We start from the raw sequence: 57,055 nt of genomic DNA on the forward strand, positions 1-57,055 counted from the left end.
CACTAAACTTTGCGGACAACGATCCGTCGCTGACGCCTGACGAAAGAAGCCGCTGGATCGCCATCTTACCACTTGGCGCACATGAGCAGCATGGCCCCCACCTGCCCTTCGATACTGACACCCTGATCGCCGAGGGCATCGTCGAGCGCCTCAAGGCAGCACTCCCCCCTTCCCTGCCGGTCACATTCCTCCCGGCCGAGCCGATCGGCTATTCGGTCGAGCATATGGATATCGAGGGAACGAAGACGCTCACCTATGGCGAGGCCATCCACCGCTGGCTTGGCATCGCCGGAATGCTGCACGATCTTGGCATCCGCAAGCTGGTGCTCCTCAACGCCCATGGCGGCAACTCGCCGCTGACGGCGATCGTCTCGACCGAGGCGCGCGTCCACTTCAACATGCTGGCGGTCGCCACCAGCTGGACCCGCTTCGGCGTCCCCGATGGCGTCATTTCACCTGAAGCGAAGGCGATCGACATCCATGGCGGCGATATAGAGACATCGGTGATGCTGGCGCTGCATCCATCCAAGGTGAAGATGCAGAAAGCCGCCGACTTCCCCTCGCGCCAGAGCGAGTTTGCCAAGCGCTTCAAGCATCTGCGCGCCTATGGGCCGCATGCCTTCGGCTGGAAGATGTCCGATCTCAACAAAACCGGCGTCGCCGGCAACGCCGCGGCAGCGACTGCGGAAAAAGGCGAAGCCCTGATTGCGCATGCCGTCAAAGGATTGGTCGAGCTGCTGCGGGATGTCGATGCATTCGACGCATCCGAACTAGCCTGAGACGCAGCACCGGCAGAATGTGATCTTATAACATTATAAAACCCTTTGAACTGCCGCTCCCAACTCCTTATATGAAACCGACCGTTTAAAGCCCCATCGGCGGTATACCAATTTCTTCGAGGTTCTCATGACCGACGCAATTTCCACGCAGCAGAAGCCCATTCCCGTCACCGTGCTCACCGGCTATCTCGGTGCCGGCAAGACGACGCTGCTGAACCGCATTCTTTCGGAAAACCACGGCAAGAAATACGCTGTCATCGTCAACGAGTTCGGCGAGATCGGCATCGACAACGACCTGATCGTCGAGTCCGATGAAGAAATCTACGAAATGAACAACGGCTGCGTCTGTTGCACCGTGCGCGGTGACCTGATCCGCGTCGTCGAAGGCCTGATGCGCCGCCCCGGCCGTTTCGACGGCATCATCGTCGAGACGACCGGCCTTGCCGATCCGGTTCCGGTTGCCCAGACCTTCTTCATGGATGACGATGTCCGCGCCAAGACCGAGCTCGATGCCGTCATCGCCCTCGTCGATGCCAAGCACCTGCCGCTGCGCCTGAAGGACAGCCGCGAAGCCGAAGACCAGATCGCTTTCGCCGACGTCGTGCTCATCAATAAGACCGACCTCGTGACCCCGGAAGAACTGGCGCAGATCGAGGACATCGTCCACGCCATCAACCCGTCGGCCCGCGTCTACAAGACCAGCCGCTCTGGCGTCGATCTGGCCCGCGTTCTCGATCAGGGCGCCTTCAACCTCGAACGTGCGCTGGAAAACGATCCGCATTTCCTCGAGCATGGCCATGACGATCACGTCTGCGGCCCGGATTGCGATCACGATCACCATCATCACGCGCATGGTCATGACCATGACCACGAGCATCACCACCATGATCACGATCACCATCATCATGGCGCCGTGTCGCCGATCCATGACGTGACGGTTCAATCGGTTTCGCTGCGCGGCGGCGAGATGATCGCCGAACGCTTCTTCCCCTGGATCCAGAAGATCACCCAGACGCAGGGTCCGAACATCCTGCGTCTCAAGGGCATCATCGCCTTCAAGGACGATGCCGAGCGTTACGTCGTTCAGGGCGTGCACATGATCGTCGAAGGCGATCATCAGCGTCCGTGGAAGGACGGCGAGAAGCATGAGACGCGTCTCGTCTTCATCGGCCGGGAACTCGACCGCGAAAAGCTCGAAGCCTCGTTCAAGGCATGCGAGGCTGCGGCCTGATGCCAACAGTTGCTCCGCTTGATCTCGACGGCCATATCCTGGCCGTCGAATTTTTAGGTGACACCCCCTTCTTCGCCAATGCCAACGGCACCTTCCATCGCCTGGAAGGCAGCGAGAAGGTGACCGAAGCCCATCAGGGCATGCTCACCTGCATCCGCGATCCCTATAGCGAAAGCCTGATTTCAGGCGGCGAAGACGGCAAGGTCTTGCGCATCAATGCCGATGCCAGCGTCACCGAACTCGCCAGCGCGCCGCGCAAGTGGATTTCCCAGGTTGCCGCCGGCCCGCAGGGCGCCATTGCCTATTCCTATGGCAAGAGCGCCTTCGTGCGCCTGTCGAACGGCGAGACCAAGGAATTCACCGAAGAGCGCACCGTCGAGGGCCTCGCCTTCGCGCCGAAGGGCCTGCGCATCGCCGCTGCCCGCTATAATGGCGTGTCGCTGCATTGGGTGACGATGAGCGCCAAGCCGGTCGATCTTGAATGGAAGGGCGCGCACACCGGCGTCACCTTCTCGCCGGACGGCAATTTCCTCGTCACCTCGATGCAGGAAAACGCCCTGCATGGCTGGAAGCTCGATATCAAGCCGGGCTCCGAGGCCCGCCACATGCGCATGACCGGCTATCCGGCCAAGGTGAAGTCGCTCTCCTGGTCCGCCAAGGGCAAGTGGCTGGCCTCGTCTGGCGCACCGGCCGCCATCGTCTGGCCCTTCCAGGGCAAGGACGGCCCGATGGGCAAGTCGCCGCTGGAGCTCGGCACCCGTGCCAACATCATGGCGACCTCGGTGAAATTCCATCCGGCCGAGGATATCCTGGCAATCGGCTTCATCGACGGCATGATCCTCGCGGTGCGCCTTGCCGACAGCAAGGAAGCGCTGATCCGCCGCCCCGGCAAGGGCGCCATCACCGCCATGAGCTGGAGCAAGAACGGCAAGCTGCTAGCCTTCGCCTCCGAAGCCGGCGATTGCGGCGTGGTCGATATCTCGGCCTGATCCTTCGGGCGCGGCTTTACGAAAGCCGCGCCGCCTGGATGATTTCTCCAAGAACATTATGCAGCGCATCGCGATAGCCGTTGCGCGCCGAAGGGCCGCTCTCGGCCGAAGTCATGGCGACCGTCAGGTTCAGTGACGGGATGATGTAGAGCATCTGCCCGCCATAGCCCCAGGCGAAATGCACCGTCTCGCCGCCGATCTGCCGCTCGAACCAGCCGTAGCCATAGCCATCGCCGGAGAAGCGGGAATTGGTGCGTTGCTGCCATGACTGCGTAATCCAGTCGGCAGGCACGACCTGCATGCCATCGGCCGTCTTGCCGCCATTGCGGTAGAGCTCGCCGAAGGCCAGCAGCGACCGGGCGCTCATCGCCATCTGATTGCCGCCGAGATAGATGCCCTGCGGATCGCGCTCCCATGCACCGATGCGGAAACCCTGCACCGGCTCGAACCAGTCCCGCGCCAGAGCCAGCGTCGACTTGCCACCGACCTTGGTTAGGATCGCCGACAGCAGATGCGTCGAGGCCGTCGAATAGAGCATCTGCCCGCCCGGCTCGTCATCGAAAGGCTGGGCGAGCGCGAAGCGCACCCAGTTGCGGCTCGATACCCAGCGCCCGTAATTCGGCCCCGACATGCGCCCAAGCCCGGCCTGCATGGAGAGCAGATTGCCGATGGTGATCTCGCTCAGCCGCGGATCGGGATTGTCAGGCAGATCGGCCCGCAGGATTGGTGCGATCTTCTGGTCAGGTCCTTCGAGCAAACCCTTCGAGATGGCGATACCGACCATCGCCGAAATGATAGACTTCGAGGCCGATTTGATGTTGGCGGATTCGGAGGTCCTATGACCACGATATCCCTGCTCGGCAACGATCTGGCCATCACGCGCGATAACCACTGATTTCAGCGGTGTCAGATCCTGACGGGTGCGCAGGCTTTCGAGCAAGTCGCTCAGGCGCTGGTCTTCCGCAAAGGCGGAGAGCGGCATGGTGACGACGACGATGAGGGCGGCGAGAAATCTTTGCATGCCCGCAAGGTAGTGCCCTGCCCGCGACAAATCACCGGCAGCACGCCGCCCTTCACGCGCTCGTGAAAACCTATGAAGCCCCTTGCCGCAGGACACTACGGCGCGACATAGTCCCGGCCGAATGGATCGAGGAGATATCTATGGCACGCGTCGCCGTTATCGGAGCAACAGGGCACGTCGGCACCTATCTGGTGCCACGGCTGGTCGAGGCCGGGCATGAGGTGATCGCGATCAGCCGCGGCCGGTCGGAGCCCTACACGCCGCACGCCGCCTGGAAGAGCGTCGAGTGGAAGGAAATGGACCGCGCCGCTCTCGAGCGCGACGGCAGCTTCGGCCGCGCCATCCGGGCGCTGAATGCCGATATCGTCATCGACAAGATCTGCTTCACGCTTGATAGCGCCCGCCAGCTCGGCGAAGCCCTGAACGGCCATACCGGCCATCTCCTGCACACCGGCACGATATGGACGCATGGGCATTCGCTTGCCGTACCGACCCGGGAGGATGCTCCAAAGGCGCCCTTCGGCGACTACGGCATCCAGAAAAAGGCGATCGAGGATTACTTCCTGCAGCAAGCCAGGCTCCGCGGCCTGCCGGTGACGCTGATCCATCCCGGCCATATCGTCGGCCGCGCCTGGGCGCCGCTCAATCCGGCCGGTCATTTCAATCTCTCGGCCTTCGAGACTATCGCCCGCGGCGACCAGCTGACGCTGCCGAATTTCGGCCTGGAAACCGTCCATCACGTTCATGCCGATGATATCGCCGCCCTCTTCATGGCAGCGATCGGCAATTGGCGCGCCTCGACCGGCGAGAGCTTCCACGCCGTTTCCGAACAGGCGCTGACGCTGCGCGGCTATGCCGAGGCGATGTATCGCTGGTTCGGCCACGAGCCGAAGCTCGCCTTCAAACCCTTCGACGAATGGAAGAAGGAGCAGCCGCCAGTCGACGCCGCGGCGACATGGGAACATATCGCCCGCAGCCCGAACTGCTCGATGGAGAAGGCCCGCAATCTTCTGAATTTCCGGCCGCGCTACAGCTCGCTGGAAGCGGTGCAGGATTCCGTCGGCTGGCTGATCGAGAACGGCAAGATCGCCGGCTGAAAACAAAAAAGCCCCTCTCCTTTCGGGAGAGAGGCTTGTTGCCGGTCAGGCCGCCTTCCGGACCGGCGCGCTTGCCAGCATGCGGCCCGTGGGCACGATCATGCCGGCAGCGCCGTCAAGCCAGCCCTCGACCAGCTCCAGCGCCAGGAAGCGCGAGCGTTCGAACGGACCGGGCATGACGAGATGGCGAGCACCCTCGGCAAAGAAGCCGAAACGCTCGTAATAAGCCGCATCGCCGACGAGCAGGATCGCGCCGTGGCCGCGGTTCTTCGCTTCGAGGATCGCCGCACGCATCAGCGCGCCACCGATACCCTTGCCTTCATAGGCGGAATCGACGGCAAGCGGGCCGAGCAGCAGAGCCGTGATCGGCGTGCCCTCGCTGTTGACGCCGGCCTCGACGTTCCAGAGACGTACGGTACCGATCAGATGACCGTCGCCATCGCGGGCGACGAGCGCCAGGCCTTCGGCCGGAATGCGGCCGCGGCGGATCTTTTCCGACGACTTCTTGCGGCGGTTCGGGCCCATGGCGCGGTCGAGAAGATTCTCGCGTGCCACGACATCCGAAGGGTTCTCGGCATCGATGGTGAAAATGGAAGGCGCAAAGAATGCGCGGACAGAATCAAGAACAGCGGCCATCGTGGCCTCCCGTACCCAATACCGTAGTTAGCGGCGATGAAAAGGAATTGTGAGTTTGCCGCCCCGGCTGGCTACGGGGCTGGCACCATCAGATGATGTAGGCCTTCAGCGGCTCGAAGCCGTTGAAAGCGACCGCCGAATAGGTGGTCGTGTAGGCGCCGGTGCCTTCGATCAGGATCTCGTCGCCGATCGAGAGAGTGAGCGGCAGCGGATAGAGATTCTTCTCGTACAACACGTCCGCGGAGTCGCAGGTCGGGCCGGCAATGACGCAGGGCTCCATCTCGTCCTGATCGCGCTCGGTGCGGATCGGGTAGCGAATGGCTTCGTCCATCGTTTCGGCGAGACCGCCGAACTTGCCGATGTCGAGGAACACCCAGCGGGCTGCGTCGTTGTCCGACTTCTTCGAGATCAGCACGACTTCCGTCTTGATGACACCTGCATTGCCGACCATGCCGCGGCCCGGCTCGATGATCGTCTTCGGCAGGTTGTTGCCGAAGTGGTCACGAAGGCTCTGGTAGATCGCACGGCCGTAGGCTTCAGCCGACGGGACGTCACGCAGGTACTTGGTCGGGAAGCCACCACCCATGTTGACCATCTGCAGGTGGATGCCCTGCTTGGCCAGCTGAACGAAGACGCGCTTGGCATCGGCAAGAGCCGAGTCCCAGGCATCGACCTTGGTCATCTGCGAACCGACATGGAACGATACGCCGTAGGACTCCAGACCCAGCTGGTGAGCGTAGACGAGAACATCGACGGCCATCTGCGGGACGCAGCCGAACTTGCGCGACAGCGGCCATTCGGCGCCTTCGCCATCGGTCAGAACGCGGCAGAACACGCGGGCGCCGGGAGCGGCACGCGAGATCTTCTCGACTTCCTCATGGCTGTCGACGGCGAAGAGGCTGACGCCGAGCGCATGCGCGCGGGCAACGTCGCGTTCCTTCTTGATCGTGTTGCCGTAGGAGATACGGGCAGCGGTCGCACCGGCGTTCAGCGCCATTTCGATTTCGGCGACGGACGCGCAATCGAAGTTGGAGCCCATGTCGGCGAGCAGCTTCAGAACTTCCGGAGCCGGGTTTGCCTTGACGGCGTAGTAGATCGAGCTGTCCGGCATGGCGTGGCGGAAAGCGGAGAAATTGTCACGAACGACGTCGAGGTCAACCACGAGGCAGGGACCGTCGGGACGTCGGGTTGCGAGAAAGTCGCGGATGCGCTGAGTGGTCATGTCGATTCCCTTTACAATTCCAGAGCTCCGGCAAAAACCGGAGGACAAAGGGCATACGAGAACTCGCATTGGAACCAGCCGGTGGAGACCCCGGAACCATAGCAAGCGCTCGATGCGCGAATGATGAATCAACGCCGCGTGAGCGACATGGATCCGGCTTTGTCTGCCATGGATTGGAGGGTGTTCCCTACCGCACTTCCGGCAATGAAGGTGTGCCTCTTCAGTAACCCCCGCTGATGGAAAGCAGGGAGAGAACAAAAAGGCCCGCACCGTCGTTGCTTCAGGCGTCCTCGCATTTTCCGGTTGGCCGGAATAGCGACTGGAGGGGTTAATTCCAGGTACCTTACCGATTTCCTCACCAATTCGAGGGTTCGGCGGACACCCATGGGCACGTGCGACTTTGGGCTGAGGACGAGATAAGAATATTCGGCGTCATAATCAAGAATTTTTTTGACCCCAGACCTAAAAAATAAATTGAACGAAGACACGCAATTTGTTCAATCTTCCGCAACGAAGCAGGGGGGTCGCCATGGACACGCTTACCCGCATACGCGCCTTTATCGATGTCGTTGAAGCGGAAGGCTTTTCCGCCGCGGCGCGCAGGACCGGACGCTCGAAGGCGCTGCTCTCCAAATATGTGCGCGAGCTGGAAGACGAGCTCGGCGCCCTGCTGCTCAATCGCACCACCCGCCAGTTCTCGATGACCGAGGCCGGGCACACCTATTATCGTACCGCATCCGACATCCTGAAAGAGATCGACAATCTCGCCGATCTGGTGCGTGAGAATAACGCGCAGCTCAAGGGCCGGCTGAAGATTTCGGTGCCGCGCACCTTCGTCGATGCCGAAGTCGGCCAGTGCCTGATCGACTTCGCCAAGGAGAACCCTGACCTGCAGCTCGAGATCGCCGCCGACGACCGTTTCGTCGACCTGATCGAGGAAGGCTTCGATCTCGCGATCCGCGTCACCAAGCTGGAAGACTCCGGCATGATCGCCCGCAAGATCTCGGATTTCCGCGTCCACATCTGCGCCACGCCGGAATTTCTGGAACGCCATCCAAATATCGAGCATCCGTCCGACCTCTCGAACGTCCCGTTCATCGTCGACACCAATGCCCGCACCCAGGCGAGCATCCGCTTCTACAATCCTGACAGCAGCTCCTTTGCTGTCGCCGTTGCCGGTCCGATGGAGGTCAACAGCCCGCATGCGACATTGCGCGCGGCCCTTTCAGGTCTTGGCATCGCGCTGATCCCCGATTTCATCGCCCGCAAGCCGATCGAGGACGGGCGTCTGGTGACCCTGTTCAACGATTATCTCCCCACGGATCGCGGAATCTACGCGGTTTATCCGCACCGCCGCTACCTGCCGGCCAAGGTGCGCATCTTCGTGGACTATCTCCACGGCTGGTTCCGCAAGCACAGCTGAAAGCGGCCTGATTCACTTTGCCGCCTTGAGGCCGGTCCCAATTCCGTCCCATTGTCAGGCAAGAAAACACCAACCGATTTGGGCAGAGCGGTAAGCCGACGCATGAAGAAATCCACGTTCCTGATCGCCGGGCTGCTGGCACTCGCACCGGCCGCGGCCATGGCGCATCCGCATATTTTCGTGGAGGCCCGGCTGGAAGTGGTGGCCGGCCCGGATGGCAACATCCAGGAACTGAGAAACATCTGGCGCTTCGACGAAGTCTTCTCGTCCTCCGTCGTCATGGATTTCGACAAGAACACCGATCTGAAGCTGGAGCCGAACGAGCTCGCGGAAGTCGGCAAGACAGTCCGCGATTCCCTTGCCGACTACGATTACTACATGAACCTGACGGTCGACGGTAAGAACGTGACGGTAGAGAAGCCGGACATCATCCATGTCGACTACAAGGAAGGGCAGCTCCTGATGTTCTTCGCGGTCAAGCCGTCGCAGCCGATGCCGCTGAAGAGCAGGCTGACCTTCGGCGTCTATGACCCCACGCTCTATACGTCCATCGACTTTCCGAGCGACAAGGAGCTCGTCCTGGTCGGCGATGGCTTCAAGGGCTGCAAGCATGATGTCCTGCGCCCCGATCCGGATCAGGTGATCTCGCAGAACAAGCAATCGCTGACCGACGCCTTCTTCAATGACCCGACGGGCACGAACATGTCGAAGCTCTTCGCCACGAGGCTGGAAATCTCATGCTGAAGCATGGCAGGCCGCTTATCCTTTCCGCCGCGGTGCTGATGCTGGTTGCCGCCGCTGGCAGCGCCTATGCTCAGTCGCCGCTCGGTATCGGAACGGCGGAGCCGAGCTTTCAGCCGATCGGCGGGCCGCTGGCGCCGCTCTTTGCCTATGTGAACTACGAGCAGCAGGCCTTCTATCGCGCGCTGACCGGCGCGCTGAAGGCGATGCGGGATGATCCCTGGCAGCTCACCTCGCTGATCGGCCTCTCCTTCGCCTACGGCATCTTCCATGCGGCAGGTCCCGGGCACGGCAAGGCCGTCATCTCCTCCTATATGATCGCCAACGAGGTCGAGCTCCGCCGCGGCGTCGTCATCTCCTTCATCTCTGCCTTCATCCAGGGCATCGTTGCCGTGGCGCTCGTCGGCGCCGCCTGGCTTGTCCTGCGCGGCAGCGGCATCACCCTGACACAGGCGACGCACGCGATGGAGATCGCAAGCTTCGTGATGGTCATCGCCTTCGGCGGCTGGCTGCTGTTTCGCAAGCTGCGCTCGATGATCTCAGGCCTGCCGAAGCGCGAAGTCGTGGCAACGGCCGAAGGCCCGGTCAGCATGATGCTGGACTGGAAGGACAATGACAGCGCGCAGCAATCTGGTGTCTACGCCTTCGGCGAGACCAAGGCCCGCAAGGCCGGCCACAACTTCATTTCCGGCATGGCCTGCGAGACCTGCGGCCAGTCGCATATGCCCGATCCCTCGCTGCTCGGATCGGATACATTCAGCATCCGCGAGGCCTGGTCGGCGATCATCGCCGTCGGCCTTCGCCCCTGCTCCGGCGCGCTGCTGGTGATGACCTTCTCGCTGCTGAACGGTCTCTATCTCGGCGGCGTGCTTTCGGTTCTCGCCATGTCGCTAGGAACGGCAATCACCGTCGCCATCCTGGCGACCCTTGCAGTCACTGCGAAGGGCACCGCTGTGCGCATCGCCGGATATGGCTCGAAATCCTCGGTCTGGATCGGCAACACGATCGAGATCCTCGGCGCAGTCCTGGTCATCTGCTTCGGCGCCCTGCTTCTCGGCGCCTCGCTGCAGGGCTGAGGCTCAGCGGCCCTTGTTGCGCTGATAGCGGGCGCGCAGCCAGAAGATCACGAAGAACCCGAGGAGCAGCACGGCGCCCACGGCAAAAGCCAGTGGCGGAGAATACTTGCCAATCCAGAGCACCAGGCTCGGCAGGAAATAGATGACGAGCCCCGCGCCAAGCAGAATGACGGCGGCGGCAATCGCCTGAGAACGGCTCTCCGGGCTCATACAAGCCTTTCCTTTTCAAGATCGGCACGGATGTCCTCGAGGCGGCGCTTCTGCTTGCCGTCGGATCCGAAATTCTCAGGGGCGAGCCATGCCTCGAACGCGTCGTTGATACCAGGCCATTCGCTATCGATCATCGAGAACCAGGCGGTGTCGCGGTTCTTGCGCTTGGAGATCATGTGCTGGCGGAAAACGCCCTCGAAAGTGAAGCCGTAGCGGGCGGCCGTGACCTTGCTCGGCTCATTGTTGTTGTCACACTTCCATTCGTAGCGGCGATAGCCGAGATCTTCGAAGACGTGCTTGGCCATCAGGTAATGCGCTTCAGTCGACAGCGGCGAGCGCTTCATATCGGCGCCATGCGCCACACCGCCGACTTCGACGACGCCGTTTGCAGCATCCGCGCGCATGTAATTCGCCATCCCGACGATCTTGCCGGTGGCGTTGTCGCGGAAAATATGCGTCAGCCAGCCGCCCTTCTTGGCGTTGTCGAGCCAGGCGCCGAAATCCTCGATGCCACCAAAATCGTCCTGCGAGAAATAGAGAAGCAGCGGATTGATGCCCATGCCGCCAAGCCCGTCCCAGAGCGCCTGCAGATGCTCATCGCGCACGAAGGGCTCGACCGTCACATAACGGCCCTTGAGCGTCACATAGCCGGGGGCGGAAACCTTGTAGGTGGAAAGATCGCGCATCGTCACTCCTCTCGTCGAAGAGTGGATAGGCCAGCCGCCCCGGAAAGGCAACCGGCCCTATTGTCACTGAGGCAAAGCCATCACTGCGAGAGCGTGACCTTGGCCGACGACACCGTCGCCTCGATATGATCGACGAGCGCATCGGGAAGACCGAGGCGTCCGGCGAGCAGATCGAGATAACCACGCTCGGCACGCGAATCCGGCTCGATCGTCAGACGCGAGGCGGTGTAGAGCTCCACCTTCTGCTCTTCGGTCTTCGCAGCCGAAATCAGCGAGTCGAGATCGGTCGGAGACGCCAGCTCCTTCTCGATGAAGGCGACCGCTTCGCCGCTGACATCAGCGGCCTTCATCTTGTCCATGATCAGCGCCCGTTCGCCATTGTCGATATGGCCGTCGGCCTTGGCTGCGGCGATCATTGCCCGGATCAGCACCAGCACGAATTCGTTGCTGCCCGCCGGCGACTGCGGACCGAAACCGGAATCGACAGGGGGCGGCAGAACGAGCGGCGTGGATGGCTGTCGGGCGGGCTCGGCAGGAGCGGCGGGCGCCTGTCCCGCCTGATAATTCTTGTAGGCCTGGTAGCCGAGGCCGGCGATCGCGGCCAGTCCGCCGATCGTCAGCGCATTGCCGGCAATGCTGCGCCCGGTCTTGGTGCCAAGCAGCACGGTTGCCAGCGCTCCGGCCTTCCAAGGATTGTCCTTGGCCATCTGCACGGCGCCGCCTGCGCGGTCGCGAACCGAACCGCCGACACCTGGAATCTGCGATCCCAGGAACTGGTCAAGAAGCTTCTTTGCGTCGAACATTCCCCGTCTTCTCCCTGTTTTGAGGCTGGGATGAAGATAGGAACTGCAACTGTAAATACAAATGCAGGCGCAAACCGCCTGCATCAATAGCGATCAATAAAATGTCAGGCCTTGAGCGCTGCGGCTTCGGCGGCGAGCTTGGTAATGCCTGCCCAGTCGCCTGCGGCGACCAGTTCCCTCGGCGCGACCCACGAGCCGCCGACACAGACGACATTCGGCAGCGACAGGTAGTCGTTGGCGTTCTTCAGCGAGATACCGCCGGTCGGGCAGAAGATCATGCCGGCGAGCGGCGAGGAAAGCGCCTTCAGGTAAGCGGCGCCACCAGCCTGTTCGGCCGGGAAGAACTTCAGGACCTGGTAGCCTTCTTCGCGAAGCGCCATGACTTCGCTGACGGTGGCAGCACCCGGAAGCAGTGGAACGTGGGAGTCGGCAGCCGCATCGAGCAGTTCCTGTGTTGCGCCCGGGCTGACGATGAACTTGGAACCGGCAGCGACGGCAGCTTCCCAATGTGCAGCATTGAGGATCGTGCCCGCGCCGACTTCGGCACCTTCGACTTCTTCGGCAACGGCACGGACGGCATCGAGAGCAACCGGCGTGCGCATGGTGATCTCGATCGCCTTCAGGCCGCCCGCGACCAGCGCGCGGGCCAGCGAAACACCGGCCTTCACGTCGTCGATGATCAGCACCGGAACGACAGGCTGCAGTTTGAGGATGGAAAGGAGCTTTTGTGTTTTTTCGCCCATGGCCACGGTCCTTTGAAACGATTGAAATTCGGGTTCGGCATACGCCCAAGGGTACACTTTGTCGAGACTAAAGCGATCTTTGGCATAAATGGGTTTGAACGATTATTTTTTTGCGCTAGCTTAGCCCCGTCGTCACAAAAGGTTCACTGTAATGGCGAAGGAAATCGAGCGGAAGTTTCTGGTACGCACCGATGGATGGCGCGCCAAAGCCGTATCGAAAGCAATCCTCAAACAGGCCTATGTCGCCTCGATGGACGACCGCTCGGTGCGGGTACGCGTCCTCGACGGAGAGAGTGCGCGGCTGACGATGAAGATCGGCCGCAGCTCCATGACCCGCGACGAATTCGAATACAACATCCCCGTTGCAGATGCCGAAGAACTGATGGAAAGCGCCATCGGCATCGTCATCGAGAAGACCCGCTACCGCGTGCCCCACGAAGGCTTCGTCTGGGAAGTGGATGTCTTCGGAGGGCCGCATCGCGGTCTCATCATCGCTGAAGTCGAGATGAAATCCGAAAGCGATGCCCCGCCCCTTCCGGCCTGGCTCGGTCGCGAGGTGACGGGCGATTTCCGCTATTCGAACCAGGCGCTGGCGACCGAATACCAGTACGACCGGCATGCCCTTCCGCATTCGGCCTGACGCGGATTTCACCAAGAGTTTCAGAGAAGCCGCCGCCGGCGAGTTGCAGGCTGCGCGCGATGTCATCGAGCAGCGGCCCGAGGGCACGCACCCGGCAATCCACGCCTTCCGCAAGAACCTGAAAAAGGTGCGCTCGCTCTACCGCCTGGTTGCGGCAGACGCGCGAAAATTCCAGAAGCAGGAGAATGAGAGGCTGCGCGAGATGGCGCGATCGCTGTCCGCCATCCGCGATGCCGAAGCGCTGATCGAGACCGTTCGCTATCTCAAGTCGCACGCACCGGACCCGGAAGAGGCAAGCTCGCTGGATCGCATCGCAGCCATTCTGGAAACGCGGCGGAACTGGATGACCGAGGCCGAAGCCGGCATTGAGGCGAAGCTCCGGGAAACATCGGAAGCCCTCAAGCACGCCCTCTGGGCCCTCGACGACATATCCTTTCCGTCAAGCCCAAGTAAAGCCGCCAAACTCGTCGCCAACAGCTGGAAGCGCACGGCAGCAAAGGCGCATCAGGCGCTCGACGCCTGCCATGGCGAAGCCTCGGACAGCGCGTTCCACGAACTCCGCAAGCGCACGCAGGATTACCGCGCCCATCACGGGCTGCTCTCTCCGCTCTGGCCATCCGCGATGAAGGCGAAGCGCGCTGCCGCCAAGGAACTGGTCGACCGCCTCGGCCATGTCCACGACCTCTCCGTTCTCAGCGATCTCGTCGAGGCCGAACCGCAGCTGTTCACCCGCAGCGACGACCTCGCCCATCTCCTCGACGCCATCATCCGCAGGCAGCAGGAAGACCGGCGCCTGGCGCTCGCGCAGGCCGAAGAGATCTTCGCCGACAGCCCCGACGAGGAAGCCAGGCGCGTCGGGCTGCTCTGGAATTCACTGAGAAAATGAAGCGGCGCTGTTGACCTCAATATTACTTGAGGTCCTAGGTTGGCTCGGTCAAAAAAATCCTGACCGAGGAAATCATGCCTGCCAACAATGCGACAGTCCCGCAAATCCAGGGCATCTACGAAACGCATCTCAGTGTTGCCGATCTGAGAATCTCCATTCCCTTCTATCGCGATATACTGGGCCTTGAGCTCGCGGCCGAATTCCCGGAACGGCGGATCGCCTTCTTCTGGGTCAACGGCAAAGAGAACGCCATGCTTGGCCTTTGGGAAACCGGCACAGCGCCAATAAGGATGCGTCTGCACATCGCCTTTCGGTTATCACAGGAGGAGATGTTTCGAGCACCCGCTCTGCTGAAGAGCAAAGGTATTGACGTTCGCGGCTTCCATGGCGAGCCGGTCTCCGAGCCAATCGTCATCGGCTGGGTGCCCGCGCTCTCGCTGTATTTTGACGATCCGGACAAGCATTCCATCGAATTGCTGAGCGTGCTCGACGATGAGCCGGATCCTGCCTTCGGTATGCGTTCCTATGAAGAATGGAAGACGCGTCTTTCGAAGCATGCAACCCCGTGACCAACGCCATGAGGGCGCCGCGCTCCCGCGTAATGTCATTGCGCAGGAGCGTCATATTCTGTATTTCCACCGCCCATGACCGACAGCATCACTACATCCAGCCCGTTCCTGGTGGCGGCGCTCTATCATTTCGTTTCCGTGCCGCGCTTCGAAACCCTGCGCGACCCCTTGCAGGCGCTCTGCGAGGAAAACGGCGTGAAGGGAACGCTCTTGCTTGCCCATGAAGGCATCAACGGCACGATCGGCGGTCCGGACGACGGTGTCAGGACGGTGCTTGCCTATCTGCGCGCCCAGCTGGAATTCGCCGGCCTGGAGCACAAGGAAAGCCGTGCATCGAAGATGCCTTTCCTGCGCATGAAGGTGAAGCTCAAGAAAGAGATCGTCACCATGGGCGTCGAGAATATCGACCCCAACAAGGTCGTCGGCACCTATGTGGCGCCGCAGGACTGGAACGCCCTGATCTCCGATCCCGACACGATCGTCATCGACACCCGCAACGACTACGAGACGGCAATCGGCGTCTTCCGTGGCGCGGTCGATCCGAAGACCAAGACCTTCCGCGAGTTTCCGGAATGGGTGCGCAACAATACCGGCCTGCACAACAAGCCGAAGATCGCTATGTACTGCACCGGCGGCATCCGCTGCGAAAAGGCCACGGCCTTCATGAAGGAGCAGGGCTTCGAAGAGGTCTACCACCTCAAGGGCGGCATCCTGAAATATCTCGAGGAAGTGCCGCAGGAAGAGAGCCTCTGGGAGGGCGCCTGCTTCGTCTTCGACGAGCGCGTCTCGGTCGAGCACGGATTGAAGGAAGGCGAGCACAAGCTCTGCCACGCCTGCCGCAACCCGATCACCGCCGAGGAGATCACCTCGCCGCACTATGAGGAAGGCGTTTCCTGCAGCAACTGCTACGGCACGCGCACCGAGGAAGACCGTCTCCGCTACCGCCAGCGGCAGCACCAGATCGCGCTCGCCAAGAAGCGCGGCCAGAAGCATATCGGCACGTAAACTTTAGCTGCGAATAGCTTTTAGGCCGCGCTGGTCCGGCGCGGCTTGCTGTTTTCTTCCCGCCGCGTCTCCAGCATGTCGCTGATCTTGTCGGCTGGAACCGGCTTGCTGAAATAGTAGCCCTGCAGGCTGTCGCAACCGAAGAGCCTGACGGCAACCGCCTGGGCCTCGGTCTCGATGCCTTCTGCCGTAACAGGAATGTTGAGCGAGCGGGCGAGCGCCACGGTCGCCTGCAGCATTTCGCGCTGGCTTTCGCTCTCCGTCACGCCATCGACCAGCGAGCGGTCGATCTTGATGCGGTCGAAGCCGAATTGGCGGAGATAGCCGATCGACGAGAAGCCGGACCCGAAATCGTCAAGCGCCACCTTCACGCCGAGCGTCTTCAAGCGCTCGATCGACTGGCGGGTGCGCTGCGGGTTCTGGATCATGTAGCCTTCGGTGATCTCCAGCGTCACGCGCGACGCCTCGATCTCCGTCTGCTTCAGCACATAGCGGACATAATCGGTGAAGGCCGGGTTGCGGAACTGGCCGGGCGAGACGTTGACCGATATACGCAGCTCCGGCCATTGCTTGGCTGTCTCGCAGGCCTTGCGCAGCACGAAGAGGCCGAGCGCTTCGATCAGACCGCTGGTTTCGGCAACCGGAATGAAAACGTCAGGCGAGATCGGCCCGAAGCCCGGACGGTTCCAGCGCACCAGCGCCTCGACCCCGTTCATCTCATAGGTCTCGGCATCGATCAGCGGCTGATAGGCCAGCGTCAGGTCGCCGCTTTCGATGGCGGCGCGAAGATCGATTTCAAGCGCATTGCGCTCCTCGCGGTCTGCATCCATCGCCGGATCGTAGAGCATCATCCGAGCCCGGCCGGCTTCCTTGGCCTTGTACATCGCGAGATCGGCGCGGCGGACGAATTCCTCGCGGCCGACGGCGCCCTCTGGCGACATCGCGATCCCTATGCTGGCGCCGATGACGACGACGCGGCGGCCGATTTCCAGCGGCTCCGCCAGGAAATCGAGGATCTGCTCGGAAAGCTGCAACGCTTCAGCATTGCCGCCATCGGTGTGGAAGGCGATGGCGAACTCGTCGCCGCCGATGCGGGCGAGAACCGCGTGAGGCGGGATCAGCACCTTGAGACCCGCAGCGACGGCGCGGATCAGCTGGTCGCCAGTACCATGGCCATAGCTGTCGTTGACTTCCTTGAAGCCATCGAGATCGAGATAGAGGATAAGGATGTTCTTCTTGGCCTGCTGCGCTTCCTCGACCATCGCGTCGATGGCGACGCCGAGACCGTCACGGTTCCAGAGGCCGCTCAGCCGGTCGCGCAGCGCTTCCTCGCGCGCGCCGATCTCCTCGGCCTTGATACGCCGCCCGGCCATCCAGCCGATGACGAGCAGCACGGCGAAGAACAGGCCGACCAGACCGAGCGCCTTGACCACCGTCGGGCGCACCTGATCGTAGCCGATATCGCCCGGCGAACGTGACGTCCAGACGAGCTTGCCGAGCGTCACGCCCGAGGCATCGTCGATATTGACGGAATACTTAGCCGGTGTATCCGCAGGCACCAGCTTCATGCCATGGATCACATAGGTCTCGCCGAGACCCTTCACCTTCTCATCGTCGAGATGGCGGGCAAAGATAAGGTAGCGGCGCTGATCGGCAGACTTGTCCAGCGCGCCGGATTTTTCACGCACGAGCGCGATACCGGCTGCGGCAATGCCGCTCTTCGTACCGACGAAACCGACGGCTTCCGGCTTGTCCGCTCCGGCGGCACGCGCCTGGTCGAACAGCGCCCACAGCGACGGCGCGAAGAAATCGTCGAGCTTGCCGTCCATCGGCTGGCCGTTGCGATAGATCATCAGCGGCTTGCGGTCGCCATCGATGACGATCGCCATATCGAACAGCGAGCTGTTGACGGACATCTCGCCGTAGTTGCTCACCGTCCAGGCCATGCCATCCTTGGCATAGACATTGGTGGCGGCATCATCCCATGCGGCATAATCGTTGAGTGTCGCGCCGAGCTGTTCCTCGAAGGTCTTCAGCGCACCGGCAGTCGTTTCCCGCGATCGCTCGTCGTCGAGCACATTGGCATTGTCTGCAACGCGCGAAATGGCAGTCAGGATCATCACAGTGACGATCGCGACGATGACGGCGAAGGTCAGCAGCACGCCCGTGACGGTCGTGTGCCGGCCTATCCCCAAGGCCTGATTTTTTTGCCCGATTGACTTAGGCATTCATTGCTCCCCGATGGCAGGGACTGTGACAGTCAAGCCTTCAAGAAACTGTTAAAAATCACGGCAAAACGATTAATCAGTACGTGTTTTACAAATAAATTTCGCTATCTATGCAAAAGCCGCCCCCAGAACACCGGAAGCGGCTGACTTTACTGCACATTTTGTAGTCATGGCACGCCGCTTGATCGGCGCTTCGAAGCGGAAAAACCGGCATCAGAAACCGATTTCCGGCCCTCGTTCGGGAGGCCAGAACCACCCCTGAAACCCAGGGGTGATTTCAGCAATTTTCGATAAACTCCAGAGTAGAACGGAAGCTCCGCTCAGGCCGTCTTGTGATTGCCCTTCGGGAACTGGCCGGCGAGCTCGCGATACCACTTGCCGCTCTTCTTCACGGTGCGGACCTGGGTGTTGTAATCGACGTGGACGAGGCCGAAGCGCATCTTGTAGCCTTCCGCCCATTCGAAATTGTCCATCAGGCTCCAGGCAAAATAGCCGCGCATCGGATAGCCGTCCTTGATCAGGTTGGCGACGACATCGAGGTGGTCGCCGACATAGTCGAGGCGCATCGTGTCATTCACCTCGCCATTGACGACATCGGTATTGTCGCAGGCGCCGTTCTCGGTGATGTAGCATTCCGGCAGCTCGTAGCGGCGGTAGAGGTCCTCGACCAGATGCTTGAGGCCCGGCGCATAGACTTCCCAACCGATATCGGTCTTCACGTCGCTTGCGGGTGCAGCTTCCGTCGTCCAGGGGAAATCGCCCTTCTTCGACGCGTCGTCATGAACGCGGTCCGGCTTGTAATAGTTGAGACCCCACCAATCGAGCTTCTGGTTGATGATTTTGAGATCGCCGTCCTCGATGACGGGCATGCGGTCGCCGAGCGCCTCGACGAATTCCTTCGGATACTCACCCTTGAAGACCGGATCGAAGAAGGCGCCGTTATGGAACTGATGGGCGCGCTCTGCAGCGGCAAGATCAGCCGGGCTGTCGGAACCCGGAATGATCGACGAGGCGTTGAGTACGAGACCAACGGGAACATTCGGCGCCTCCGAGCGGATCGCCTCGACGCCGAGACCGTGTGCCAAGTTCATGTAGTGCATGGCGTGCAGCGCCGCCTGCATGTTGCGCTCGCCCGGCGCGTGAATGCCGTAGAGGTGGCTGAGCCAGACGATGCACCAGGGCTCGTTGAAGGTCGCAACCGAATCCAGACGATCGCCGAGGCGGGCCATGACGGTCTTGGCATAGCGCTGGAAGGCGTAGGCCGTCGAGCGCGCCGTCCAGCCGCCGTCACCGGCGAGCAGCAGCGGCAGGTCCCAGTGATAAAGCGTCGCGAAGGTCTTGATGCCGCGCGCCTTGCAGCCATCGACGAGACGATCGTAGAAATCGAGACCGGCCTCGTTCACCGGGCCGGTGCCGTCGGGGATGATGCGCGGCCAGGCGATCGAGAAACGATAGGCCGAAACGCCCATATCCTTGATCAGGTCGAGGTCTTCATCGAGGCGGTTGTAGTGATCGCAGGCGATATCGCCATTATCCCGGTTATAGACGCGGCCGGGCATGTTGCAGAAGGCGTCCCAGATGGACGGCTTGCGGCCGTCAGCCTTGGAGGCACCCTCGATCTGGAAGGCGGCTGTCGCCACACCGAAGGTGAAATCGCCAGGGAAGCGGGCCGCGAGAAGCTTCGGATCGATCATGTTGTTTTCCGTCTCTACTGCTGGTCAGGTCGGCCGGCGCGGCCATCGTTGGCGGCGGTTTAGCCAAGCCGGAATGGCTTGTACAGGCCTTGAATGTCAAAACTGCAACGTTACAGATAGATTCTTCACTAGCGTCGACACGAAGAACCGCTTCGTCGGTCACAGCTGCTCTTTTCCATCAGGCAGGAGCAGACGGCGGGAAATGCCGATATTGTCGAGAAACACTTCGTCATGGCTGACGACGAGCAGCGCGCCGTCATATGCCGCCAGCCCGGCTTCGACGGCGGCAATGGAATCGATGTCCAGATGGTTGGTCGGCTCGTCCAGGATCAGCAGCGGCGGCGGCTTCGGTCCGCCGAGCACGCAGGCAAGACCTGCGCGCAGCAGCTGTCCGCCGCTCAATGTCGAGACTTGCTGCAATGCCGCGTCTGCCCGGAACATGAACCGCGCCAGCGCCGCCCGGCAGGCATTCTCATCCGCACCGGGATTGAGATTGCGAAAGTTCTCGCGGACACTGAACTTGGGATCGAGCAGGCTGACGGTCTGATCGAAGAAGGCATGCCCGGCAGGAACGGAGACCGTCCCCGCCCAAGGCTTCAGCGTGCCGGTGATCAGCGCCAGGAGCGTCGTCTTGCCGGAGCCGTTCGGCCCGGAGATCGCCACGCGCTCCGGCCCGGTCAGAGCAAGCGAGAGATTGCGAATGACGGGCCGCTCCGGCTCATAGCCAGCCGTCACGTCATCGAGACGCAACACCACGCGAGACGACGGAAGCCCCGTCGGCTCGAGTTTGACGGCAAAGGGCTGGAGTATTTCGATCTTGCCGCGCGCCGCCGAGACATCGCCGAGCGCCTGATCGCGGCGCTTCTCGCCGAGGCGAACCCGGTCTCCACGCGTATTCTCGGCCTTGCGCTTCAATCCGCCGGCCAAGATCCGTGGCATGTCGCCCCGCGCCGCCTTCACCCGCCCGGCACGGTCGCTCCTGGCCTGGCGCTCGGCGGCCAGCTGCGCGCTGCGATCGACGTCGTCGACCCGCTTCTCCGCATCCGCCAGATCATGTTCGGCGGCCGCAAGCTCGATAGCCTTGCGCTCCTGAAAAGCGCTCCAGTTGCCGCCATAGCGCTTGGCGCCGAGCGTCGTCAGCTCGACGATCGCATCCATCGTGTCGAGCAGTTCGCGGTCATGGCTGACGACCAGAGCCCCGCCGCGCCAGTCGCGCAGAAGGCCGATCACCGCCTGCCGGCCATCGCGGTCGAGATTGTTGGTGGGCTCGTCGAGGATCAGAAAGTCCGGCTCGGAAAAGACCAGGGCCGCAAGCCCCGCGCGCGTGCGCTGCCCGCCGGAGAGCGACGAGAGGCCGGTCTCCGGCACAGCATCGAGCCCGACGCGTTCGAGCGCCGAGGCCATGCGGGCTTCCAGCGTCCAGTCGGCGTTCGCAAGCTCGTCACCGGTCGCCTCCCCACGCTCGGCGCGGGCGAGGATGGCAAGCGTCTCCCGCACACCGAAGAGATCGGCGACCGCCGCCCCGGCCTCGACCTGAACCACCTGGCGGAGAATGCCGAAGCGTCCAGCAAAGGCGATGCTGCCCGACAGTGGCTGCAACTCGCCGGCCACCAGCTTCAGCAGCGTCGTCTTGCCGACGCCGTTGCGGCCGACAAGCCCTGTGCGTTCGGCACCGAAACTCAGATCGAGATGGGAAAGAAGCGGTCTGCCGTCAGGCGTCGACCACGAGAGATTGGAAATGGTGATGGAGGCAGGCATGGATAGAGAACTCCCGGATGGCAAGGCGAGACGGCATTGCGATCTGGGTGAAATCCATGGTGGCACACATCCTGTTGGTATTGCGGATGGCTTCAATCTAGGCGGGCAAATGGGTCAAATCAAGGCGTGTGCCGGTCGAAGGCCCGCGCTGCTCGCAACGCGATAACGCTGATGTCAGAAGACGTGACTTGAGATCGGCGGTGTGCCGGGTGAGAGCGGAATGGGAGATTACAACGAAAGGAACCCGATGCTCGCCTCCATCCACCTGCTGCAGCCCCATCTTCTCAGCCTGCTGCGCATCGTCTCGTCGCTCGTGCTCTTCAGCTATGGAACGCAGAAGATCCTGCATTTCCCGGCCGCCGCGAGCGTGCCGCCCGTCGGCTCGATGTCCTGGATCGCCGGCATGCTGGAACTCGTGCTCGGCTTTCTGGTGCTGATCGGCTTCAAGACGCGCGCCGCAGCCTTTGTTCTCTCGGGCCTGATGGCCTCCGCCTATTTCATCGCCCATGCGCCAAAGAGCTTCTATCCGGCCCAGAATGGCGGCGTCGCCGCCATCCTGTTCTGCTTCGTCATGCTGTATTTCGTCGCTGCCGGCGCCGGCTCATTCAGCGTCGATGCGCTCTTGAAGCGCAAGCAGGCTGCCATCGCAGCCTGACCGGCAATCCTGTCTGGCTGAGGCGCGCGCTTCAGCCAGCAGAGATCACGGCTTCTGCGCGCTGTTTTTCAGCTTCACCGCCATGGTGACCGTGCCGCGCACACTGATGAAGCTGCCACCGGAACGGTTCAAATCCGCATTATTGGTGAGATTGGTGACCTGGCAGGTCTCGCCGAGAGTATCGAGCACCAGCTGGCACTGGCGCTGCGCCATCGCATAGAACGCCTTCTGCGCCACCTCGATCTGCTCTGCCGGGTTCATGCTCATATCGGCCGGAACGGTCATCGACAGGCTGGACTGGATGTTGATGGTGCCGGGCACTCTTACGCCAGGCACGAAAGCCTGCTGCGCCGAAGCAGGAACGGCGCCAAGCGCCAGGATGCACGTCAGATAGCGGACAGAGAATGTCATCGGGCCTCCCCAAATGGTTGCGCCCTTCTTCTTTCATAATCCCCTTAAACGCGAATGAGCGCATTCCCTAAGATTGGAGGGAATGCGCTCAAATGATCAGCTATGGGCCTGCAATCAGACCTTGACCCAGCCGCCGTTCTTCTTCGAGGAGGCAACGCAGGCTTCGACGAAGGCCACGCCCTTCACGCCGTCATCGACGGTCGGGTAAACCACGGCCTTGTCGACCGGCTTGCCCTTCTTGGCGGCGTTGATGGCGAGCGCCGCCTCGGTATAGATCGTCGCGAAGGCTTCGAGATAGCCTTCCGGATGACCGGAGGGAACGCGCGAAACGCGCGCCGCAGCGGCGCCCGACCCGGCGCCGTTGCGGGTGATCAGCCGCTTCGGCTCGCCGAAGGGCGTGAACCACAAATAGTTCGGATCGGCCTGAACCCACTCGAGACCGCCCTTGGTACCGTAGACACGAACCTTCAGACCATTCTCGTGGCCTGGCGCCACCTGGCTGCACCAGAGCATGCCCTTGGCCGGCTTTTCCTTGCCCTTCGCCTTGTAGCGCAGCATCACATGCGCGTTGTCATCGAGACGGCGGCCTTCGACGAAGCTGTCGAGATCGGCGGCAAGGCTGTCGAGCTCCAGACCGGAAACGAAGCAGCCGAGATTATAGGCATGCGTACCGATATCGCCCGTCGAGCCACCTGCACCCGACTGTGCCGGATCGGTGCGCCAGACGGCCTGCTTGGCGCCCTGCTGTTCGACGGCCTCGGTCAGCCAGTCCTGCGGATATTCAGCCTGAACCAGCCTGATATCGCCGAGCTCGCCATTGGCGACCATTTCGCGCGCCTGGCGGACCATCGGATAGCCGGTGTAATTATGCGTCAGGATGAAGAGCGCACCGCTTTCGTCGGCGATCTTCTTCAGCTTCTTGGCATCGGCCAGGTTCGAGGTCAGCGGCTTGTCGCAGATGACGTGGATGCCCCGGCGCAGGAATTCCTTGGCGGCGTCGTAATGCACATGGTTCGGCGTGACGATCGAGACAGCCTCGATGCCGTTCTTAAGCTTCGCTTCGCGGATCGCCATCTCGCGATAGCTGGAATAGGTGCGCGACGGATCGAGACCGAGATCGCGGCCGGAGGCCTGCGCCTTTTCCGGCGTCGACGACAAGGCGCCGGCGATCAGTTCATATTGATCGTCGAGACGAGCGGCCATGCGGTGTACCGCGCCGATGAATGCGCCAGCCCCGCCGCCGACCATGCCGAGCCGGATGCGCGGCTCGCGGGTCTGTTCGTTTGATGCTTCGATTGCCATTGTGTCCTCCTCGAAATCTAATCTCGCGAAAAGTCCCCCCTGCCAGGCATCTCCCCCACAGGGAGGAGAAAATTCGCGGCGCTGCCTCGCACGATGGCCAAACTCGCCGATGCCCCTCCCCCTTGTGGGGAGGGGTTGGGGAGGGGTCTTGTCTTAAATCCCCAGCATGCGCCGGTTGGCTGCCTGATCGGTACCGCTGCCGGCAAAGTCGTCGAACGCCTTCTCGGTCACGCGGATGATGTGCGCCTTGACGAATTCGGCGCCTTCACGGGCACCGTCTTCCGGATGCTTCAGCGCGCATTCCCATTCGACCACGGCCCAGCCGTCGAAATTATTGGCAGTCATCTTCGAGAAGACGGCGCCGAAATCGACCTGACCGTCGCCCAGCGAGCGGAAGCGGCCGGCGCGCTCGACCCAGCCCTGATAGCCACCGTAAACGCCCTGGCGGCCGGTCGGGTTGAACTCGGCATCCTTGACGTGGAACATCTTGATCCGGTCTTTGTAGATGTCGATGTTGTCGAGATAATCCAGGCACTGTAGAACGTAGTGCGAGGGATCGTAGAGCATGTTGGCTCTGCTGTGGTTCTTCACGCGCTCCAGGAACATCTCGAAGGTGACGCCGTCATGCAGGTCTTCGCCCGGATGGATTTCGTAGCAGACGTCGACGCCGCAATCTTCGGCATGGTTGAGGATCGGCGTCCAGCGCTTGGCAAGCTCGTCGAAGGCGGTCTCGACGAGACCGGCCGGGCGCTGCGGCCAGGGATAGATGAACGGCCAGGCAAGCGCGCCCGAGAAGGTCGCATGCGCCTTGATGCCGAGATGCTTCGACGCCGTCAGCGCCATCTTGACCTGCTCGACAGCCCATTCCTGGCGCGCCTTCGGATTGCCGCGCACTTCGGGTGCCGCAAAACCGTCGAAGGCTTCGTCATAGGCCGGATGAACGGCAACGAGCTGACCCTGCAGGTGTGTCGAAAGCTCGGTGATCTCGACGCCGTTTTCACGCGCCTTGCCGGCGAATTCGTCGCAATAATCCTTGGAGCTTGCGGCCTTCTTCAGGTCGATGAGCTGGCTCGCCCAGGTCGGAACCTGCACGCCCTTGTAGCCGATGTCGGCCGCCCATTTGGTGATTGCATCCCATGAGTTGAAAGGCGCGGTATCGCCTGCGAACTGGCCGAGGAACAGGCCTGGCCCCTTGATCGTCTTCATGTCAGAAATCCTCCCTGATTAGCGACCGTAAACGTTTATGGTAGTCTTCAACACGCTTCTGGCGGAAGCAAGGCGCCTCCACGCACTTGCGGCAGATGTGGCTGGAAAGCCGGAAGTCAAACGGTAGGCGAACTAAACACGCCTCACCGACAGCTGCAAGAGGTACGTGCCGCAAATTCGTCCGCATGCAACCTGAAGACATAAAAAATGCGCCCATCCTTTCGAATGGGCGCATCCGATACGAATGATCAGAACGGAGAATCCGGGAAGTAGAAGTCCTTGGCATTGTCCTTGGTGACGAGCGTCGCATCAAGAACGAAGGTGCCGCGAACCGGTACCTGGTCGTAGAGACCGGCAGCCGTCAGTTCCATAGCCGTACCGACCATTGCCGGCGGATAGAGAACGTCGACCGGGATCATCTTGTCGCCGTCCATGACCTTCTTGATCATGTCCTTGGAGCCTGCACCGGCAACGACATACTTGATGTCCGTACGCTTGGCCTGCTCGATGGCCTGGAGAACGCCGACAGCCATGTCGTCGTCCTGGCACCATACGACGTCGATCTTCTGGTACTTCGTCAGGTAGTCCTGCATGACCTTGAAGGCATCGTCGCGGTTCCAGTTGCCGTACTGGCGGTCGAGAACCTTGACGTTGGAGCCTGCAATACCCTTGTCGAAGCCGTCCTGGCGCTGCTGATCGATCGGGATCGGCAGACCGCGGATAACGACGACCTGTGCATCCGGCGTCTGAGCGGCAATGTACTTGCCGGCGACTTCGCCGAGCGCCGGGTTGTTGCCGGCAACGTAGAGGTCACGAACCGAGTCGTCGTTGGTGGACGGTGCACGGTCGACGAGAGCGACATACTTGCCCTTGCCCTTGACTTCCTTGATGGCGTTGACCAGCGGATCCGGATCCGACGGCAGGATGACGAGAGCGTCGATACCCTGCGTATCGAGGTCCTGCACGGCGTTTGCCTGGCTTGCGGCATCCGGCGAGGTCTTGACGATGACGTTCAGGCCCGGATGTTCTTCCATCAGCTTCTTGGCGACACGTTCGGCATGGAAGACCACACCCGAGGTCCAGCCATGGTCAGCGGCCGGAATGGACACGCCGATGGTGAACTTCTTGTCCTGTGCGTATGCGGAACCCGCCACAGCGACGGCCGCAACGGCAAGACCCAACATGAGTTTGCGCATGCTATTCTCCTCCCAACATAACTTCAGGGACTTTCCTACCCGTGAACCGGACGCCCTGTGAGCCCGGCCAATTCCTGTTGAGGTCCGTTATCCCTTCCGGACCAGAGAGCGCTGTACCAGCATGGCGATGATGATGATCGCGCCCTGGATCGCACCGATGAGATATTCGCTGATGAAGTTCGACAGCAGCATGATGTTGCCGACGAGTTCGAGAATGAAGGCACCGCAGATCGTGCCCCAGACGCGCCCTGCCCCGCCTTTCAGCGCCGTGCCGCCGACAACGACGGCGGTGATCGCCTGCAGCTCCCAGAGGATGCCCGTTGTCGCAGAGGTCGAGCCGAGACGCGGCACGTAGAGCAGCACGGCAATCGCCACGCAGAGACCCTGGATGACGAAGGCGATGGTGCGGACGCGATTGACGGCGATGCCGGAATAGCGCGCCACATCGCTGTTCGAACCGACGGCGACGACATGGCGTCCGTAGCGCGTGCGATAGAGAATGAAGGCCGCAACGGCAGTGACCGCGAGGATGACGACGATCGGAACCGGCACGCCGAGAATGCTGCCGAAATAGGCCGGGCGGTACAGCGTCTGGATTTCCGGCGAGCGCAGCGTGATCGCGCCGCCCTGCGAGAGCCAGGTCGTCAGGCCACGATAGATGCCCATGGTGCCGAGCGTCGCGATGAACGGTTCGATCTTGCCGACCGTGGTGATAAGGCCATTCGCAAGTCCACAGAGCGCACCGGCAACAACAGCAAAGACGACGGCGACGACGAGCATCATGGTCGGGTCGGCGATGACGCCCGAATTCAGCAGCAGGATCATCAGGCTGGCGACGAAAGCCACCATCGAGCCGACCGAGAGATCGAGATCACCGGCCGAAATGACGAAGGTGGCGCCGACGGCGATGATGGCGATGAACGCACAGCGGGTCGCGACATTGGCGAGATTGGTGATGCCGATGAAGTTCGGATTGACGAGCGCGCCGACGATCAAAAGCAGGATCAAGGCTGCGAACGGCGCCACTGCGCGCAGATCGACATCCCGCCAGGAGCGGCGCCGGATCTGCCTGGTCTCCTCGTTGATATCAGTAGTCAAAACCAACCTCCCGACCCAAACCCTGTGGGTATCTTATCGTTGAAACCGCGAAGCGATGCGGCGCCTGAAACTGTCAGGCGGCCTTCCTCTTCAGCCCCGCGGCGTAGCGCATGATTTCCTGTTCCGAGATCTCGTCGCCCTCGAGCACGCCGACGATGCGCCCCTCGCGCATGACGCAGACCCGCGTGCAGAGGCCGATGACCTCAGGCATTTCCGACGAGACGACGATGATCGACCGGCCATCGCGGGCCAGCGCCGAAATGAAATGATAGATCTGCTGCTTGGTGCCGACATCGATGCCGCGCGTCGGCTCGTCGATGATGATGATATCGGGCTCGGTCTCCATCACCTTGGCGAGCAGCAGCTTCTGCTGGTTCCCGCCGGACATGCGGCCGGCGACGATATTGGCATCGCGCACGCGGATGTCGAAGCGCCGCTTCGCCTTGGCAAGTGCCGCCGCCTCGCTGTTCGGGCTGAGATAGCCGTGCGCCACATGCTGTCCAAGCGATTGCAGCGTCAGGTTGGTGACCATGTTGGAGCGCAGCAGCAGCCCCTTCGACTTGCGATCCTTGGTCATATAGGCAAGACCGGCGCGATTGGCGGCGTGAACATCGCCGGAGGCAATGGTATCGCCCTTGATCACCACCTCACCGGCCGTGCGTGACCGCAACCCGGCGATCGCCTCCATCAGTTCCGTGCGACCGGAACCGATCAGGCCTGAGAAGCCGATCACTTCGCCCTTGCGCACCTCGAAGCTCGCATCCTGGACATAGCCGGTCGAAACGCCGGTGACCCGCAGGACGACTTCTTCATCTACATTCGGCTCGACCTTCGCCGGATAGAGGCTGGAAAGCTCGCGCCCGACCATCAGCTGGGCGATCGACTCGCCGTCAAGGATCGAGGTCGGTGCCGTCTTCACCCACTGGCCGTCGCGCAGCACGGTGACCCGGTCGGTGAGCTCCATGACCTCATCCAGCTTGTGCGAGACGAAGACGAAGCTGGTGCCTTTGTCGCGCAGCTTGCGGACTTGCTCAAAGAGGATGTTGGTTTCCTCGCGCGACAGAACGGCGGTCGGCTCGTCCATGAAGACGACGCGCGCATCACGGCTGATTGCCTTGGCGATTTCGACCATCTGCTTGTCGGCGATCGACAGCGTGCTGATCAGCGCGTCTTCATCGACATGCGAGCCAAGCATATCCAGCACGCGCCGCGTTTCCTTGCGCATGTAGCGCCGGTCGAGCACGCCGAAATGCGTCACTTCACGGCCGAGGAACAGGCTCTCGGTGACGGTCAGATGTTCGGCGAGATTGAATTCCTGGTGGATGATGACGATGCCGAGCGCCTCGGCGCCACCGTTCGGCGGCAGCACGATCGGCTTGCCGTCGAGAAGGATTTCGCCGGAGGTCGGCTGCTCGAAACCGGAGAGAACTTTGACGAGAGTGGATTTTCCGGCACCATTCTCGCCCATCAGGGCATGAACTTCGCCGGCGCGGAGATCGAAATTGACGCTGAAGAGGACCTGTACCCCATTGAAGGATTTACAGATTCGCTTTGCGGACAGCACCACGGGTGCGGTCTCGGCCGTCTCCAGATTCATCATTTCCTCCCTGCGGCTCCCGACCGCTTGAGCATTTGTGTAAACCTTTACATCGGCCATGTAAAGGTTTACATCATGGATATGCACAAATCTGGCGAAAGCCCGCTTTGACGGATTAGCAAGTCTGTGTAGTGTCGCGGCGAAGACAGCCCCATGGCAGAGCCCCCAGTGTCGAATTCCACGCCTGCAACGATCGAAGACGTCGCCCGGATCGCCGAGGTTTCCATCGCGACCGTGTCCCGTGCGATCCATACGCCGGAGAAAGTTGCGAACTCGACGCGCCTGAAGGTCAATCAGGCGATCGCCATCACCGGCTATACGACCAACGCCATGGCCCGCAGCCTGCGGCTTGGCCGTTCCAACATGATCCTGGTCGTGGCGCCCGATATCGGCGACCCCAATTTCTCCAATATTCTCGTCGGCCTGGAGAACGAAGCCCGCGCCCATGGCTACGGCATCCTGATCGGCCACACCCAGAACGACGCTCAGCGCGGCCTCGAATATTTGAAGTTCTTCAACTCGAACCAGGCGGCCGGCCTGATCCTCTTCACCGGCATCCTGCCCTTCGGCCACCAGACGATGACGGCACGGTTGCCGCCGAGCGTCGGCGTCTTCGAACCAGTTTTTAACGGCGGCATTCCCTATGTCGGCGTCGACGATACCGAGGGTGCCCGCAAGGCGGTCGACCTGCTGCTTGCCGAAGGCCATCGCAAGATCGCCTTCATCGGCGATTCGCGCACCCGCCTTGCCTACACACGCCGACGCGAAGGCTATGAGGCCGGGCTCGATGCGGCCGGCGTTACCAAGGAAACGCGGATCGTTCTCGAAGGCGACGGCACCATCGAGAGCGGCCGTCACGCCGTCGAGCAGCTCTTCATGCGCGATACGCTGCCGACCGCCTTCATGTGCGTTAACGACCAGACGGCGATCGGCGTGATGATCGGCCTCAATGCCCGCGGCTACGATATCCCGCGCGACTTCTCGGTGACCGGCTTCGACGACGTGCCGCAGGCCGTGTTCATGAGCCCGTCGCTGACCACCATCCGCCAGCCGCGCACGGCTATCGGCAAGCAGGCGATGGCGCTGTTGCTGGAGCTTCTCGGCGATGGCCGGCCGGCCGAAACGGAAATCCTGCTGCGCCCCGATCTCGTCGTCCGCAATTCCGTCTCCGCGCCGCCGAAAAACTGGCAAAGACGCTAACCCGGGCGGAACAATTCCCGCCCCAGGCCGTTGCCTTGCCGGACGCCGGCTGCACAATCTGAGATTTGTGGTTTGCACCGGCAGCTGGCGTCCAGCTCAGCTGAAAAGTCCGCGTTTGCGGCAGCTTCATTCTATCCCGGACTTATTTTGGTCATCGGCGTTTCCGTCGCTGGAAAAATCAACCGACCGCCTACATCATTGATCGCTAAGATGAACATGGGACCCATAGATTCAGTGTCGCCGACGTCCGATCCAGCCGTCATCGAGGAGCAGAAACGCCTTGAGGCGCTCGAGGCATTCGACATTCTCGACACCGCTCCCGAGCCCGAATTCGACGACATTGTCTTCGTCGCCTCCTCGGCCTGCCGCACGCCGGTTGCCCTGATCAGCCTTGTCGGCGCCGACAGGCAATGGTTCAAGGCAAAGGTCGGCTTCGAAGCCTGCGAGACCCCCATCGATCAATCCGTCTGCGCCCACGCACTCTCCAGCCCGCAACCGCTTGTCATCCCCGATCTCACGAAAGACGAACGGACGCGGACGAACGCGCTGGTCACCGCGCCACCCAGCATCCGCTTCTACGCCGGCGCACCGCTCGTCACCTACGACGGCACGATCATCGGCACGCTCTGCGTCATCGACACTGTTCCGCGCCCCGAAGGCTTGACGCCTGACCAGCTGAAGATCCTTCAGGCGCTGTCGCGGCAGGTGGCCGCCCTTCTGGAAGCCCGCCGCATATCGAGCCGCAAGGACGAGCTCTTCCGCCGCCAGAAGCATATCAGCTCGACGATGCGCTCCACGGCACAACAGAGCATGGCAGCCCAGGAGGCCGGCCGCGTCGGCACGTTCGAGCTCGATATTGCCAGCGGCCAGATGCGCGTCTCCCCGGAATTCTGCCGCATCTTCGACGTGCCGGTGGCCGACAGCTACCCGGCCTCGATCTTCGAAGACATGGTCGTCCCGGACGATCAGGGCATCCGCTCCTCCGCATCGACGCGGGCGGACGGCAGCGCCGCCCTCGACGTCGAATACCGTATCAACACCGAGCATCGCGGCACCCGCTGGATCTCGCGTCATGCCGCTTTCATGGCAACGACGGATGGCCGGCCGGCGCTTCTGCGCGGCACGGTACAGGACGTGACCATCGAGCGGCGCGCCGCTGCCCGCGTTCAGGCGCTGCTTGATCTCGGCGACCGGCTGCGCGATCTCGACGACGTGGAATCGATGGCGATCGCCGCGGCCGATCTGATGGCCAAGGCGCTCGATGCCAGCCGCGCCGGCTTTGGCGTCGTCGATGCCGGCAGCGAGACCGTACTGATGCAGCCGGAATGGTGCGCGCCGGGCGTCACGTCGCTTGCCGGCCTCCACCACTTCCGCGACTACGGCAGCTTCATCGACGATCTGAAACGCGGCGAAACCGTCATCATCGAGGATGTCAGCAACGATCCGCGCACCGATGGCAATGCCGAGCAGCTGCTTGCGATCGATATCCGCGTGCTCGTCAACGTGCCGATCTTCGATCATGGCCGCTTCAGCCTCGTCGTCTTCGTGCATCACGATCATCCCTACGAGTGGACGGGCGAGGAAGTGTCCTTCGTGCGCAGCTTCGGCGACCGTATCCAGATCGCCATTGCCCGGGTGCGCGCCGAGGCCGAACAGGACCTCCTGAACCGCGAGATCAACCACCGGCTCAAGAACACCTTCGCAATGATCCAGGCGATCGCCACGCAAACGCTACGCCCAGTGGCCGAACGCGAGCATGTCGAGAATTTCGAACGGCGGCTGCATGCCCTCAGCAGCGCCCACGACATTCTCCTGCAGGACAACTGGCTGAGCGCCAGTGTCCACGATCTCGCCGCCCGGGCAGTCGAACCGCTCGGCGTCGGCGAGCAGGTTTCGATGGAAGGACCAAGCCTGGCGCTCGGCGCCAAGGGCTCGCTTTCGCTCTCGCTGTTGCTGCACGAACTGGCGACCAACGCCATCAAATATGGATCGCTCTCCACCGAAGGCGGTAAAGTTTATGTGCGTTGGACCATTGAAGGCCGCGGCGAGGCGGCTACCTTCCACCTCACCTGGCGTGAAGAGGGCGGCACTGCTGTCAGCGAACCGACCAAAAAGGGCTTCGGCTCCAAACTGATCAAGATGGGACTGATCGGCTCCGGCGGAACGGAAAGCCGCTACGGCCCCGATGGCTTCTCGGTCAGCATGTCCGCGTCGCTCTCGCAGATGCAAAGGACCGAATGACATGAGGGAAGGTTATGCAGCCCAAAGGCCTGCTGTCCTCGTGGTCGAAGATGAACCGCTACAGCGGATGATGGCAGTCGATCTCGTCGAGGAAGCCGGTTTCGAGGCAATCGAGGCTGCGGATGCGGATGAGGCGGTACGCATCCTGGAGGCACGGGCCGATATCCGCATCGTCTTCACCGATATCGATATGCCGGGCAGCATGGATGGCATGATGCTGGCCGCAGCGATCCGCGACCGCTGGCCGCCGATCGAGATCATCATCACCTCCGGCCATATCCGCGAACAGGAAGTGGAGATGCCGATCCGCGGCGTGTTCTTCCCCAAACCTTACGACACCCGCCGCCTCAGCCAGCAGCTCGTCGCCTTCGGACTACCTCAGTGACAAAGTCCACGCGTGAAAAAGCCGGGAGGCTTGCGCTCCCCGGCCTGTATTTCGATAAGCCGTCGATCAGACGTAACGGTTGACGACGTTTTCGAGATGTTCCTGCTTGCCCGAGCGCGGCTGCGGATTGACGTCCTTGCCTTCGACCCAGCTGGTGATTTCACCGAGCGAATATTCGCCGCGGAAGAGCTTCTGCCCTTCGGCCGAATCCCAACCGGCGTAGCGGTCTGCGAGCGGCTGCGAGAGAGCCTTGTCCTCGACCATCTTCGCAGCAGCCTTGAGACCGCGGGCGCAGCAATCCATGCCGCCGATATGGCCGATCAGCAGGTCTGCCGGATCGAGCGACTGACGGCGCAGCTTCGCATCGAAGTTCGTGCCGCCGGTGGTGAAGCCGCCTGCCTGCAGAACCTGATAATAGGCGAGCGCCATTTCCGGAACGTTGTTCGGGAACTGGTCGGTATCCCAGCCGGACTGGTAGTCATTGCGGTTCATGTCGATCGAACCGAAGATGCCGAGCGCATTGGCAAGCGCCAGCTCGTGCTCGAAGGAATGGCCGGCGAGGATCGCATGGCCCTGCTCGATGTTGAGCTTCACTTCGTTTTCGAGGCCGTGCTTCTTCAGGAAGCCGTAAACGGTCGCGACATCGTAGTCGTACTGGTGCTTGGTCGGCTCCTGCGGCTTCGGCTCGATCAGGATCGTGCCCTTGAAGCCGATCTTGTGCTTGTACTCGACGACGAGGTTGAGGAAGCGGCCGAGCTGGTCGAGTTCGCGCTTCAGGTCGGTGTTCAGCAGCGTCTCGTAGCCTTCACGGCCGCCCCAGAGAACGTAGTTCTCGCCACCGAGCTTCTGCGTCGCATCAATGCAGGTCTTCACGGTTGCCGCAGCGAAAGCGAAGACATCCGGATCCGGATTGGTCGCAGCGCCGGACATGTAGCGGCGGTTGGAGAACAGGTTTGCCGTACCCCAGAGCAGCTTGGTGCCGGTCGCGGCCTGCTTCTCGGCGAAGTAATCGACGATCTCGTTCAGGTTCTTGGTGTTCTCGGCAAAGTTCTGGCCTTCGGGGCGCACGTCGGCATCGTGGAAGCAGTAATAGGGCGCGTCGAGCAGCGAGAAGAATTCGAAGGCCACATCAGCCTTCAGCTTCGCAGCCTTCATCGTGTCTTCGAACCACGGGCGCAGGAAGGTCTGACCACCGAAAGGGTCGCCACCCGGCCAGGTGAAGGTGTGCCAATAGGCGATCGCAAAGCGCAGATGGTCTTCCATGCGCTTGCCGAGAACGACTTCGTCCTTGTTGTAATGACGGAAGGCGAGCGGATTGGTGCTCTCCGGGCCTTCATACTTGATCTTCTGAATATCGCCGAAAAATCCGGTGCTCATGTTGGTCCTCCTTGGGTTGGTCAATCTTGTTCGTTGTAGCGTGCGGCCCCCTCATCCGACCCTTCGGGTCACCTTATCCCCGCTGGGGAGAAGGGAAGATCGGAGCGAGTGGTCTGCCACAAGTCTCTTCTCCCCAGCGGGGAGAAGGTGCCGGCAGGCGGATGAGGGGGCTCCGACCTCAGTGCAAGCTTAAATCCGCCCTCAATGCGCCAGCGACTTGATCGCCGGATAGAGCGCGCGGTAGCGCTTGTAGGCATCCTCATAAGCGCCGCTGAGTGCAGCGACAGGCTCGATCGTGCCATCCGTCTCCGGCGGCGTGCAGACTGCGACCGGATCCGCACCCGTCGCAGCAATCAGGCCGAGACGGGCAGCGCCAAACGCCGCGCCGAAATCGCCGTCAGCCGGCAGATCGACGGGAACGCCAAGCGCCGTGGCGATCGAGGCCAACCAGTAGCGCGAGCGCGAGCCGCCGCCGATCGCGGTGACGCGGGCGATATCGGTACCGGCCGAACGCAGCGCTTCGAGATTGTCGCGGATCGCAAAGGACACACCTTCGAGAACCGCCTGGGTCAGGACGGCGCGGCTACTCTCATGCTCGAGGCCGATGAAGGCGCCGCGGATGACCGCGTCATTGTGTGGCGTACGCTCGCCGGAGAGATAGGGAAGGAAGGTCACGCCCGACGGCGCCTTCAGGGTCTCGCCGAGTTCGCCGGTCAGATCCGCCGCGGACTTGCCCGTCACATGCGAATGCCAGTTCAGCGCATCGGTGGCCGAGAGGATGACGCCCATCTGGTGCCAGGTGTTCGGCAGCGCGTGGCAGAATGCGTGAACGGCGCTTTCCGGCTTCGGCAGGTAAGAGCCGTTGGCGGCGAATAGCACGCCCGATGTGCCGAGAGAAACGAAGGCCGCGCCGTGGCTGACCGTACCCATGCCGCAGGCAGAGGCAGCATTGTCCCCTGCCCCGCCAGCAACGACGACATCACCAGTAATGCCCCACTTGGACGACAGCTCGCCGCGCAGCTTGCCCGCCTGCTCGGTGCCTTCGACAAGCGACGGCATCTGCTTTTCATCGAGACCGGTTGCGTCGAGGAGTTCCGAAGACCAGGCGCGCTTGCCGGTATCGAGCCAGGACGTACCGGCCGAATCCGACATTTCCGAAATGTGCTCGCCGGTCAGCCACAGGCGCAGATAATCCTTCGGCAGCAGAACCTTGGCGACCTTGGCGAAGATCTCCGGCTCGTTCTTGGCGACCCAGACGAGCTTCGGCGCGGTGAAACCCGGGAAGACGATATTGCCGGTCAGCTTGCGGAAGCGCGGATCGGCGTCGAGCGCCGCGGCTTCATGATAGCTGCGCGTATCGTTCCAGAGAATGCACGGCCGCAGCACCTTGTCGTCGGCATCGAGCAGGGTCGCGCCATGCATCTGGCCGGAAAGGCCGATACCCCTGACCGCCGCAAGTTCCTTCGGGTGCTTGGCCTTCAGACCGGCAACCGCTTCTTCGGTCGCGCGGATCCAGTGCGCCGGATCCTGTTCCGACCAGCCGGAATGCGGACGCGAAACGTCCAGCGATCCGTTGGCCGAACCGATGATCTTCTGATCGCCGTCGATGAGCATCGCCTTGACGCCCGAAGTTCCGAGATCGAGACCCAGATACATGTCGTTCTCCCTTTGCCGTTACGGCAGGTTGTCTTTCAAAAAGATATCGAGGCGGATGCGCTCCTGCGCATCGATGACCGCAAGCCCGTCGGCCTTCGCCTTCAACACGCGAATGGCGCTGCGCACCTCATGACCGGCATCCTGATTGAGAACTGCGTCAATCGTTCCGTCGATCAATGCCGCCCGCGTATGCGGCGTGAGTTCATGGGCAACGACAGTGACCTGCCGCCCGGCGCCCTTGGCCTTCAGCGCCCTGATCAGGCCGCGGTTACCGGCGCCCAAGCTGTATATGCCGACAATGCGATCATTCTTCGAAAGCGCATCCGAAACCAGCATATGCGCCATTTCAGGATCGTCGCGCCCCTCGATGACGGGCAGGATGGAAAGGCCCGGAAACTCCTGCGCCATCAGCGCAGCAAAACCTTCCAAACGTTCGCGATGGTCGCGCACCAGCATGGAGCCGGCAAGCACCGCAATCTCACCCTTGGCGCCACCGAGGAAACGGCCAAGCAGGCGAGCAGCCGTGCGCCCGGCCGCGATGTTATCGACACCGGCATAGTGATGGCGGAGCGACCCCGTGAGATCAGAAACCAGGGTAACGACGGGAATGCCATCGCGCACTAGGGCATCGACTGCCTCGGCAACCTCAGGCGCATCGGTCGCGACGAGCGCGATGCCGGCAGGCCGTTCGGCAGCGAGCTTCCGCAGCGCTTCGACCAGTGCGGCCGGATCGAAGGCCGGAACCTCGATGGTCTGGATCTGCGTGCGCTCGACTGGAGCGCGGGCAACGGCCTCGCGGATCTCGCCGGTCAGCCCATGCATGAAGGAATTGTCGGATGCCGGAAGGATGAAGACCAGCGGATAGGTGCGGCCCTTGGCGAGGTTGGCGGCCGCCACATCCCTGACATAGCCGATCTCGCGAATGGCGTTTTCCACCTTCTCGCGCGTCACATGGCGCACGCCAGGGCGCTGGTTCAGCACGCGATCGACAGTCGCAAGGCTGACCCCCGCATGCGCGGCGATATCGTGAACCGTAGGCTTCATCGCTCCTCCTGACGAAGCCTTTACCGCCAATTCTGATGTACGTAAATCAGAAAATGCCGGACCGACCGAAACTCATCTGGTCGCGTTTGAAAAACATGGATTATTTCTTGCCGTCACCGGCAATACGCACTTCGATCGCCTGCGCGATCCCTCGCAGATTGGGGTGCTCGCCAGCCAGCGCTTCAATGGCGCCGACGGCAAGGTCGCTTGCGACGTAATCCGACTTGTGACCGAGGTTTCGGACGACGATCAGCCGCGCCCCTCGGATATCCTTTGCAAGATGCGCCGAGTGGATCGTCGGCGAAACGACGCTATCGGTATCGCCGGTGATAATGATCGTCGGCGCCTTGATCTGCCGGTAGCGCGGCGAGGCTTTCTTCGTCCATTCGAGCAGGTTGGCAACATCAGCGGCGTTGTTGTGAAACTCGGCCGGGCGCAGGGCGAGAAGCGTGCGAGCCTTCGAGATATACCCAGGAGGCCGCCGGTTCGGCGCAAACACACTGCGTGTCGCACCATCCACCATCGCAAGGCCGACGGGCGGCACGATCAGCGCGCTGAACAGCCTGCCAGTCAACGGCGCGGTTGCCGCATCATAGTACCAGGCAATGCCGCCCGGCCACGGATAGACGGCCGGCGACAGGAACACCAGACCGGCAACCATATCGGGATGATCGAGCGCAAAGGCGGCCGCAACGGCACCGCCGAAGGAATGGCTGACGATGATTGCCCGCCCGATGCCGCGCTTCTTCATCAACGCCGCAATCGCGTCGGCCTGCCCGTCCGGAAAGGCGTTCTCGGGACCGCCGCGGTCGGAGCGGCCGTGGCCCGGACGATCGACGAACAGCAGATCGGCCTTGCCTTCCAGCTTTTCCCGGAACGACAGCATCGGGTCATAGAGATTGGCGCTGGCGCCATGAATGAAGACGATCGGCGGCAGCCTTGCCTTGCCGGAGGCGGGAATGAAGACGCTGTTCAGCTTGTAGCCGCCGATGTCTATCTTCTCCTCCTCGGCGGCCGCCCGCGCGGATGCGGATGCAAAGAGGGGCAGGACGATGCAGAGCCAGGCGATTGCCCTGGCGGAAGACTGAAGCATGAAGCGGCATCCGGTCGAAAGAGATGCACGATATACGGAAAACGGCCGGCTTTGGTTTCCCAAGCCGGCCGTTATTTCGAACACCAGACGATCAGTGGCCGCCGCCACCGCCTCCGCCGCCTTGCGGCGCAGGCTTGGCAATCATCGCCACACCGAGAACCATGACCATGAACAGCACGGTCAGCATCAGGAAGATATCGCTGAAGGACAGGATGACTGCCTGCTTGGTTGCCATGCCGACCATCTGCTTGATCGCCACCGACGCGCCGTCCATCCCGTAGGAATTAAAGTTGGCGGTCAGGTTGTTCAATTGGTCGATCGCGGCCGGATGGCCCCAGTCCATATTCTCGCGCAAGCGCTCGTAATGCACGTCCTGGCGGTTGGTCAGAACCGTATTGATGATCGCAAGACCGACGGCACCACCGAGGTTACGGGTCAGGTTGAAGAGACCTGAGGCGCCCCGCATACGGGCCGGCGGCATCGTGCCGAGCGCGATATTGTTGATCGGCACCATGCACATCATAAGGCCGAAACCGCGGAACAGCTGCGGGATCAGCAGTTCGTAGAAGTCCCAGTCATCCGTCAGCCCGGTCATGATGTATGTCCCGGCCGCGAAGCTGACGAAGCCGATGACCATCATCAATCTGAGGTCCATCTTCGTCGAGAGACGTCCGGCGAGCGGCGCAGTGAAGAACATCGCAAGGCCCGAGACGAACATCGTCTCGCCGATCATCAGCGAGTCATAGCCGCGGATACGGCCGAGATAGACCGGGTAGATGTAGGTCAGGCCGTAGAGACCGATACCCATGACGAAAGAGAAGACCGAGCCGAAAGCGAAGTTGCGGTTGGCGAAGGCTCTCAAGTCAACGACCGGAAAATCGACAGTGAACGCCCTGTAGAAGAAGACCACGCAGCCGATCGCCGATGCGATCGCACCGATGACGATATAGTTGTCGTTGAACCAGTCGTTCGAATTGCCTTCCTCGAGCACATATTCCAGCGCGCCCAGAAACACGCCCATCGAGATCAGGCCCCACCAGTCGAACTTCTTGAGAAGTGACAGTTCCGGTTTGTCGAAGTCGATGAAGTTCCAGGTAACGGTCGCGACGATGATGCCGGGGATGACGTTGACCAGGAACAGCCAGTGCCAGGAGAAGGCGTGGCTGAGATATCCCCCGACGGTCGGGCCGATCGTCGGCGCCAGCGTAGCGATCAGGCCGATGATCGGCGAAACGACGCTGCGCTTGGAGGGCGGGAAGATCGTGAAGGCGGCCGCAAAGACCGACGGGATCATGCCGCCACCGATGAAGCCCTGGATGGCGCGGTAGACGATCATCTGGTCGATATTCGTCGCCGTGGCGCAGAGCACGCTCGACAGCGTAAAGCCCGCCGCCGAGAAGGCGAAGAGGTAGCGCGTCGAGACGATGCGGGCAAGCGTACCCGACAGCGGAATCATGATGACTTCAGCGATCAGGTAGGAGGTCTGGACCCAGCCGATTTCATCCGAGCCGGCGGAAAGGCCGGCCTGGATTTCAGCGAGCGAGGCCGAGACGATCTGAATGTCGAGGATCGACATGAACATGCCGAGCACCATCGCAAAGAATGCGATGAGCTTGCGCGGGTCCATCCGTTCCTCGGCTCCTACGCCGGGAACGGTTCCTGCAGTGGTGGTCGCGGCCATTGGCCTTACTCCGGCTGGCTGATTACTTTACCTGCTGTGCGTCCGGCGCCGTGCGCGTGTCGACATCGACGACGACGCTCAGGCCTGCACGCAGACGGCCGGTATCAAGCGCATCCTGCGGGAGCGCGATGCGAACCGGCACGCGCTGGATGATCTTGGTAAAGTTGCCCGTCGCATTCTCAGGCGGCAGAAGCGAGAAGACCGAGCCGGAGGCCGGCGAGATCGACTCGACGGTGCCGACGATCGCGTGATCGTCATAAGCGTCGACATGGACATTGACCTTCGAACCCGGAACCAGATGCTGGATCTGCGTTTCCTTGAAGTTCGCGTCAATATAGAGCTGGCGGGTCGGGACGAGCGCCATCAGACGCTGGCCGGGCGATACGAGATCGCCTTCCTGAACCGAGCGATTGCCGACAACACCGTCATACGGTGCCTTCAGGATCGTGAAGGACAGGTCGCGGGCGGCCTTGTCGCGCTGCAACTCGAGCGTACGGACCGAACCTTCGGCTTCCTTGCGCTGTGCTTCCAGGATCGTGATGTTGGCTTCGGCCGACTTGATGTTGGCGTCGCCGCCAACGAGGTTTGCCTTGGCCTGATCGAGCGCGATGTTGGCGGTGTCAAGATCGGCAGCGGTGCCGACCGACTTTGCCTGTAGGTCGCTCTGGCGCTTCTGGGTGATCTCGGCGCCGCGGACGGCGGCATCGAGCGACACCTTCTGCGCCTGTGCCTGGGCGAGAGCCGCCTTGGCGCCATCGACCTGGGCATCGATGCGGCTCAGCGACAGCTTTTCGGTGGCGATCTGCGCTTCGGCCTGGTCGAGAGCGTTCTGATAGTCACCGTTATCGAGCGTTGCGAGCACGTCGCCGGCCTTGACCAGCTGGTTGGCAACGACATTGACCTTGGCAACGTAACCGGTGACCTTCGGCGAAATCGTCGCGATATCGCCTTCGATATAGGCGTCATCGGTCGAGACCATGAAGCGGCCATTCGTCCACCATTCATAGCCGTACCAGCCGCCACCGGCGAGGATGGCGAGGGCGACGATCGGCAGAACGCGGCTGCGCTTCTTTTTCACCGGCGGCTGCTCGGCAACCTTTACCTCGGGTGCCGGCGCCTGCTGGGGAGCACTGCGAGCCTCCGCGGTGGGGGTATCCGCGGAGGCTGCAGTTTCCGGCTGAGCCGCTTCGGCTTCAGCGGAATCGCTTACGATGCGCGCAACATTGGTTTTCTGACTGGACATAGACGAACACCGCTTTGTGAAGTAGATTTAATCGAACTGAACGGTTCGGTTCAGTTGACATAGGCCCTTTTTGCATCCATATCAAGTCATATCGAACCGAGCGGTTCGATTTTAGTAAAGAATCTTCGCAAGTGCGAAAAATGGTTAAGGAGAAGATGACCGAAGTGTCCAAGGTTTCAGCCGCCGAAACGCCCGTGGCCACCGGCCGCTGGGCAGCCGGAGAAGACCCGGCCAAGCGCACGCAAATCCTCGAGGGCGCCAAGAGCGTCTTCATGAGGATGGGTTTCGACGCAGCGAGCATGAACGACGTGACCCGTGAAGCCGGCGTCTCGAAGGGCACTCTCTATGTCTACTTCGCCAATAAGGAAGAGCTCTTCACCGCTATGATCGAGACCGAGCGCGCCGCCTTCGTGGCCGCACTGCGCGTCGCTCTCGAGCACCATGACAATGTCGAGGAAGGCCTGCACGATTTTGGCCTGAGCTTCATCTCGCATATCACAAGCGAGAAGGTGATCAGCGCCATGCGCACCGTTCTTGGCGTGCGCGACCGCATGCCGGAGCTCTGTCAGCGCTTCTTCAACGGACCGGAGAACCTGCGTACGGTGCTGCACTCGTATCTGACGCGCTACGTGAATTCAGGCAAGCTCGAGATCGCTGACGTCGATCTGGCAGCCGGACAGTTCCTCGATCTCGCGAGCGGCAGCTTCTTCAAGTTCCGCCTCTTCGGCAGCATGCCGGAACCGCCGTCTGAAGCCGAGAGGAAGCGCGTCATCGACGGCGCCATCCGCGTCTTCATTGCCGCCTATGGCGCCAAGCACAACGAGCCCGCCTGAGGGATCGGCGGCGTCCCCGCTTCATTCTCCCCATCACCGGCGGAATAAATGCCGTCCGGCTTTCGTATACCCCTTGCGGCGCTTGCATCTCAGCGCCTTCACTCTAGATTTCGGCGTCGGCTGTCTGTGGCGCAAGGGAAAAACAATTCATGCAAGATATCATGATGCTGGTTCAGGACCCGGCTGCCTGGGTGGCGCTGGTGACCCTGGTCGTCATGGAAGTCGTTCTTGGTATCGACAACCTTATCTTCATCTCCATCCTCACCAATAAGCTGCCGCCCGAGCACCGTGAAAAGGCCCGCAAGGTCGGTATCGGCCTGGCGCTGATCATGCGCCTCGCCCTGCTCGGCACCGTCGCCTGGATCGTCAAGCTCACGGCTCCGGTCTTCGAACTCTTCGGCCACGGCTTCTCGTGGAAGGATATGATCCTGATTGCCGGCGGTCTTTTCCTGCTCTGGAAGGCGACGAAGGAAATCCACCACAATGTCGATCCGGCCGATCACAACGAGGACTTCATCGCCAATTCGGCGACGACGACCTTCGGCTCGGCGATCGTGCAGATCCTGATCCTCGACCTGGTCTTCTCGGTCGACAGCATCATCACCGCCGTCGGCATGACCCCGCATCTGCCGATCATGGTCATCGCCGTTCTGGCCGCCGTGACCGTCATGCTGGTCGCCGCGACGCCGCTTGCGAACTTCATCGAGAAGAATCCGACCATCGTCATGCTGGCGCTCGCCTTCCTGATGATGATCGGCACGACGCTGATCGCCGAGGGCATGGGCTTCCATGTTCCGAAGGGCTACGTCTACGCCGCCATGGCCTTCTCGGCGCTCGTCGAGGTGTTGAACATGTTCGCCAGAAACGCCCGAAAACGAAAAAGAGGCGAGAGCCACTAGCTTCTGCAGCAGGCGCGGCTCCGGCCGCGCCTACAGCATGTCTCCCAGGCTCCAGTGATTGGCCCAGCGCGCGTCGATCTCGTCATCGACATTCTGGTAGCGGATATCGGTCGACAGACGGATCAGTCGCCCGGCGCTCTCGTTCGCCGTCGAGGCGTGGATCATGTAGGGACTGTGCAGCATCACATCGCCGGCCTCGTAGCCGGCGATCAGCCAGCGGGCGTCGAAGCGCTCGGCCATCTCGGGCAAATCTTTCGACACCCAGCCGCCCTCGGTCATGTTGCGATTATAGGCGCTGATCCGCTCTTCGGCTGAGAGTTCGGCGCTCTGCGCCGCGAACTCACTCTCCATCTTTCTGCCAATCGCATGCGATCCCTCGAGATAGACGAGCCCGCCCATGTCGACCGGCACATCGCCGAGCGGAATCCATGCCGTGACGATCCGGTTGGTCCCACCGCGCAGATAGACGAGATCATAATGCGCAGGCGTCGCCGTGGCGCTACCGGGCATCGTGTGGCGCATGATCTTGCGCTTGTGCAGATAGGAGATGCCGGACAGGAACTCGTCCATGAAGGCCGCGAGCCGCGGCTGGGCACAGAAGCCTTCATAGGCAACGGATCGAACCAGCGACATGAGGATACGGTTGGCCTGCTGCGGGTCCCCTCCTCCAGCGGCGGCCAGACCAAGATGCGGATCCGATCCCGGCTCGATCAACCCTGCGCCCGCCAGATGCCCGAACACCCATCCGCGAAACGCATTCACGGCATCGGGATCGAGAAACCGCTTCAGCCAGACATAGCCATGCTCCTCATAGCGCTCACGGATCGCCGCGATGCCGATGCCGGGATCGGTGGGAACGAGATGGCCAAGCCGGTTCTCCGCTGTCGAGAGCACCTTGCCGCCTGCCCTCAGCACCGGCATTTCAGTCGCCATCTTCACGGCCAAACTTGACATTTCGATCGCCATCCCTTTCGAATTCATGTGGCGATGTTGCCGTGATGAAGCGCGAATGACCATGGACAGAAAACACAGCTGGACTTTTCGCTCATGACTTCGCCGCCGCTCGCGCTCTACCGCTCGCCGCCATCGGTCAACCCGCCCGCCTTGTCGGTGACCGGCTTCGGACGGCAGCGGATCGCCGTGCATGTCCGGCAGCGCCGGCTGCCATGCCATGCGGTGGTACTGGTCGAAACGGGACGCGGTACGTTGGAAACTGAAGCGGCAGGCAAGCTTACGATCGAAGGACCGGCGCTCTTGTGGCTGACGCCGGGCAGCCTGCATTCCTACGGCCCGGCGGAGGGTGAAAGCTGGGAGGAGCAATGGGCGCTGTTCGAGGGCCCTTTCGCCTCGAGCCTCGTCCGGCAGCGCCTGATCTCGGAGACCGCACCGCATGTGGCGCTGAGCAATCTGCGCGAGACGCAGCAGCTCTTTGCCGCGCTCCGCGCCGATTTCACCGATGGCAGTGCGTTGGCACTGAGCTCGGCCGCCGCCACGCTTCACCGCATCGTCGTCCAGTCAGCGAGGCAGGCGGATGCTGCCACTGATACCGTGGCTGGCGCCAGGATCGAAGCAGCTGTTTCCGCCCTTGCCGAACGCGCCTTCAGGGAAATCGACATGCAGCAGCTCGCCGCCGAATTCGACATGTCGCCGGCGACCTTCCGCCGTCGCTTCATGGCCGCAACCGGCCTCTCACCGAAAGCATTCCAGCTACGGCTGCGGATCGATCATGCCAAGCAATTGCTGACCACCTCGGATCTCCCGATCGAAGTGATCGCACGGGAGATCGGCATCGATGATGCCTTCTATTTCTCGCGGCTCTTCCAGAACCGCGAGGGCCTGGCGCCGAGCGCCTTCCGCAGCCGCTATCGCAGGCAGTGATCAGGCCTTCGACAATTCCTTGTCGATCGCCGTCACCAGCCGCTGATCCTCGGCGGTCACGTCGGGCGCAAAACGCGCGATGATCTTGCCGTCGCGGCCGATCAGGAATTTTTCGAAGTTCCAGAGGATTTCCTTGCTGTCGTCATCGGCCAGACCACGATCGCGCAGCCGGTCACGCATCGGCCCTTCGCCGGTCGTCGGCACGGCTGCAGCCGTCAGCTGGCGATAGAGCGGATGCTTGTCGTCGCCCTTGACCGAGATCTTCGAATAGATCGGGAATTTCACGTCATAGGTCAGCTGGCAGAACTCGACGATCTCGGCATCCGTCCCCGGCTCCTGACCCTTGAAGTTGTTGGCCGGGAAGGCGGCAATAACGAAGCCGCGCTCACGCTTGTCCTCGTAGAGTTTTTCAAGACCTTCATACTGCGCCGTGAGCCCGCATTTGGAGGCAACGTTGACGACGAGCATCACCTTGCCGCGATGTTCGTTGAGGCTTGTCTCGCGGCCATCGGCGAGCTTCACGGGGATGTCGAGGATCTCGGTCATGTCAGTCTCCATTCACGTCGGGCCGTGAAGCTATACCCGTGCTACGCTTTGTCCAGCCTTCAAAACCGGCCTGATGCCAAAATCCTCCGCATGCGCTAACGTGCCTCACGGAGAGATGAGAGGGGAAATCTCGGGTGCGTGAGATCGTTGTCGCGGGATCGGTATTTGTGTGTCTGGCCGTCGCCTCGATCGGCACGATGATGATCTATCCGCGGCTGCCGGCCCGCCATCGCGAGGAGGAAACGAACACGGTCGTTCGCCTCGTCGCCAACATCTTCGTGGTCATGACCTCGCTCGTCTTCGGCCTGATGATCAACTCCTCGAAGAACACCTTCGCCGGCATCGACGACAGCGTTCATTCCTTCGCCACCGAAATCATCCTGCTCGACCGCACGCTGCGAACCTATGGCCTGGAAGCCGACGACACGCGCGCCAGCCTGCTCCGTTACGTCCAACAGGCCCTGTCGGGCCCGATGCACGTCGTCGATCCCGTGCTGCAGAGCGACCCGAAATCCGAAATGGCACTCAACGCCGTTGGCAACAACATTGCCGTCATGATGCCGACCGATCCCAACCATGTCGCGCTATGGACCGACGCCCGGCAGCAATACAAGACCATCGTCGAGCGGCGATGGGTGATCGTCGAGCAATCGGAAGGCGTCATTCCAATGCCGCTGGTCTTCATGCTGATGGCTTGGCTGACGCTGATCTTCGCGAGTTTCGGATTCCGCGCGCCCAAAAACATCATCGTCATGTCGATGTTCCTAGTGGCCGCCTTTCTCATATCCGCATCGATCTATCTTGTGCTCGACATGGATATCCCCTTCGCAGGCATGATCCAGATTTCCGACGCCCCGCTTCGCCGGGCGCTCGCCGAACTGCAGCAATGATGCGCGTGCGGGATTGATAAGCGCAGGCGGCGTTACAGTTATTCCTGTCGCAGAGCATCGTCTGCGTTCGGAATTCCAGCCCCTGGAGCAGCATGACCACCCCGCAGATTCTCGCCTTCGGCGTCATTGGCCTGATGATGGCCGTCTTCATCTGGGACCGCTTCCGTTATGATCTCGTCGCCTGCTGCGCGCTGGTGCTCGCCGTCTGCGTCGGCATCGTGCCCTTCGACAAGGCCTTCTCCGGATTCAGCGACGATATCGTCATCATCGTCGGCAGCGCGCTTGTCGTCAGCGCCGGCGTCGCCCGCTCCGGCATCGTAGACAGCGCCATCAAGCGCTTCTTTCCGAACCTGAACTCGCTGCATACGCAGCTCGCCCTGCTGCTGATCGTCGTCGCCGTGCTCTCCGCATTCATCAAGAATATCGGCGCGCTGGCGATCATGATCCCTGTCGCCTTCCAGTTTTCGCGCAAGACCGGAAAGTCGCCCTCGCTCTATCTGATGCCGATGAGCTTCGCCGCCCTGCTCGGCGGGCTCATGACGCAGATCGGCACCTCGCCGAACATCGTCGTGTCTCGGCTGCGCGAAGAGATCACCGGCAAATCCTTCACGATGTTCGACTTCACGCCGGTTGGCGCCACGCTGGCGCTGGTCGGCATCATATTCCTGATTTTCTTTCATTGGCTGGTGCCAGAGCGTCAGAACGAAAACCCGTCGCTCGAAGAAGCGCTCGATCTCAAGAACTATTTCTCGGAGGCGACGGTCGTCGAGGGCTCCGGCTTCGACGGCAAGATGCTGAACGAGATCCTGAAGCTCGGCGATGGCGAAGTGGTCGCGACCGCGATCCTGCGCGGCCATTCCCGCCTGTCGCCGATCCCGGACCTTATCCTGAAAGCGGGCGACACCCTGCTTCTCGAAGGCGGACCGGAACCGCTCGACCGCGTCGTGACCAATGCCAAGCTGAAGCTCGCCGGCAAGCAGATTCCCGCGGATACGCAGGATGGCGACATCACCTCGATCGAAGCAGTGGTCTCGCCGGAATCGACGCTCATCGGCTGGTCGGCACGGCAGTTGTCGCTCTTCAACCGCCGCCGCGTCAACCTGCTCGCCGTCAGCCGCCAGGGTCATCGCCTGACGGAGCGCCTCAGCGAGGTGACGCTGAAGGGCGGCGATGTGCTCGTGCTCCAGGGCAGCCGCAAAAACCTGCCGGCCTTCCTGCAGGAATTCTCCTGCCTGCCGCTGGCGCAACGCGACATCCTGCTCGGCACCCAGCGCCGCGCCTATGTGCCGCTGATCATCCTCGCCGCCGCCATGGGCGCGACAGCCGCGGGTCTGGCGCCCGTTGCCGTGGCCTTCTTCTGTGCCGCGCTCGCCATGGTCGTCTTCCGCGTCATCCCGCTTGCCGATGTCTACAAGGCGCTGGATGGCCCGATCCTGATCATGCTCGCCGCCCTCATTCCCGTATCGGATTCGCTCAGGACAACCGGCGGCAGCGAGCTTATCGCCGGCTGGCTCGGCCATTTCGCAGCGCAGATGCCACCCTTTGGCGCCTTGGCGCTGATCCTGATCACCGCAATGGCGGTGACGCCGTTCCTCAACAATGCCGCGACAGTGCTGGTCATGGCGCCGATCGCCGCAAGCTTTGCACAGACGCTCGGCTACAAGCCGGAAGCCTTCCTAATGGCGGTTGCGATTGGCGCCGGCTGCGATTTCCTCACCCCGATCGGCCACCAGTGCAACACGCTGGTCTTCGGCCCGGGCGGATATCGCTTCAGCGATTATCCCCGCCTCGGCCTGCCGCTCTCCTTCATCATCATTCTCGTCAGCGTCCCGATGCTGCTCTACGTCTGGCCGGTGCGATGAGCGCTGATGCCCATTTTCCTTGACGCAAGCGGCCGAATATGGCCTTAAGGCCAGCCAAATGGACAATCGCCGGGGAAGTGCGCAATTTGCCCTTATCCGGCCGGTTTCCTGATCCAGTTATCTGCATTCTTCCCGCCGCACGCCGCTTTTGCCATCAAAAGCCGTCGGCATTCATTTGACGGGCACATAAAATGACAGCTTCCGGCGTCCGCGTCCGCATTGCTCCCTCGCCGACCGGCGAGCCGCATGTCGGCACCGCTTATATCGCACTCTTCAACTATCTTTTCGCCAAGAAGAACGGCGGCGAGTTCATCCTGCGTATCGAGGATACCGATGCGACGCGCTCGACCCCGGAATTCGAGCAGAAGGTGCTGGACGCCCTGAAGTGGTGCGGGCTCGAGTGGAAGGAAGGCCCGGATATCGGCGGCCCCTACGGCCCCTATCGCCAGTCCGACCGCAAGGACATCTACACGCCCTACGGCCAGGAACTGCTGGACAAGGGCCATGCCTTCCGCTGTTTCTGCACCCCCGAGCGCCTGGAACAGATGCGCGAAGCCCAGCGTGCCGCCGGCAAGGCGCCGAAATATGACGGCCTCTGCGTGAAATATTCGGCCGAGGAAGTCAGCGCCAAGATGGCAGCGGGCGAAAGCTCGGTCATCCGCATGAAGATCCCGACCGAAGGCTCCTGCGATTTCAACGACGGCGTCTACGGCGACGTGTCGATCCCGTGGGACAGCGTCGACATGCAGGTCCTGATCAAGGGCGACGGCATGCCGACCTATCACATGGCAAACGTCATCGACGACCATCTGATGAAGATCACCCACGTCGCCCGCGGCGAAGAGTGGCTGGCATCGGTTCCGAAGCACATCCTGCTCTATCGCTATTTCGGCTGGGAACAGCCGGTGTTCATGCATCTCTCGCTGATGCGCAACGCCGACAAGTCGAAGCTGTCGAAGCGCAAGAACCCGACCTCGATCTCCTACTACTCCGCTCTTGGCTACATCCCGGAAGCACTGATGAACTTCCTCGGCCTGTTCTTCGTGCAGATCGCCGAAGGCGAAGAGCTGCTGACGATGGACGAGCTCTCCGACAAGTTCGACCCGGAAAACCTCTCCAAGGCCGGCGCCATCTTCGACATCCAGAAGCTCGACTGGCTGAATGGCCGCTGGATCCGCGAGAAGCTGTCGGAAGACGAGTTCCAGGCCCGCGTCCTGACCTGGGCGATGGAAAACGATCGCCTGAAGGCTGGCCTGCGCCTGTCGCAGTCGCGCATTTCCAAGCTCGGCGAACTGCCGGAGCTCGCAGGCTTCCTGCTGAAGTCCGACCTCGGCCTCGACCCGTCGGCCTTCGCCAAGATCAAGTCGCCGCCGGAAGAGATCCTCGAGATCCTCAACACCGTGCAGCCGGACCTCGAAAAGATCCTCGAATGGAACGTCGAGACGATCGAAGCCGAACTGCGCGCCATCGCCGACCGCATGGGCAAGAAGCTGAAGGTCGTTGTGGCCCCGCTCTTCGTCGCCGTATCCGGCTCGTCGCGCTCGCTGCCGCTCTTCGATTCCATGGCGATCCTCGGCCGCTCGGTCGTGCGCCAGCGTCTGAAACTCGCCTCGCAGGCAGTCGCCTCTCTCGTCGGCCCGAAGAACTGAACCGGACATCTGCACCATGACCGAAAAGACCGAAACAGCGACCCTTTCTTCCGACGCAACCGAAGTGCGCGCCCAGAAGCTGAAGCTGCTGCGCGAACAGATCGGCGATGTCTATCCGGCGCATTTCCACCGGACCATCACCAATGCCGAGCTCGCCGAGAAGTACAAGGATCTCGAATCCGACGTCGAGACGACCGATGTCGTGACCGTTGCCGGCCGCGTCTATTCCTCGCGCAATTCCGGCATGTTCATGGATATCCATGACGCCGGCGGCAAGATCCAGATCTTCAGCCACAAGGACGTGACGCCGGAAGAAGCCCGCAACATGCTCGCCATGATCGACATCGGCGACATCATCGGCGTCACCGGCACCGTCCGCCGCACCAAGCGCGGCGAGCTCTCGATCAACGCCCGCGAAATTACCATGCTGACCAAGTCGCTTCTTCCCATGCCGGAGAAGTGGAATGGTATTGCGGATGTCGAGATCCGGTATCGCAAGCGCCACCTCGACATCATGAGCAACGAGGAATCGAAGCTCCGCTTCCAGCAGCGTTCGAAGATTGTCTCCGGTATCCGCCGCTTCATGGAAAGTGACGGCTTCATGGAAATCGAGACGCCGATGCTGCACTCGGTTTACGGCGGCGCGACTGCTGAGCCATTCAAGACGCATCACAACACGCTGAAGCTCGACATGTACCTGCGCATCGCGCCGGAACTGTTCCTGAAGCGCACGCTGGTCTCCGGCCTCACCGACAAGGTGTTCGAGATCAACCGCAACTTCCGCAACGAAGGCGTCTCCACCCGGCACAATCCAGAATTCACGATGATGGAGTGCTACTGGGCCTATGCCGACTACGAGGACATCATGGACCTCGTCGAGCGGCTGTTCGAGACGCTCGCTTTGTCGATCCACGGCAAGACCGAATTCGCCTTCGGCGACAAGGAAATCTCCTTCAAGGGTCCGTTCAAGCGCGTGCCGATGCCTGACGCCGTCAAGGAAGTGACCGGTATCGACTTCCTTGCGATGAAGACCGATGAAGAAGCCCGCACGGCCGCCAAGGCCGCCGGCTTCGAAGTCGAGAAGGACTGGACCTGGGGCGAATGCCTGGCCTTCATCTTCGAAGAGAAGGTCGAGGGAACGCTGATCCAGCCGTCTCACGTCACCCATTTCCCGAAGGACATCTCGCCATTCGCCAAGGAAGTGCCGGGCGAGCCGCGCCTTGTGGAGCGCTTCGAGACCTATTGCAACGCCTGGGAACTCGGCAACGCCTTCTCCGAACTCAATGATCCGGAAGAGCAGCGTCGCCGCATGGTCGAGCAGCTCGAGCAGGCACATGCCCGCGGCGAGAAGGAAAAGCAGCTGGACGACGAATTCCTCGATGCGATCGACCAGGGCATGCCGCCCGCCGGCGGTCTCGGCATTGGCGTCGACCGCCTGATCATGCTGCTCACCAACGCGCCGTCGATCCGCGACGTCATCCTCTTCCCGGCCCGCCGCAGCAAGACGGACTGAGACTGACGAACTTCGAATGCAAAAGCGGAGCGCCCGAAAGGACGCTCCGCTTTTTTGTGTCCGGTGATTTCTGTTAGTGGCCGCTCTTGGCGGGCGCGGCTTCCTCGCCGCCACCTTCGGCCGGAGCCTCGGCGGGCGCTGCCTCGCCTTCTCCGCCTTCAGCCTTGGCTTCGCCGCCCTCGGCCTTGGCTTCTCCGCCTTCCGCCTTGGCCTCGCCTTCGCCCTCGCCGCCCTTGGCCTTCTCGGCCTTGGCGCCCTTCTTGCCGCCCTCACCGCCTTCGCCACCCTCAGTCGAGGCAACGGCCGTCGGATCGATGCAGTCGGAATATTCCTTGAAGGACGCGTTCAGCGTCTTGATCTCGTCTTCCGGGAGATCGACGCGCTCGCCGAAGAACAGGCCGTTCTGGCTGGCCTGGCCGTCATAGTAGCGGGCGGTATAGGGCTTGTCGTCGATGCCCTCGATCATCTTTTCCGGATGCGGGATATAGACGACGTCGGCGCCGATCGCCCGGCCGCGAATGTCGGAGCGCAACGTCGGGCCGTTCTGGTCGAGCACCACGACCTGCACCAGATCCGGCTTGCTGTCGGCATAGATCGCCTGCGCCACCCGCAGAGCCGTCCGGACGCGCGTCATCCCGTCGGTGGGTTCGGTCTTGATGTATTTGCGGATCCAGACATGCTCCTGCTTCTTGATCGTCACGAGATTGACGTCGGTGCAGGAGGCACCATTCACTTCTTCTGCCGGAGGACCAAGGATCGCATCTTTGCCGACATAAAGCGCCGCACCGCCGGAGGCGCCTGCGAAGAGCGCTACACCGCCGATAACGAACGCCAGTTTCCGGGACGGCCGGAATATGCGCAGTAAGGCCTTCACGCCAACTGCTCCGTCATCGGCAAAACTCCAACTCGATACATGCTCGGAAAACTATTCAAGCGACGTTTCGGAATGCTTAAGTGCGGCCAGTAAAAACGCAGGGGTGAGAATAAAAGGCCAAAAAAGGTCCGGGAGTTCACAGACTTGTCAGCGTGTATTTCGGCATGCTCTAAAGCCGCATGGCCTTCACGCTTCGTCAGCTTCAATATTTCGTCGCAGTCGCCGAGCAGGGTTCGGTGACGCGTGCGGCGCAGAACCTCTCCATCTCCCAATCCTCGGTCACAGAGGCGCTGAAAGAGTTGGAAACCGATCTTGGCGTCTCGCTCTTCGATCGCCATCCGCGCGGCCTGACCATCACCCATAACGGCCACCAGTTCCTGCGCCACGCCACGAAGATCCTGGCGACCGTCTCGGACGCGCGCACCAGCTTTTCCGGCCAGCAAAGCGCACTATCGGGAACGCTGAACATCGGCGTCACCTCGCTCGTCGCCGGCTATGTGCTCTCCGATCTCCTCGCCCGCTACCGCCGCGCCTGCCCCGGAGTCGATGTCAGCGCCATCGAGGACAATGGCGGCTATCTCGAACATCTGCTGGTCGGCGGCGAGCTCGATGTCGCCGTCATGGTCATCTCCAACCTGCGCGACCGCATGGCGCTGCAGGCGGAAATCCTGGAAACGTCGCCCTATCGCCTCTGGCTGCCGATGGGCCATCCGCTGGTTTCGGCCGACATTATCTCCGTTGCCGATATCGCCCGCGAACCGCTGATCATGCTGACGGTCGACGAAATCGAGGAGAATACCGGCAAGCTGCTCTCGGCCCTCGGCGCCCGCCCGCATGTAGCGTTCCGCACCCGCTCGGTCGAGGCTGTCCGCAGCCTTGTCGCCACCGGCGCCGGCGTCGCCCTGCTGCCCGATCTCGTCTACCGCCCCTGGTCGCTGGAAGGCGACCGTATCGAAAGCCGCGACGTTTCCGGCTCGCTTCCAGTCGTTCAGGTCGGCATGGTCTGGCGCAAGGGGTCGAGCCTGCCGCAGGCGGCGCGCGACTTCGTCGGCATTGCCGAAAGCATGCGCTCCGGCCGCGTTCGCTCCTGATATCGGAATTTCCGATAACGTCTTTCTGATAAATGAATTTGCGAAAGCGGATTTTTCATCGCAACTTTTCAACCGGGAACAAAATGCCGCAGCAAGCGGCTCAAACCGGGAGACAGACGATGACGAATCTCTTGAAATCCTGCACGGCCGCGCTCGCGTGCCTGAGCTTCGCAACGCAGGTGATTGCCGCCGAACCGCTGAAGGAACTGGGCAAGGGCGAAGGTGCAGTCAGCATCGTCGCATGGGCCGGCTATATCGAGCGCGGCGAAACCGACAAGAACTACGACTGGGTAACCGGCTTCGAAAAGGACACCGGCTGCAAGGTGACCGTCAAGACGGCCGCGACATCAGACGAAATGGTCTCGCTGATGAACGAAGGCGGCTTCGACCTCGTCACCGCTTCCGGCGACGCCTCGCTGCGCCTGATCGCCGGCAAGCGCGTCCAGCCGATCAACACCGATCTGATCCCGAGCTTCAAGAATGTCGATCCTCGCCTGCAGAACGGCCCGTGGTACACAGTCGGTGGCGTTCACTACGGCGTTCCCTATCTCTGGGGACCAAACGTCCTGATGTACAATACCGACGCCTTCAAGGATAAGGCGCCGACCAGCTGGAAGGTGGTCTTCGAGGAAGAAACCCTGCCCGACGGTAAGTCCAACAAGGGCCGTGTCCAGGCCTATGACGGCGCGATCTATATCGCCGATGCCGCCATGTATCTGATGGCCCACAAGCCCGAGCTTGGCATCAAGGACCCCTACGAGCTGAACGAAGACCAGTACAAGGCGGCGCTCGACCTGCTGCGCGGCCAGCGCAAGCTCGTCTCCCGCTACTGGCACGACGCGATGATCCAGATCGACGACTTCAAGAACGAAGGCGTCGTCGCCTCCGGCTCCTGGCCGTTCCAGGTCAACCTGATGCAGGCCGACAAGCAGAAAATCGCCTCGACCTTCCCGGAAGAAGGCGTCACAGGCTGGGCTGACACCACCATGCTGCATGCCGACGCCGAGCACCCGAACTGCGCCTATATGTGGATGGAACACTCGCTGTCTGCCAAGGTTCAGGGCGATGCCGCCGCCTGGTTTGGCGCCGTCCCCTCGGTGCCGGCCGCCTGCAAGGGCAACGAACTGATGACCGACACCGGTTGCGCCACCAACGGCTTCGACCACTTCGACAAGATCAAGTTCTGGAAGACCCCGGTTGCGAAGTGCACGACGCAGAGCGAATGCGTGCCTTATCACCGCTGGGTTTCCGACTATGTCGGCGTGATCGGCGGGCGGTAAAGCGCCCATCCCGAACCCCTCCCCACAAGGGGGAGGGGCTAGCAAGCGGCACCGCCTCGTTCCAATCTCAGCGTCTGCGTTCTCCGAGAGGGACAAGGCGGGGTTAAGCCCCTCCCCCTTGTGGGGAGGGGTTTGGGGCGGGGTCTGAACACCGCAATTGAAATCCAAGACTGAATGCCAAGACTGGAGCCCACCCATGACACCCGCCGTCCGTTTCCAGCAGGTCTCGCGTCATTTCGGCCAGGTTCGCGCCGTTGACGGCGTCGATCTCGAGATCGCGCCCGGCGAATTCTTTGCCATGCTCGGCCCGTCCGGCTCCGGCAAGACGACATGCCTGCGCCTGATCGCCGGCTTCGAACAGCCGACCGGCGGCCATATCCAGATTTTCGGCGAGAAGGCCGAAGGCGTGCCGCCCTACCGGCGCAACGTCAACACTGTCTTCCAGGACTACGCGCTCTTCCCGCATCTCAACATTCTCGACAACGTCGCCTACGGCCTGATGGTCAAGGGAACAGGCAAGGCCGAGCGCCTGCGCGAAGCGGAAAAGGCGCTCGAACTCGTCAAGCTGCCGGGCTACGGCAGCCGCCGCCCGGGCCAGCTTTCGGGCGGCCAGCGGCAGCGCGTGGCGCTCGCCCGCGCTCTCGTCAACAAGCCGAAGGTGCTGCTCCTCGACGAGCCGCTCGGCGCGCTCGATCTGAAACTACGCGAGCAGATGCAGGAAGAGTTGAAGAGCCTGCAGCGCGCCCTCGGCATCACCTTCATCTTCGTCACCCACGATCAGGGCGAGGCCCTGTCGATGGCCGATCGCGTCGCCGTCTTCAACAATGGCGGCATCGTCCAGGAGGGCACGCCGCACGATATCTACCGCCGCCCGAAGACCCGCTTCGTCGCCGATTTCGTTGGCTCGTCGAATGTCATCGCCCCGGATTTCATGGCCTCTCTCGGTGGCGAGAAGCGTTGGGCAAGCCTGCGCCCCGAGGCGATCCGTCTCGGCGACGGCACGGAGGCCCGCGTCGAGAACGCGAGCTTCCTCGGTGCCGCGACACGCCTGACGGTCGATATCCGTGGCACGCGCCTACATGTCATGCTGCCCGCTGGTGCGGACGTGCCTGATGTCGGCTCCAGCGTTCGTCTCGGCTGGCAGCCGGGCGACGTCCACTACATGGATGATGCCGCATGAGCGCCATTGCGATGACAGGCAAGGACACATCGATCCTGCCGGGGCGTGGCGGTTTCTTCGGTCGCCTCTCGGACGTCTTCTGGCGCCATCCGAAACTGCTGCTCTTCCTGATGCTGACCCCGCCGCTGCTCTGGCTCGGCATCATCTATATCGGTTCGCTAATCGCGCTGCTGCTGCAGAGCTTCTTCTCGATCGACGATTTCTCAGGGATGATCAGCTACGAGTTCACGCTGTCGACCTATGCGCAGCTGCTGAACCCGACCAATTTCGACATTATCGTCCGCACCATCCTGATGGCGGCGCTCGTCACTCTCGCCTCCGCCGTCATCGCCTTCCCGATCGCCTATTATGCGGCGCGTTATGCCAAGGGAAAGTGGAAGGTGCTCTTCTATCTCGGCATCATGCTGCCGCTCTGGTCGAGCTATCTCGTCAAGATCTATGCCTGGAAGCTGATCCTCGCCAAGGAAGGCATCCTCACCTGGTTCTTCGGCAAGCTCTACCTTTCCTGGCTGCTCGACGGCATCCTGAACCTGCCGGTGGTCGGCGGCAATTCGCTCTCCGTCAGCTATCTCGGCACCTTCATCGTCTTCGTCTATATCTGGCTGCCCTACATGATCCTGCCGACGCAGGCAGCGCTGGAGCGCGTCCCCGGCAACCTGATCGAGGCCTCGTCGGATCTCGGCGCAACCCCGCGCCAGACCTTCCGCACGGTGCTCTTCCCGCTGGCGCTGCCCGGCATCGTCGCCGGATCGATCTTCACCTTCTCGCTGACGCTCGGCGACTACATCATCCCGCAGATCATCGGCTCGTCGCGCCTCTTCATCGGCCAGGCCGTCTATACGCAGCAGGGCACGGCCGGCAACGTGCCGCTCGCCGCCGCCTTCTCGGTCGTGCCGATCGTCATCATGGCCATCTATCTCTGGCTTGCCAAACGCATGGGGGCTTTCGATGCGCTCTGATCGCGGACAGAAATCCCCGCTTCTCCTGAAGATTGCCGCCGGTGCCGGATTGCTCTTCCTGCATCTGCCGATCCTGCTGATCTTCGTCTACGCCTTCACGACAGAAGAGAAAAGCTACCAGTGGCCGCCACCGGGTCTAACCCTGCAGTGGTTCGCCATTGCCTGGAACCGGCCGGATGTCTGGAACGCACTCGGCCTCTCCGTGCAGGTCGCCTGCATCGCCACCGCGATCGCGTTGGTACTTGGCACGCTCTGCGCCGCCGCTGTCAGCCAGACGAAATTCTTCGGCCGGGAGGCGATCTCGCTGCTCGTCATCCTGCCGATCGCGCTTCCGGGCATCATCACCGGCATCGCGCTGCGCTCGGCCTTCAGCCTGTTCGACATCCCCTTTTCGGTCTGGACGATCGTCCTCGGCCACGCCACCTTCTGCGTCGTCGTCGTCTATAACAACGCCGTCGCCCGCTTCCGCCGCACGCAGGGATCGCTGATCGAGGCCTCGATGGATCTCGGTGCCGACGGCTTCCAGACCTTCCGCCATGTCGTGCTGCCGAATATCGGCACGGCGCTCTTGGCAGGCGGCATGCTTGCCTTCGCGCTGTCTTTCGACGAAGTCATCGTGACCACCTTCACCGGCGGCCAGCAATCGACGCTGCCGATCTGGATGCTGGAAGAGCTGATCCGTCCGCGCCAGCGCCCGGTGACCAACGTGGTCGCCATGGTCGTCGTGCTCGTCACCTTCCTGCCGATCCTGGCAGCCTATTACCTCACCCGCGACGGCG

General features: G+C 61.9%; 52 protein-coding genes (2 of these 52 cut by a window edge). 27 read left to right on the forward strand and 25 right to left on the reverse strand.

The window, feature by feature from the left end; all coding sequences use genetic code 11:
- From ACEN84_RS06130 to ACEN84_RS06140, 3 genes are all read left to right on the forward strand, one after another.
- Positions 1-779: the 3' portion of a creatininase family protein gene (locus ACEN84_RS06130; RefSeq protein ID WP_413710300.1), read on the forward strand. The gene continues 13 nt to the left of window position 1, outside the view; only the last 779 of its 792 coding nucleotides appear in the window; its start codon lies off the left edge, out of view; the stop codon is at positions 777-779.
- Positions 780-906: 127 nt separating this feature from the next.
- Positions 907-2,010 (forward strand): CobW family GTP-binding protein, encoded by a 1,104-nt coding sequence (locus ACEN84_RS06135; protein ID WP_413710301.1) that lies wholly within the window; start codon positions 907-909, stop codon positions 2,008-2,010.
- Positions 2,010-2,999, forward strand: coding sequence for a WD40 repeat domain-containing protein (locus ACEN84_RS06140; protein ID WP_199628955.1), 990 nt, complete (start codon positions 2,010-2,012; stop codon positions 2,997-2,999). Before ACEN84_RS06135 ends, ACEN84_RS06140 begins: the two co-directional genes overlap by 1 nt.
- A 16-nt stretch (positions 3,000-3,015) precedes the next feature.
- On the opposite strand, the gene ACEN84_RS06145 is transcribed toward ACEN84_RS06140, so the two are convergent.
- Entirely contained in the window at positions 3,016-4,020 is a 1,005-nt protein-coding gene (locus ACEN84_RS06145) for a serine hydrolase domain-containing protein (protein ID WP_413710302.1), read from the reverse strand.
- Between the two features lie 140 nt (positions 4,021-4,160).
- On the opposite strand from ACEN84_RS06145, the gene ACEN84_RS06150 reads away from it, so the two are divergent.
- Positions 4,161-5,117 (forward strand): NAD-dependent epimerase/dehydratase family protein, encoded by a 957-nt coding sequence (locus tag ACEN84_RS06150; protein WP_413710303.1) that lies wholly within the window; start codon positions 4,161-4,163, stop codon positions 5,115-5,117.
- Positions 5,118-5,162: 45 nt separating this feature from the next.
- Here ACEN84_RS06150 and ACEN84_RS06155 read toward each other — a convergent pair whose 3' ends face one another.
- On the reverse strand, positions 5,163-5,753 hold the full coding sequence (locus tag ACEN84_RS06155; RefSeq protein ID WP_413710304.1) for a GNAT family N-acetyltransferase: 591 nt from the start codon (positions 5,751-5,753) through the stop codon (positions 5,163-5,165).
- An 88-nt stretch (positions 5,754-5,841) separates the two neighbouring features.
- On the reverse strand, positions 5,842-6,975 hold the full coding sequence (gene odc2, locus ACEN84_RS06160) for an ornithine/lysine decarboxylase (protein WP_413710305.1): 1,134 nt from the start codon (positions 6,973-6,975) through the stop codon (positions 5,842-5,844).
- Positions 6,976-7,504: 529 nt separating this feature from the next.
- On the opposite strand from odc2, the gene ACEN84_RS06165 reads away from it, so the two are divergent.
- The 3 genes from ACEN84_RS06165 to ACEN84_RS06175 all read left to right on the forward strand — a co-directional run bounded on the left by ACEN84_RS06165 (position 7,505) and on the right by ACEN84_RS06175 (position 10,215).
- Complete coding sequence (locus ACEN84_RS06165; RefSeq protein ID WP_112719746.1) at positions 7,505-8,398, forward strand: LysR family transcriptional regulator; 894 nt, start codon at positions 7,505-7,507, stop codon at positions 8,396-8,398.
- A 102-nt stretch (positions 8,399-8,500) separates the two neighbouring features.
- A complete protein-coding gene (locus tag ACEN84_RS06170; protein WP_112719747.1) occupies positions 8,501-9,142 on the forward strand; it encodes a DUF1007 family protein in 642 nt (213 codons plus the stop codon).
- Complete coding sequence (locus ACEN84_RS06175) at positions 9,136-10,215, forward strand: nickel/cobalt transporter (RefSeq protein WP_413710306.1); 1,080 nt, start codon at positions 9,136-9,138, stop codon at positions 10,213-10,215. The genes ACEN84_RS06170 and ACEN84_RS06175 overlap by 7 nt, the downstream gene beginning before the upstream one ends.
- A 3-nt stretch (positions 10,216-10,218) precedes the next feature.
- Here the strand turns inward: ACEN84_RS06175 and ACEN84_RS06180 are convergent, their stop codons facing one another.
- From ACEN84_RS06180 to ACEN84_RS06195, 4 genes are all read right to left on the reverse strand, one after another.
- The gene (locus ACEN84_RS06180; RefSeq protein WP_112719749.1) at positions 10,219-10,425 is read right to left on the reverse strand and encodes a hypothetical protein; all 207 of its coding nucleotides are present in this window, start codon (positions 10,423-10,425) and stop codon (positions 10,219-10,221) included.
- Entirely contained in the window at positions 10,422-11,111 is a 690-nt protein-coding gene (locus tag ACEN84_RS06185) for a GNAT family N-acetyltransferase (protein WP_413710307.1), read from the reverse strand. Before ACEN84_RS06185 ends, ACEN84_RS06180 begins: the two co-directional genes overlap by 4 nt.
- Before the next feature lie 80 nt (positions 11,112-11,191).
- Entirely contained in the window at positions 11,192-11,914 is a 723-nt protein-coding gene (locus ACEN84_RS06190) for a tellurite resistance TerB family protein (RefSeq protein WP_413710308.1), read from the reverse strand.
- A gap of 104 nt (positions 11,915-12,018) precedes the next feature.
- Complete coding sequence (locus ACEN84_RS06195) at positions 12,019-12,657, reverse strand: 2-dehydro-3-deoxy-phosphogluconate aldolase (protein WP_413710309.1); 639 nt, start codon at positions 12,655-12,657, stop codon at positions 12,019-12,021.
- Between the two features lie 151 nt (positions 12,658-12,808).
- Between ACEN84_RS06195 and ACEN84_RS06200 the strand changes: the two genes are divergently transcribed.
- The 4 genes from ACEN84_RS06200 (at position 12,809) to ACEN84_RS06215 (ending at position 15,757) form a co-directional block, all read left to right on the forward strand.
- Positions 12,809-13,297, forward strand: coding sequence for a CYTH domain-containing protein (locus tag ACEN84_RS06200; protein WP_413710310.1), 489 nt, complete (start codon positions 12,809-12,811; stop codon positions 13,295-13,297).
- Positions 13,275-14,183, forward strand: coding sequence for a CHAD domain-containing protein (locus tag ACEN84_RS06205; protein ID WP_413710311.1), 909 nt, complete (start codon positions 13,275-13,277; stop codon positions 14,181-14,183). Before ACEN84_RS06200 ends, ACEN84_RS06205 begins: the two co-directional genes overlap by 23 nt.
- A 74-nt stretch (positions 14,184-14,257) precedes the next feature.
- Complete coding sequence (locus tag ACEN84_RS06210; RefSeq protein WP_413710312.1) at positions 14,258-14,752, forward strand: VOC family protein; 495 nt, start codon at positions 14,258-14,260, stop codon at positions 14,750-14,752.
- Positions 14,753-14,827: 75 nt separating this feature from the next.
- A complete protein-coding gene (locus ACEN84_RS06215) occupies positions 14,828-15,757 on the forward strand; it encodes a rhodanese-related sulfurtransferase (RefSeq protein ID WP_413710313.1) in 930 nt (309 codons plus the stop codon).
- Positions 15,758-15,777: 20 nt separating this feature from the next.
- Here the strand turns inward: ACEN84_RS06215 and ACEN84_RS06220 are convergent, their stop codons facing one another.
- The 3 genes from ACEN84_RS06220 to ACEN84_RS06230 all read right to left on the reverse strand — a co-directional run bounded on the left by ACEN84_RS06220 (position 15,778) and on the right by ACEN84_RS06230 (position 21,437).
- Positions 15,778-17,985, reverse strand: coding sequence for an EAL domain-containing protein (locus ACEN84_RS06220; protein WP_199628946.1), 2,208 nt, complete (start codon positions 17,983-17,985; stop codon positions 15,778-15,780).
- Positions 17,986-18,305: 320 nt separating this feature from the next.
- Positions 18,306-19,679 (reverse strand): GH1 family beta-glucosidase, encoded by a 1,374-nt coding sequence (locus ACEN84_RS06225; RefSeq protein WP_413710314.1) that lies wholly within the window; start codon positions 19,677-19,679, stop codon positions 18,306-18,308.
- Positions 19,680-19,838: 159 nt separating this feature from the next.
- Complete coding sequence (locus tag ACEN84_RS06230) at positions 19,839-21,437, reverse strand: ABC-F family ATP-binding cassette domain-containing protein (protein WP_413710315.1); 1,599 nt, start codon at positions 21,435-21,437, stop codon at positions 19,839-19,841.
- Between the two features lie 247 nt (positions 21,438-21,684).
- Here ACEN84_RS06230 and ACEN84_RS06235 point away from each other — a divergent pair, with 247 nt between their 5' ends.
- Complete coding sequence (locus ACEN84_RS06235) at positions 21,685-22,092, forward strand: DoxX family protein (protein ID WP_413711268.1); 408 nt, start codon at positions 21,685-21,687, stop codon at positions 22,090-22,092.
- Between the two features lie 45 nt (positions 22,093-22,137).
- Here the strand turns inward: ACEN84_RS06235 and ACEN84_RS06240 are convergent, their stop codons facing one another.
- The 6 genes from ACEN84_RS06240 to ACEN84_RS06265 form a co-directional block, all read right to left on the reverse strand.
- Positions 22,138-22,503, reverse strand: a complete 366-nt coding sequence (locus ACEN84_RS06240) for a hypothetical protein (protein ID WP_413710316.1) — start codon at positions 22,501-22,503, stop codon at positions 22,138-22,140.
- 114 nt (positions 22,504-22,617) lie between these two features.
- Entirely contained in the window at positions 22,618-23,805 is a 1,188-nt protein-coding gene (locus ACEN84_RS06245; RefSeq protein WP_199628942.1) for a Gfo/Idh/MocA family protein, read from the reverse strand.
- A gap of 153 nt (positions 23,806-23,958) precedes the next feature.
- Positions 23,959-25,011, reverse strand: coding sequence for a sugar phosphate isomerase/epimerase family protein (locus tag ACEN84_RS06250; RefSeq protein ID WP_112719761.1), 1,053 nt, complete (start codon positions 25,009-25,011; stop codon positions 23,959-23,961).
- A 248-nt stretch (positions 25,012-25,259) separates the two neighbouring features.
- A complete protein-coding gene (locus ACEN84_RS06255; protein ID WP_112385616.1) occupies positions 25,260-26,207 on the reverse strand; it encodes a substrate-binding domain-containing protein in 948 nt (315 codons plus the stop codon).
- Positions 26,208-26,294: 87 nt separating this feature from the next.
- A complete protein-coding gene (locus ACEN84_RS06260) occupies positions 26,295-27,305 on the reverse strand; it encodes an ABC transporter permease (protein ID WP_413710317.1) in 1,011 nt (336 codons plus the stop codon).
- A 73-nt stretch (positions 27,306-27,378) separates the two neighbouring features.
- The gene (locus tag ACEN84_RS06265; RefSeq protein ID WP_130282246.1) at positions 27,379-28,902 is read right to left on the reverse strand and encodes a sugar ABC transporter ATP-binding protein; all 1,524 of its coding nucleotides are present in this window, start codon (positions 28,900-28,902) and stop codon (positions 27,379-27,381) included.
- A 168-nt stretch (positions 28,903-29,070) separates the two neighbouring features.
- On the opposite strand from ACEN84_RS06265, the gene ACEN84_RS06270 reads away from it, so the two are divergent.
- From ACEN84_RS06270 to ACEN84_RS06280, 3 genes are all read left to right on the forward strand, one after another.
- A complete protein-coding gene (locus ACEN84_RS06270; RefSeq protein WP_413711269.1) occupies positions 29,071-30,102 on the forward strand; it encodes a LacI family DNA-binding transcriptional regulator in 1,032 nt (343 codons plus the stop codon).
- 216 nt (positions 30,103-30,318) lie between these two features.
- Positions 30,319-32,343 (forward strand): GAF domain-containing protein, encoded by a 2,025-nt coding sequence (locus ACEN84_RS06275; RefSeq protein WP_413710318.1) that lies wholly within the window; start codon positions 30,319-30,321, stop codon positions 32,341-32,343.
- A gap of 1 nt (position 32,344) precedes the next feature.
- Complete coding sequence (locus ACEN84_RS06280) at positions 32,345-32,728, forward strand: response regulator (RefSeq protein WP_130282249.1); 384 nt, start codon at positions 32,345-32,347, stop codon at positions 32,726-32,728.
- 66 nt (positions 32,729-32,794) lie between these two features.
- Here ACEN84_RS06280 and xylA read toward each other — a convergent pair whose 3' ends face one another.
- The 6 genes from xylA to ACEN84_RS06310 all read right to left on the reverse strand — a co-directional run bounded on the left by xylA (position 32,795) and on the right by ACEN84_RS06310 (position 40,822).
- A complete protein-coding gene (xylA, locus tag ACEN84_RS06285) occupies positions 32,795-34,105 on the reverse strand; it encodes a xylose isomerase (RefSeq protein ID WP_130282251.1) in 1,311 nt (436 codons plus the stop codon).
- Positions 34,106-34,306: 201 nt separating this feature from the next.
- Positions 34,307-35,761, reverse strand: a complete 1,455-nt coding sequence (gene xylB / locus ACEN84_RS06290; RefSeq protein ID WP_413710319.1) for a xylulokinase — start codon at positions 35,759-35,761, stop codon at positions 34,307-34,309.
- 18 nt (positions 35,762-35,779) lie between these two features.
- Positions 35,780-36,805, reverse strand: a complete 1,026-nt coding sequence (locus ACEN84_RS06295; RefSeq protein WP_413710320.1) for a LacI family DNA-binding transcriptional regulator — start codon at positions 36,803-36,805, stop codon at positions 35,780-35,782.
- 100 nt (positions 36,806-36,905) lie between these two features.
- Positions 36,906-37,898 carry an alpha/beta fold hydrolase gene (locus tag ACEN84_RS06300; protein WP_413710321.1) on the reverse strand — a complete coding sequence of 331 codons (993 nt, stop codon included), beginning with the start codon at positions 37,896-37,898 and terminating at the stop codon, positions 36,906-36,908.
- A 91-nt stretch (positions 37,899-37,989) separates the two neighbouring features.
- Complete coding sequence (locus ACEN84_RS06305; RefSeq protein WP_130282259.1) at positions 37,990-39,579, reverse strand: DHA2 family efflux MFS transporter permease subunit; 1,590 nt, start codon at positions 39,577-39,579, stop codon at positions 37,990-37,992.
- Between the two features lie 22 nt (positions 39,580-39,601).
- Positions 39,602-40,822, reverse strand: a complete 1,221-nt coding sequence (locus ACEN84_RS06310; protein WP_413710322.1) for an HlyD family secretion protein — start codon at positions 40,820-40,822, stop codon at positions 39,602-39,604.
- 155 nt (positions 40,823-40,977) lie between these two features.
- On the opposite strand from ACEN84_RS06310, the gene ACEN84_RS06315 reads away from it, so the two are divergent.
- Positions 40,978-41,655 (forward strand): TetR/AcrR family transcriptional regulator, encoded by a 678-nt coding sequence (locus tag ACEN84_RS06315; RefSeq protein WP_413710323.1) that lies wholly within the window; start codon positions 40,978-40,980, stop codon positions 41,653-41,655.
- 149 nt (positions 41,656-41,804) lie between these two features.
- Positions 41,805-42,554: a TerC family protein gene (locus ACEN84_RS06320; protein ID WP_112719772.1), complete on the forward strand. Its 750-nt coding sequence runs from the start codon at positions 41,805-41,807 to the stop codon at positions 42,552-42,554.
- Between the two features lie 30 nt (positions 42,555-42,584).
- Here the strand turns inward: ACEN84_RS06320 and ACEN84_RS06325 are convergent, their stop codons facing one another.
- The gene (locus tag ACEN84_RS06325; protein ID WP_413710324.1) at positions 42,585-43,508 is read right to left on the reverse strand and encodes a phytanoyl-CoA dioxygenase family protein; all 924 of its coding nucleotides are present in this window, start codon (positions 43,506-43,508) and stop codon (positions 42,585-42,587) included.
- Between the two features lie 93 nt (positions 43,509-43,601).
- Here ACEN84_RS06325 and ACEN84_RS06330 point away from each other — a divergent pair, with 93 nt between their 5' ends.
- The gene (locus tag ACEN84_RS06330) at positions 43,602-44,432 is read left to right on the forward strand and encodes a helix-turn-helix domain-containing protein (RefSeq protein ID WP_413710325.1); all 831 of its coding nucleotides are present in this window, start codon (positions 43,602-43,604) and stop codon (positions 44,430-44,432) included.
- On the opposite strand, the gene ACEN84_RS06335 is transcribed toward ACEN84_RS06330, so the two are convergent.
- The gene (locus ACEN84_RS06335) at positions 44,433-44,978 is read right to left on the reverse strand and encodes a glutathione peroxidase (protein WP_413710326.1); all 546 of its coding nucleotides are present in this window, start codon (positions 44,976-44,978) and stop codon (positions 44,433-44,435) included.
- 134 nt (positions 44,979-45,112) lie between these two features.
- Here ACEN84_RS06335 and ACEN84_RS06340 point away from each other — a divergent pair, with 134 nt between their 5' ends.
- From ACEN84_RS06340 to lysS, 4 genes are all read left to right on the forward strand, one after another.
- Entirely contained in the window at positions 45,113-45,868 is a 756-nt protein-coding gene (locus ACEN84_RS06340) for a hypothetical protein (RefSeq protein WP_162708769.1), read from the forward strand.
- Between the two features lie 92 nt (positions 45,869-45,960).
- The gene (locus ACEN84_RS06345; RefSeq protein WP_112719775.1) at positions 45,961-47,730 is read left to right on the forward strand and encodes an SLC13 family permease; all 1,770 of its coding nucleotides are present in this window, start codon (positions 45,961-45,963) and stop codon (positions 47,728-47,730) included.
- Between the two features lie 191 nt (positions 47,731-47,921).
- Positions 47,922-49,379, forward strand: coding sequence for a glutamate--tRNA ligase (gltX, locus tag ACEN84_RS06350; RefSeq protein WP_413710327.1), 1,458 nt, complete (start codon positions 47,922-47,924; stop codon positions 49,377-49,379).
- Positions 49,380-49,395: 16 nt separating this feature from the next.
- The gene (gene lysS / locus ACEN84_RS06355) at positions 49,396-50,892 is read left to right on the forward strand and encodes a lysine--tRNA ligase (protein ID WP_112719777.1); all 1,497 of its coding nucleotides are present in this window, start codon (positions 49,396-49,398) and stop codon (positions 50,890-50,892) included.
- A 73-nt stretch (positions 50,893-50,965) separates the two neighbouring features.
- Here the strand turns inward: lysS and ACEN84_RS06360 are convergent, their stop codons facing one another.
- Complete coding sequence (locus ACEN84_RS06360) at positions 50,966-51,766, reverse strand: hypothetical protein (RefSeq protein WP_199628928.1); 801 nt, start codon at positions 51,764-51,766, stop codon at positions 50,966-50,968.
- A 179-nt stretch (positions 51,767-51,945) separates the two neighbouring features.
- Between ACEN84_RS06360 and ACEN84_RS06365 the strand changes: the two genes are divergently transcribed.
- The 5 genes from ACEN84_RS06365 to ACEN84_RS06385 all read left to right on the forward strand — a co-directional run.
- A complete protein-coding gene (locus tag ACEN84_RS06365; RefSeq protein ID WP_112719779.1) occupies positions 51,946-52,857 on the forward strand; it encodes a LysR family transcriptional regulator in 912 nt (303 codons plus the stop codon).
- Positions 52,858-52,976: 119 nt separating this feature from the next.
- Complete coding sequence (locus ACEN84_RS06370; protein WP_413710328.1) at positions 52,977-54,137, forward strand: ABC transporter substrate-binding protein; 1,161 nt, start codon at positions 52,977-52,979, stop codon at positions 54,135-54,137.
- Positions 54,138-54,333: 196 nt separating this feature from the next.
- Positions 54,334-55,317, forward strand: a complete 984-nt coding sequence (locus tag ACEN84_RS06375; protein WP_413710329.1) for an ABC transporter ATP-binding protein — start codon at positions 54,334-54,336, stop codon at positions 55,315-55,317.
- On the forward strand, positions 55,314-56,276 hold the full coding sequence (locus tag ACEN84_RS06380; protein ID WP_413710330.1) for an ABC transporter permease: 963 nt from the start codon (positions 55,314-55,316) through the stop codon (positions 56,274-56,276). The genes ACEN84_RS06375 and ACEN84_RS06380 overlap by 4 nt, the downstream gene beginning before the upstream one ends.
- On the forward strand, positions 56,266-57,055 hold the 5' portion of the coding sequence (locus ACEN84_RS06385) for an ABC transporter permease (RefSeq protein WP_413710331.1). Its footprint extends 26 nt past the window's final position; 790 of the gene's 816 nt are visible here — the first part of the coding sequence; it begins with the start codon at positions 56,266-56,268; its stop codon lies off the right edge, out of view. Before ACEN84_RS06380 ends, ACEN84_RS06385 begins: the two co-directional genes overlap by 11 nt.

Origin of the sequence: Rhizobium sp. Rhizsp82, assembly GCF_047325115.1 — a bacterium.
GTDB lineage: Bacteria > Pseudomonadota > Alphaproteobacteria > Rhizobiales > Rhizobiaceae > Rhizobium.

Coding starts and splice junctions, on each gene's coding strand:
- ACEN84_RS06135 (WP_413710301.1), top strand. CDS start 907: ATGACCGACGCAATTTCCACGCAGCAGAAGCCCATTCCCGTCACCGTG.
- ACEN84_RS06140 (WP_199628955.1), top strand. CDS start 2,010: ATGCCAACAGTTGCTCCGCTTGATCTCGACGGCCATATCCTGGCCGTC.
- ACEN84_RS06145 (WP_413710302.1), bottom strand. CDS start 4,020: ATGCAAAGATTTCTCGCCGCCCTCATCGTCGTCGTCACCATGCCGCTC.
- ACEN84_RS06150 (WP_413710303.1), top strand. CDS start 4,161: ATGGCACGCGTCGCCGTTATCGGAGCAACAGGGCACGTCGGCACCTAT.
- ACEN84_RS06155 (WP_413710304.1), bottom strand. CDS start 5,753: ATGGCCGCTGTTCTTGATTCTGTCCGCGCATTCTTTGCGCCTTCCATT.
- odc2 (WP_413710305.1), bottom strand. CDS start 6,975: ATGACCACTCAGCGCATCCGCGACTTTCTCGCAACCCGACGTCCCGAC.
- ACEN84_RS06165 (WP_112719746.1), top strand. CDS start 7,505: ATGGACACGCTTACCCGCATACGCGCCTTTATCGATGTCGTTGAAGCG.
- ACEN84_RS06170 (WP_112719747.1), top strand. CDS start 8,501: ATGAAGAAATCCACGTTCCTGATCGCCGGGCTGCTGGCACTCGCACCG.
- ACEN84_RS06175 (WP_413710306.1), top strand. CDS start 9,136: ATGCTGAAGCATGGCAGGCCGCTTATCCTTTCCGCCGCGGTGCTGATG.
- ACEN84_RS06180 (WP_112719749.1), bottom strand. CDS start 10,425: ATGAGCCCGGAGAGCCGTTCTCAGGCGATTGCCGCCGCCGTCATTCTG.
- ACEN84_RS06185 (WP_413710307.1), bottom strand. CDS start 11,111: ATGCGCGATCTTTCCACCTACAAGGTTTCCGCCCCCGGCTATGTGACG.
- ACEN84_RS06190 (WP_413710308.1), bottom strand. CDS start 11,914: ATGTTCGACGCAAAGAAGCTTCTTGACCAGTTCCTGGGATCGCAGATT.
- ACEN84_RS06195 (WP_413710309.1), bottom strand. CDS start 12,657: ATGGGCGAAAAAACACAAAAGCTCCTTTCCATCCTCAAACTGCAGCCT.
- ACEN84_RS06200 (WP_413710310.1), top strand. CDS start 12,809: ATGGCGAAGGAAATCGAGCGGAAGTTTCTGGTACGCACCGATGGATGG.
- ACEN84_RS06205 (WP_413710311.1), top strand. CDS start 13,275: ATGCCCTTCCGCATTCGGCCTGACGCGGATTTCACCAAGAGTTTCAGA.
- ACEN84_RS06210 (WP_413710312.1), top strand. CDS start 14,258: ATGCCTGCCAACAATGCGACAGTCCCGCAAATCCAGGGCATCTACGAA.
- ACEN84_RS06215 (WP_413710313.1), top strand. CDS start 14,828: ATGACCGACAGCATCACTACATCCAGCCCGTTCCTGGTGGCGGCGCTC.
- ACEN84_RS06220 (WP_199628946.1), bottom strand. CDS start 17,985: ATGCCTAAGTCAATCGGGCAAAAAAATCAGGCCTTGGGGATAGGCCGG.
- ACEN84_RS06225 (WP_413710314.1), bottom strand. CDS start 19,679: ATGATCGATCCGAAGCTTCTCGCGGCCCGCTTCCCTGGCGATTTCACC.
- ACEN84_RS06230 (WP_413710315.1), bottom strand. CDS start 21,437: ATGCCTGCCTCCATCACCATTTCCAATCTCTCGTGGTCGACGCCTGAC.
- ACEN84_RS06235 (WP_413711268.1), top strand. CDS start 21,685: ATGCTCGCCTCCATCCACCTGCTGCAGCCCCATCTTCTCAGCCTGCTG.
- ACEN84_RS06240 (WP_413710316.1), bottom strand. CDS start 22,503: ATGACATTCTCTGTCCGCTATCTGACGTGCATCCTGGCGCTTGGCGCC.
- ACEN84_RS06245 (WP_199628942.1), bottom strand. CDS start 23,805: ATGGCAATCGAAGCATCAAACGAACAGACCCGCGAGCCGCGCATCCGG.
- ACEN84_RS06250 (WP_112719761.1), bottom strand. CDS start 25,011: ATGAAGACGATCAAGGGGCCAGGCCTGTTCCTCGGCCAGTTCGCAGGC.
- ACEN84_RS06255 (WP_112385616.1), bottom strand. CDS start 26,207: ATGCGCAAACTCATGTTGGGTCTTGCCGTTGCGGCCGTCGCTGTGGCG.
- ACEN84_RS06265 (WP_130282246.1), bottom strand. CDS start 28,902: ATGAATCTGGAGACGGCCGAGACCGCACCCGTGGTGCTGTCCGCAAAG.
- ACEN84_RS06275 (WP_413710318.1), top strand. CDS start 30,319: ATGGGACCCATAGATTCAGTGTCGCCGACGTCCGATCCAGCCGTCATC.
- ACEN84_RS06280 (WP_130282249.1), top strand. CDS start 32,345: ATGAGGGAAGGTTATGCAGCCCAAAGGCCTGCTGTCCTCGTGGTCGAA.
- xylA (WP_130282251.1), bottom strand. CDS start 34,105: ATGAGCACCGGATTTTTCGGCGATATTCAGAAGATCAAGTATGAAGGC.
- xylB (WP_413710319.1), bottom strand. CDS start 35,761: ATGTATCTGGGTCTCGATCTCGGAACTTCGGGCGTCAAGGCGATGCTC.
- ACEN84_RS06295 (WP_413710320.1), bottom strand. CDS start 36,805: ATGAAGCCTACGGTTCACGATATCGCCGCGCATGCGGGGGTCAGCCTT.
- ACEN84_RS06300 (WP_413710321.1), bottom strand. CDS start 37,898: ATGCTTCAGTCTTCCGCCAGGGCAATCGCCTGGCTCTGCATCGTCCTG.
- ACEN84_RS06305 (WP_130282259.1), bottom strand. CDS start 39,579: ATGGCCGCGACCACCACTGCAGGAACCGTTCCCGGCGTAGGAGCCGAG.
- ACEN84_RS06310 (WP_413710322.1), bottom strand. CDS start 40,822: ATGTCCAGTCAGAAAACCAATGTTGCGCGCATCGTAAGCGATTCCGCT.
- ACEN84_RS06315 (WP_413710323.1), top strand. CDS start 40,978: ATGACCGAAGTGTCCAAGGTTTCAGCCGCCGAAACGCCCGTGGCCACC.
- ACEN84_RS06320 (WP_112719772.1), top strand. CDS start 41,805: ATGCAAGATATCATGATGCTGGTTCAGGACCCGGCTGCCTGGGTGGCG.
- ACEN84_RS06325 (WP_413710324.1), bottom strand. CDS start 43,508: ATGTCAAGTTTGGCCGTGAAGATGGCGACTGAAATGCCGGTGCTGAGG.
- ACEN84_RS06330 (WP_413710325.1), top strand. CDS start 43,602: ATGACTTCGCCGCCGCTCGCGCTCTACCGCTCGCCGCCATCGGTCAAC.
- ACEN84_RS06335 (WP_413710326.1), bottom strand. CDS start 44,978: ATGACCGAGATCCTCGACATCCCCGTGAAGCTCGCCGATGGCCGCGAG.
- ACEN84_RS06345 (WP_112719775.1), top strand. CDS start 45,961: ATGACCACCCCGCAGATTCTCGCCTTCGGCGTCATTGGCCTGATGATG.
- gltX (WP_413710327.1), top strand. CDS start 47,922: ATGACAGCTTCCGGCGTCCGCGTCCGCATTGCTCCCTCGCCGACCGGC.
- lysS (WP_112719777.1), top strand. CDS start 49,396: ATGACCGAAAAGACCGAAACAGCGACCCTTTCTTCCGACGCAACCGAA.
- ACEN84_RS06365 (WP_112719779.1), top strand. CDS start 51,946: ATGGCCTTCACGCTTCGTCAGCTTCAATATTTCGTCGCAGTCGCCGAG.
- ACEN84_RS06370 (WP_413710328.1), top strand. CDS start 52,977: ATGACGAATCTCTTGAAATCCTGCACGGCCGCGCTCGCGTGCCTGAGC.
- ACEN84_RS06375 (WP_413710329.1), top strand. CDS start 54,334: ATGACACCCGCCGTCCGTTTCCAGCAGGTCTCGCGTCATTTCGGCCAG.
- ACEN84_RS06380 (WP_413710330.1), top strand. CDS start 55,314: ATGAGCGCCATTGCGATGACAGGCAAGGACACATCGATCCTGCCGGGG.